The 57365-nt window shown below is 59.3% G+C and carries 55 protein-coding genes (1 of these 55 cut by a window edge); 22 read left to right on the top strand and 33 right to left on the bottom strand.

Annotated features, from left to right (window positions below; all coding sequences use genetic code 11):
* The 8 genes from tatC to ubiE all read right to left on the bottom strand — a co-directional run.
* Positions 1–716, bottom strand: partial view of a twin-arginine translocase subunit TatC gene (gene tatC / locus GRX76_RS03370; protein ID WP_160152019.1) — the 5' portion only. The gene continues 34 nt to the left of window position 1, outside the view; the window shows 716 of its 750 coding nt (coding positions 1–716); the start codon lies at positions 714–716; its stop codon lies beyond the left edge, outside the window.
* The gene (gene tatB, locus GRX76_RS03365) at positions 713–1447 is read right to left on the bottom strand and encodes a Sec-independent protein translocase protein TatB (protein ID WP_160152018.1); all 735 of its coding nucleotides are present in this window, start codon (positions 1445–1447) and stop codon (positions 713–715) included. Before tatB ends, tatC begins: the two co-directional genes overlap by 4 nt.
* A gap of 29 nt (positions 1448–1476) precedes the next feature.
* A complete protein-coding gene (gene tatA / locus GRX76_RS03360; protein WP_160152017.1) occupies positions 1477–1728 on the bottom strand; it encodes a twin-arginine translocase TatA/TatE family subunit in 252 nt (83 codons plus the stop codon).
* Between the two features lie 118 nt (positions 1729–1846).
* Positions 1847–2194, bottom strand: coding sequence for a phosphoribosyl-ATP diphosphatase (locus GRX76_RS03355; RefSeq protein WP_160152016.1), 348 nt, complete (start codon positions 2192–2194; stop codon positions 1847–1849).
* 8 nt (positions 2195–2202) lie between these two features.
* Positions 2203–2601, bottom strand: coding sequence for a phosphoribosyl-AMP cyclohydrolase (gene hisI, locus GRX76_RS03350; protein ID WP_160152015.1), 399 nt, complete (start codon positions 2599–2601; stop codon positions 2203–2205).
* Between the two features lie 107 nt (positions 2602–2708).
* A complete protein-coding gene (gene ubiB / locus GRX76_RS03345) occupies positions 2709–4346 on the bottom strand; it encodes a ubiquinone biosynthesis regulatory protein kinase UbiB (protein WP_160152014.1) in 1638 nt (545 codons plus the stop codon).
* Position 4347: 1 nt separating this feature from the next.
* Positions 4348–5004, bottom strand: a complete 657-nt coding sequence (locus GRX76_RS03340; RefSeq protein WP_160152013.1) for an SCP2 domain-containing protein — start codon at positions 5002–5004, stop codon at positions 4348–4350.
* A 197-nt stretch (positions 5005–5201) separates the two neighbouring features.
* Complete coding sequence (gene ubiE, locus GRX76_RS03335; protein ID WP_160152012.1) at positions 5202–5951, bottom strand: bifunctional demethylmenaquinone methyltransferase/2-methoxy-6-polyprenyl-1,4-benzoquinol methylase UbiE; 750 nt, start codon at positions 5949–5951, stop codon at positions 5202–5204.
* Positions 5952–6239: 288 nt separating this feature from the next.
* Here ubiE and GRX76_RS03330 point away from each other — a divergent pair, with 288 nt between their 5' ends.
* Both GRX76_RS03330 and GRX76_RS03325 read left to right on the top strand, forming a co-directional pair.
* Positions 6240–9092 (top strand): TonB-dependent receptor domain-containing protein, encoded by a 2853-nt coding sequence (locus GRX76_RS03330; protein ID WP_160152011.1) that lies wholly within the window; start codon positions 6240–6242, stop codon positions 9090–9092.
* A 152-nt stretch (positions 9093–9244) separates the two neighbouring features.
* Positions 9245–10108, top strand: coding sequence for a CHAD domain-containing protein (locus tag GRX76_RS03325; protein WP_160152010.1), 864 nt, complete (start codon positions 9245–9247; stop codon positions 10106–10108).
* Positions 10109–10115: 7 nt separating this feature from the next.
* Here the strand turns inward: GRX76_RS03325 and GRX76_RS03320 are convergent, their stop codons facing one another.
* The 6 genes from GRX76_RS03320 to hslV all read right to left on the bottom strand — a co-directional run bounded on the left by GRX76_RS03320 (position 10116) and on the right by hslV (position 17777).
* Positions 10116–11687 carry an alkaline phosphatase gene (locus GRX76_RS03320; RefSeq protein WP_160152009.1) on the bottom strand — a complete coding sequence of 524 codons (1572 nt, stop codon included), beginning with the start codon at positions 11685–11687 and terminating at the stop codon, positions 10116–10118.
* 161 nt (positions 11688–11848) lie between these two features.
* On the bottom strand, positions 11849–13471 hold the full coding sequence (locus GRX76_RS03315; RefSeq protein WP_160152008.1) for an alkaline phosphatase: 1623 nt from the start codon (positions 13469–13471) through the stop codon (positions 11849–11851).
* Between the two features lie 13 nt (positions 13472–13484).
* Positions 13485–15071, bottom strand: coding sequence for an alkaline phosphatase (locus tag GRX76_RS03310; protein WP_160152007.1), 1587 nt, complete (start codon positions 15069–15071; stop codon positions 13485–13487).
* A gap of 196 nt (positions 15072–15267) precedes the next feature.
* On the bottom strand, positions 15268–15645 hold the full coding sequence (locus GRX76_RS03305; protein ID WP_160152006.1) for a gamma-butyrobetaine hydroxylase-like domain-containing protein: 378 nt from the start codon (positions 15643–15645) through the stop codon (positions 15268–15270).
* Positions 15646–15706: 61 nt separating this feature from the next.
* Entirely contained in the window at positions 15707–17023 is a 1317-nt protein-coding gene (gene hslU / locus GRX76_RS03300) for an ATP-dependent protease ATPase subunit HslU (protein WP_160152005.1), read from the bottom strand.
* Between the two features lie 214 nt (positions 17024–17237).
* The gene (hslV, locus tag GRX76_RS03295; protein ID WP_160152004.1) at positions 17238–17777 is read right to left on the bottom strand and encodes an ATP-dependent protease subunit HslV; all 540 of its coding nucleotides are present in this window, start codon (positions 17775–17777) and stop codon (positions 17238–17240) included.
* A gap of 118 nt (positions 17778–17895) precedes the next feature.
* Here hslV and GRX76_RS03290 point away from each other — a divergent pair, with 118 nt between their 5' ends.
* Positions 17896–18129, top strand: a complete 234-nt coding sequence (locus tag GRX76_RS03290; protein ID WP_201276896.1) for a DUF2798 domain-containing protein — start codon at positions 17896–17898, stop codon at positions 18127–18129.
* Positions 18130–18190: 61 nt separating this feature from the next.
* Here GRX76_RS03290 and GRX76_RS03285 read toward each other — a convergent pair whose 3' ends face one another.
* Together GRX76_RS03285 and GRX76_RS03280 are read right to left on the bottom strand one after the other, a co-directional pair.
* The gene (locus tag GRX76_RS03285) at positions 18191–18772 is read right to left on the bottom strand and encodes an SPOR domain-containing protein (RefSeq protein ID WP_160152003.1); all 582 of its coding nucleotides are present in this window, start codon (positions 18770–18772) and stop codon (positions 18191–18193) included.
* A 75-nt stretch (positions 18773–18847) separates the two neighbouring features.
* Entirely contained in the window at positions 18848–21076 is a 2229-nt protein-coding gene (locus GRX76_RS03280) for a primosomal protein N' (protein WP_255461865.1), read from the bottom strand.
* 187 nt (positions 21077–21263) lie between these two features.
* Between GRX76_RS03280 and rpmE the strand changes: the two genes are divergently transcribed.
* From rpmE to rsd, 10 genes are all read left to right on the top strand, one after another.
* Positions 21264–21476, top strand: a complete 213-nt coding sequence (rpmE, locus tag GRX76_RS03275) for a 50S ribosomal protein L31 (RefSeq protein WP_160152002.1) — start codon at positions 21264–21266, stop codon at positions 21474–21476.
* Positions 21477–21514: 38 nt separating this feature from the next.
* On the top strand, positions 21515–22336 hold the full coding sequence (locus tag GRX76_RS03270) for a thermonuclease family protein (protein WP_160152001.1): 822 nt from the start codon (positions 21515–21517) through the stop codon (positions 22334–22336).
* 169 nt (positions 22337–22505) lie between these two features.
* Entirely contained in the window at positions 22506–23759 is a 1254-nt protein-coding gene (locus GRX76_RS03265; RefSeq protein WP_160152000.1) for a malic enzyme-like NAD(P)-binding protein, read from the top strand.
* Positions 23760–24020: 261 nt separating this feature from the next.
* The gene (locus GRX76_RS03260) at positions 24021–24473 is read left to right on the top strand and encodes a hypothetical protein (RefSeq protein ID WP_160151999.1); all 453 of its coding nucleotides are present in this window, start codon (positions 24021–24023) and stop codon (positions 24471–24473) included.
* A gap of 199 nt (positions 24474–24672) precedes the next feature.
* Positions 24673–26277, top strand: a complete 1605-nt coding sequence (gene gshA, locus GRX76_RS03255; RefSeq protein WP_160151998.1) for a glutamate--cysteine ligase — start codon at positions 24673–24675, stop codon at positions 26275–26277.
* A 45-nt stretch (positions 26278–26322) separates the two neighbouring features.
* On the top strand, positions 26323–26913 hold the full coding sequence (locus tag GRX76_RS03250) for an ACP phosphodiesterase (RefSeq protein WP_160151997.1): 591 nt from the start codon (positions 26323–26325) through the stop codon (positions 26911–26913).
* 4 nt (positions 26914–26917) lie between these two features.
* Positions 26918–27418, top strand: a complete 501-nt coding sequence (locus GRX76_RS03245) for a disulfide bond formation protein B (protein ID WP_160151996.1) — start codon at positions 26918–26920, stop codon at positions 27416–27418.
* Between the two features lie 13 nt (positions 27419–27431).
* Positions 27432–27854, top strand: coding sequence for a CidA/LrgA family protein (locus GRX76_RS03240; RefSeq protein WP_160151995.1), 423 nt, complete (start codon positions 27432–27434; stop codon positions 27852–27854).
* A complete protein-coding gene (locus GRX76_RS03235; RefSeq protein WP_160151994.1) occupies positions 27844–28593 on the top strand; it encodes an LrgB family protein in 750 nt (249 codons plus the stop codon). The genes GRX76_RS03240 and GRX76_RS03235 overlap by 11 nt, the downstream gene beginning before the upstream one ends.
* Before the next feature lie 150 nt (positions 28594–28743).
* On the top strand, positions 28744–29223 hold the full coding sequence (gene rsd / locus GRX76_RS03230) for a sigma D regulator (RefSeq protein ID WP_160151993.1): 480 nt from the start codon (positions 28744–28746) through the stop codon (positions 29221–29223).
* A 95-nt stretch (positions 29224–29318) separates the two neighbouring features.
* Here the strand turns inward: rsd and GRX76_RS03225 are convergent, their stop codons facing one another.
* Positions 29319–30119 carry an FKBP-type peptidyl-prolyl cis-trans isomerase gene (locus GRX76_RS03225; protein ID WP_160151992.1) on the bottom strand — a complete coding sequence of 267 codons (801 nt, stop codon included), beginning with the start codon at positions 30117–30119 and terminating at the stop codon, positions 29319–29321.
* 538 nt (positions 30120–30657) lie between these two features.
* Here GRX76_RS03225 and GRX76_RS03220 point away from each other — a divergent pair.
* The gene (locus tag GRX76_RS03220; protein WP_160151991.1) at positions 30658–31671 is read left to right on the top strand and encodes a histidine kinase; all 1014 of its coding nucleotides are present in this window, start codon (positions 30658–30660) and stop codon (positions 31669–31671) included.
* A gap of 25 nt (positions 31672–31696) precedes the next feature.
* On the opposite strand, the gene GRX76_RS03215 is transcribed toward GRX76_RS03220, so the two are convergent.
* Complete coding sequence (locus GRX76_RS03215; protein ID WP_236250527.1) at positions 31697–32242, bottom strand: TIGR02444 family protein; 546 nt, start codon at positions 32240–32242, stop codon at positions 31697–31699.
* 69 nt (positions 32243–32311) lie between these two features.
* On the opposite strand from GRX76_RS03215, the gene GRX76_RS03210 reads away from it, so the two are divergent.
* Positions 32312–34234: an ABC-F family ATP-binding cassette domain-containing protein gene (locus GRX76_RS03210; protein WP_160151990.1), complete on the top strand. Its 1923-nt coding sequence runs from the start codon at positions 32312–32314 to the stop codon at positions 34232–34234.
* A gap of 99 nt (positions 34235–34333) precedes the next feature.
* Here the strand turns inward: GRX76_RS03210 and GRX76_RS03205 are convergent, their stop codons facing one another.
* From GRX76_RS03205 to ftsY, 7 genes are all read right to left on the bottom strand, one after another.
* Positions 34334–35146, bottom strand: a complete 813-nt coding sequence (locus tag GRX76_RS03205; RefSeq protein ID WP_160151989.1) for a porin family protein — start codon at positions 35144–35146, stop codon at positions 34334–34336.
* 102 nt (positions 35147–35248) lie between these two features.
* Entirely contained in the window at positions 35249–35986 is a 738-nt protein-coding gene (gene trmB / locus GRX76_RS03200; RefSeq protein ID WP_160151988.1) for a tRNA (guanosine(46)-N7)-methyltransferase TrmB, read from the bottom strand.
* Between the two features lie 212 nt (positions 35987–36198).
* Entirely contained in the window at positions 36199–36576 is a 378-nt protein-coding gene (locus GRX76_RS03195) for a DUF423 domain-containing protein (protein WP_160151987.1), read from the bottom strand.
* A gap of 265 nt (positions 36577–36841) precedes the next feature.
* A complete protein-coding gene (gene rpoH / locus GRX76_RS03190) occupies positions 36842–37696 on the bottom strand; it encodes an RNA polymerase sigma factor RpoH (protein WP_160151986.1) in 855 nt (284 codons plus the stop codon).
* Between the two features lie 275 nt (positions 37697–37971).
* Positions 37972–38970 carry a permease-like cell division protein FtsX gene (gene ftsX / locus GRX76_RS03185; RefSeq protein ID WP_160151985.1) on the bottom strand — a complete coding sequence of 333 codons (999 nt, stop codon included), beginning with the start codon at positions 38968–38970 and terminating at the stop codon, positions 37972–37974.
* Complete coding sequence (gene ftsE / locus GRX76_RS03180) at positions 38954–39637, bottom strand: cell division ATP-binding protein FtsE (RefSeq protein WP_160151984.1); 684 nt, start codon at positions 39635–39637, stop codon at positions 38954–38956. The genes ftsX and ftsE overlap by 17 nt, the downstream gene beginning before the upstream one ends.
* Before the next feature lie 155 nt (positions 39638–39792).
* A complete protein-coding gene (gene ftsY, locus GRX76_RS03175) occupies positions 39793–41088 on the bottom strand; it encodes a signal recognition particle-docking protein FtsY (protein ID WP_160151983.1) in 1296 nt (431 codons plus the stop codon).
* Between the two features lie 121 nt (positions 41089–41209).
* Here ftsY and rsmD point away from each other — a divergent pair, with 121 nt between their 5' ends.
* From rsmD to ggt, 3 genes are all read left to right on the top strand, one after another.
* The gene (rsmD, locus tag GRX76_RS03170; RefSeq protein WP_160151982.1) at positions 41210–41854 is read left to right on the top strand and encodes a 16S rRNA (guanine(966)-N(2))-methyltransferase RsmD; all 645 of its coding nucleotides are present in this window, start codon (positions 41210–41212) and stop codon (positions 41852–41854) included.
* A gap of 174 nt (positions 41855–42028) precedes the next feature.
* Positions 42029–42517: a pantetheine-phosphate adenylyltransferase gene (coaD, locus tag GRX76_RS03165; RefSeq protein WP_160151981.1), complete on the top strand. Its 489-nt coding sequence runs from the start codon at positions 42029–42031 to the stop codon at positions 42515–42517.
* 87 nt (positions 42518–42604) lie between these two features.
* Complete coding sequence (gene ggt / locus GRX76_RS03160) at positions 42605–44341, top strand: gamma-glutamyltransferase (protein WP_236250525.1); 1737 nt, start codon at positions 42605–42607, stop codon at positions 44339–44341.
* 86 nt (positions 44342–44427) lie between these two features.
* Here the strand turns inward: ggt and GRX76_RS03155 are convergent, their stop codons facing one another.
* The 4 genes from GRX76_RS03155 to GRX76_RS19135 all read right to left on the bottom strand — a co-directional run bounded on the left by GRX76_RS03155 (position 44428) and on the right by GRX76_RS19135 (position 46982).
* Positions 44428–45465, bottom strand: coding sequence for a hypothetical protein (locus GRX76_RS03155; RefSeq protein ID WP_160151980.1), 1038 nt, complete (start codon positions 45463–45465; stop codon positions 44428–44430).
* 24 nt (positions 45466–45489) lie between these two features.
* The gene (locus tag GRX76_RS03150; RefSeq protein WP_160151979.1) at positions 45490–45939 is read right to left on the bottom strand and encodes a hypothetical protein; all 450 of its coding nucleotides are present in this window, start codon (positions 45937–45939) and stop codon (positions 45490–45492) included.
* Positions 45940–45949: 10 nt separating this feature from the next.
* Complete coding sequence (locus GRX76_RS03145; RefSeq protein WP_160151978.1) at positions 45950–46423, bottom strand: hypothetical protein; 474 nt, start codon at positions 46421–46423, stop codon at positions 45950–45952.
* Positions 46424–46736: 313 nt separating this feature from the next.
* Complete coding sequence (locus GRX76_RS19135) at positions 46737–46982, bottom strand: hypothetical protein (protein WP_201276895.1); 246 nt, start codon at positions 46980–46982, stop codon at positions 46737–46739.
* Between the two features lie 238 nt (positions 46983–47220).
* Between GRX76_RS19135 and GRX76_RS03135 the strand changes: the two genes are divergently transcribed.
* A complete protein-coding gene (locus GRX76_RS03135) occupies positions 47221–49935 on the top strand; it encodes a S8 family serine peptidase (protein WP_160151977.1) in 2715 nt (904 codons plus the stop codon).
* 76 nt (positions 49936–50011) lie between these two features.
* On the opposite strand, the gene mutM is transcribed toward GRX76_RS03135, so the two are convergent.
* The 4 genes from mutM to radC all read right to left on the bottom strand — a co-directional run bounded on the left by mutM (position 50012) and on the right by radC (position 52456).
* The gene (mutM, locus tag GRX76_RS03130; protein WP_160151976.1) at positions 50012–50827 is read right to left on the bottom strand and encodes a bifunctional DNA-formamidopyrimidine glycosylase/DNA-(apurinic or apyrimidinic site) lyase; all 816 of its coding nucleotides are present in this window, start codon (positions 50825–50827) and stop codon (positions 50012–50014) included.
* 135 nt (positions 50828–50962) lie between these two features.
* Positions 50963–51118 carry a 50S ribosomal protein L33 gene (gene rpmG, locus GRX76_RS03125; protein ID WP_043319942.1) on the bottom strand — a complete coding sequence of 52 codons (156 nt, stop codon included), beginning with the start codon at positions 51116–51118 and terminating at the stop codon, positions 50963–50965.
* A gap of 33 nt (positions 51119–51151) precedes the next feature.
* The gene (gene rpmB / locus GRX76_RS03120) at positions 51152–51388 is read right to left on the bottom strand and encodes a 50S ribosomal protein L28 (protein WP_160151975.1); all 237 of its coding nucleotides are present in this window, start codon (positions 51386–51388) and stop codon (positions 51152–51154) included.
* A gap of 393 nt (positions 51389–51781) precedes the next feature.
* The gene (radC, locus tag GRX76_RS03115) at positions 51782–52456 is read right to left on the bottom strand and encodes a DNA repair protein RadC (protein WP_160151974.1); all 675 of its coding nucleotides are present in this window, start codon (positions 52454–52456) and stop codon (positions 51782–51784) included.
* Between the two features lie 138 nt (positions 52457–52594).
* On the opposite strand from radC, the gene coaBC reads away from it, so the two are divergent.
* The 3 genes from coaBC to argB all read left to right on the top strand — a co-directional run bounded on the left by coaBC (position 52595) and on the right by argB (position 57226).
* Positions 52595–53803 carry a bifunctional phosphopantothenoylcysteine decarboxylase/phosphopantothenate--cysteine ligase CoaBC gene (gene coaBC, locus GRX76_RS03110; RefSeq protein WP_160151973.1) on the top strand — a complete coding sequence of 403 codons (1209 nt, stop codon included), beginning with the start codon at positions 52595–52597 and terminating at the stop codon, positions 53801–53803.
* Between the two features lie 122 nt (positions 53804–53925).
* A complete protein-coding gene (locus tag GRX76_RS03105) occupies positions 53926–56259 on the top strand; it encodes a phosphomannomutase/phosphoglucomutase (protein WP_201276894.1) in 2334 nt (777 codons plus the stop codon).
* Between the two features lie 43 nt (positions 56260–56302).
* Entirely contained in the window at positions 56303–57226 is a 924-nt protein-coding gene (gene argB / locus GRX76_RS03100; protein ID WP_160151971.1) for an acetylglutamate kinase, read from the top strand.
* The last annotated feature ends 139 nt before the right edge of the window (positions 57227–57365 follow it).

Here is a 57365-nt window from a genome sequence, read left to right as displayed (position 1 = left end):
TTGCCGCGCTTGATCCAGCGCCCAAAAAAGACACCAATCTCAAACAGCAGCCACATGGGAATCGCCAGCAGTGTCTGGGAAATGACATCCGGCGGCGTCAGCAGCATACCCACAGCAAAACAGGCGACGATGACATAGGGGCGTTTTTTGGCCAAATCCTTGGCGGAGATGGCGCCGCTCCAGATCAAAAGAATAGTCGCGATGGGAATTTCAAAGGCAAAACCGAAGGCGAAAAATAACTTAAGCGCCAGGTCCAGGTAACTGCGGATATCCGGCATTACTTTGATATCGGCATCGGCAGAACTGATGAAAAAATCAAAAATCAGCGGGAACACCACAAAGTAGGCAAACGCCATGCCCGCGTAAAACAGAAAGATGCTGGAAAACATCAGCGGGGCGATCAGGCGCTTTTCGTGCTTGTACAGGCCGGGAGCAATAAACGCCCAGAACTGATAGAGCACAAAGGGAATGGCGACGAAGAACGCCAGCACAAAGGTGGTTTTAAAAGGCGTCAGGAAGGGCGAGGTGACCTCGGTGGCAATCATGCCGGCGCCTTCGGTCAGGCGCGCCTGCAGCGGATCGGCAACAAAGTCATAGATTTCGTTGGCAAAAGGCACCATGCAGGCAAAGATGGCAATAACCACCAGCAGGGTTTTCAGCAGGCGGTCCCGCATCTCGATCAGGTGTTCGATAAACGGCTGGTCTTTTTCACTCATTGACGCTTGTCTTCCGCCTCGGTGGACTTGTCGCTGGGGGAGGGGCTTGCGGTGTTGGCAGCACCCTCTTTGCTGCCCCCATCACTACTGCCACCTTCACTGCTGTAAGATTCTGCCGGATCCAGGCGATCCACTTCCGCCCAGGCCTCATCCTCTTCGTGCTTGAAATGATCCGGGTGGTGCGGATTGAATTCCGGTTCGCCGTGATCGTGCAGGTGTTCGGGGTATTCGGGATCTTCCAGATCCTCGTCTTCTTCCTCTTCCTCCGGCAGGTACTCGTCCGCCGGTTTCACCACATCGTCATCTGGCAGGTAGTCGGCGGCGCGACGACGCTGATCCGCTTCCGGGTCTGGCGCTGAAAGGGATTCGGGTGATGCGGAAACGCCGGAGCCGGTCTCGTCGCTGGCGGCCGATTTCTTGAGGGCCTCGGCCTGCTCGGTAACCGCCTTCAGGTCCTGCTCGAATTTTTTCTCCGCTTCACTGAAGGTGCGTTGCATCGCCTCCTGGCTCTCGCGCAATTCCTTGAGCACCCGCTCGTTGTGCAGTTCACGGCGAATGTCATCCGCACCGACCTCGCGCTCCAGTTCTTCCTTGGCGCTGCCGAGGGTCTGCTTGATTTGCGTCCACCAGCGCACCGTGGTGCGCACGGCATCCGGCAGGCGCTCGGGGCCGATCACCACCAGGCCGACGATACCGATCAACAGCAGTTCAAAAAATCCGATATCAAACACGCGGGTTTCGCTCTATCTGTTACAGAGGATTACTTGTCCTGGGACTGCTTTTCTTCGCTGGAGGTTTTCTGCTGCGGCTTTGTGCTGTCGTCTTTGCCCAGCAGCTCCGGATCCTTCTCGTCCTCTTCTTCGCCGTCCTTTTTGCCTTCTTCTTTCATCGCTTTCTTGAAGCCCTTGATGGCTCCGCCCAGGTCGCCGCCGAGATTGCGCAGGCGTTTGGTGCCGAAAATCAGCAGTACGATGACCAGCAGAATCAGTAATTGTTGCCAGCTAATGCCCATGTGAAATGCTCCTGATTAAATATTCTGAATTCGTCGTTTGTACTTTTTACGCGTTGTTGTTTTTACGCGCTCTTGTTTTTACACGTTCATGCGCGGCCGACAAGCCGGCCTGTGCGTTTCAGCTATTGCCGCGAGAAGCCTTCTCTTCCAGCCCGGACAGGCCAAAGCGGCGACCCAGTTCATCCAACACCTCGCGGGAGTCTGTGCCAAGGTGCGCCAGCATCACCAGGGAGTGAAACCAGAGGTCGGCGGTCTCGCCGATCAGTGCCTTGTACTCGTCGGAGTCCTGGGCCTTGCCTTCGGCATCTTTGGCAGCCAGCACCAGCTCGGTGGCCTCTTCGCCGACCTTTTCCAGAATCTTGTTCAAACCTTTGTGGTGCAGGCTGGCAACATAGGAAGACTCAGCGTCCCCCTGCTGCATCCGCAGCCGCAGTACCCGATCCAGTTGTATCAACATATTACTCATGGCGCGGTCTATTTCTCTCCTGAATAGATCTCTTTCGGGTCGGTGATCACCGGCTGGCGAATCTGCCACTGACCGTTTTCCAGTACCTGATAAAAACAACTGGTGCGCCCGGTATGACAGGCAATGCCGCCCAACTGTTCCACCAGCAGCACGATGGTGTCGCCGTCACAGTCGAGACGGATTTCCCGCACCTGCTGCACATGGCCGGAGGACTCGCCCTTGCGCCACAATTTGCCGCGGGAGCGCGACCAGTAAACCGCGCGGCCCTCTTCGGCGGTGAGACGCAGGGACTCTTGGTTCATCCAGGCCATCATCAACACCCGACCGGTTTTGAAATCCTGCGCGATGGCGGGCACCAACCCGTCGCTATTCCAGCTGACCGCTTGGGTGAAATCGGTATCGCTCACGGTATGCGTCCTTACTGCATTCGTTATTGTAGGCTGGCCTCAGGGCATCCCCTGTGGCCTTTGCCGTCTTGTCTGTTGCGGTTATGACCTTGTCCGCGACGCGCACACTAGGGCCACAGCAGCAGTGCCAATGCCGCGGCACCCAGCGCCCAGCTTACCGCCGGCACCTGTGCCAGCAGGCCAGGGGAGGCCAACAGGGCTGCGCCCGCCGCCAGCAGGCCGCCCACAATCATCCGCGCATAGCGCTTGCGGCCGCGCCGCTTGCTGCTGGCCAGCTGCTCACTGAGATGTTGCAGTTGCGGCCCCAGCTCCCGACCCTGCTCCAGGGCGGAAAATGCCAATTGTGGCAATTGCGGGAATTTTTCCAGCCATTCCGGCCCATATCGCCGGATTTCGCCGACGATGGTTTTGGGGTGAACGCGCTCGCGCATCCACCGCTCGAGAAATGGATGGGCAGTCTTCCACAGATCCAGTTGCGGATAAAGCTGTCGCCCCAATCCCTCGATATTGAGTAAGGTTTTCTGCAACAGTACCAGTTGCGGCTGCACCTCCATATCAAAACGGCGCGCGGTCTGGAACAGACTGATCAACACCCGCGCGAAGGAAATCTCCCCCAGGGGCTTCTCAAAAATCGGCTCACACACCGAACGGATCGCCGCCTCGAATGCATTCACCGGCGTATCCCGCCGCACCCAGCCACTTTGCACATGCAGCTCCGCCACCATGCGGTAGTCACGCCGGAACATAGCCAGCAAATTACGCGCCAGATAGTACTGATCCTCGCGGGTCAGGCTGCCGACGATAGCGGTGTCGATGGCGATGTACTTGGGTCTGTCGGGGTGCTCCCGGGACACAAAAATATTGCCCGGGTGCATGTCGGCGTGGAAAAAATTGTGCTCGAACACCTGTTTGAAGAAGATCTCCACCCCGCGCTCCGCCAAAAGCTCCATATTGGTGCTCTGGGCGCGCAACTGCGCCAGGTCGGTCACCGGGATACCGTCAATACGCTCCAGTACCAGCACATTCTCGCGGGTGTAGTCCCAGTGAACCTCGGGAATGTACAGCAGCGGGGAATTGGCAAAATTGCGCTTCAGCTCCGAGCCGTTGGAGGCCTCGCGCACCAGGTCCAGTTCGCCCTCGATGGTGTGGCGGTAATCTTCCACCACCTCCACCGGGCGCATGCGACGGCCATCCGGCAGATAGCGCTGAATCCAGCGGGCAATAAATCCCAGCAGCTCCAGATCCTGCTGGATCACCTTGTCGATGCCGGGGCGCAATACCTTAACCACCACCGACTCACCCGGCTCGCCGTTTTCACCCTTCAGCCGCGCCCCGTGTACCTGGGCAACCGACGCCGATGCCAGCGGCTCGCGCTCAAACTCCGCAAACAACTCATCCACCGGGGCACCGAGCGCCGCCTCGATACGCGCAATGCACTGGTTCGCGGGGTAGGGCGGCACATTGTCCTGCAGCTGATTCAGCTCCAGCACCATATCCGGCGGCAACAGATCCGGGCGAGTGGACAGCAGCTGCCCGAACTTCACATAAATCGGCCCCAGATCCTCCAGCGCCCGCCGCAGCCGCTCACCGCGGCCCATATTCCTCGTCTTGCTGCCCTGCGGCAGCAACCTCGTCGGAGCCCACAGCGCACGCAGCCACAGCGGCTGATGCTCGGCGGGAATCAGTTCGTTCAGGCGATAGCGCAGGAACACCCGCGCAATGGTCAGACTTCTCGCTATTGGCACTTCAGCGTTTCCCCTGGCCTTCCATCTTCTGGCGCAATATCTCAATCCGCGCCTCCAGCCGGTCCACCCCCTGGGCAAACTCGGCTACATCTTCGGCAAACGCCTCAAACTGCGCCTGTGGTGGCGTCATCCGCCACTCCTCAGTCACCGCCTCAGCGCCCGCCTTCGGCGCCGCACCCAGCGCGCCTTTCAGCCAGCTCGCCGCCATACGCATGCCGGTACCCAGCTGGTGCGCCGGAGAATCCCCGATCAACTTCGCCAGCGGCTCCTCCCAATCGATATCCAGATCCCGCAGGATCGACTGCAACTCCGCCAGTAGTGCACTGGAACCGCGCACCGTCACCCCCAGCTTTGCCGGCGTGGCATCGCGGTTTTTCAGCAACTGCAGAAACGCCAGGGCAGAGCCGGACAGCTCCGTGGTCACCTCGCCGCCCCAGCGGCTGTGCACTTCGATACAATTTCCACCAAAATCAGCACCCTCATCTTCGTCATCGATGACCAAAAACAGGGTCATGGCCGGCGCGGTGAGACTCACCCCCAGCGTCTTGCCCGCCAATTTACTCAGGCGTGCACGGCTACCCGGGTCGTAACGCAGGGCAGTGTTGATGGCGGTTTCCAGGGTGGCGTCGAAGCCGGCGCGGAAGGTGGGATCGGTCATTATTTTGAGGTTTATCCGTGCGATTTACGCTGAGGCGAAGGTCCGGGCGGCGGGAACCCCTCGCGAGACCTTCTAAAACAGGGATGTTTTAGAAGAGCCCCCAGGGATGGGTTCACGGCGTGTCTCGCGAGGGGTTACCGCCGCTCGGACCGCCACGGACTGCGAACAGAACTATCGAAATGGGCTATCGATACGATCTAGGGCTTGATGCCCTTGTGCAAAGCCACGATGCCTCCGGTCATATTGTGGAATTCGCAGTCCACAAAACCGGCTTCGCCCATCATGTCTTTCAGAGTCTGTTGATCCGGGTGCATACGGATACTTTCAGCCAGATAGCGATAGCTGTCCGCATCGTCCGCCACCAGCTTGCCCATAAACGGCAACAGACGGAACGAATACTGGTCGTAGACCTTCTCCAGCAGCTTCGACTGCGGCTTGGAAAATTCCAATACCAGCAGGCGACCACCGGGCTTCAACACCCGCAACATCGAGCGCAACGCCAGATCCTTATCCGTCACATTGCGCAGGCCGAACGCAATGGTGATGCAATCAAAGGTGTTATCCGGAAAAGGCAGGTACTGGGCATCCGCCTGCACCGTCTCCACATTCCCGGCAATGCCCCGATCCAGCAGACGATCGCGCCCCACCTTCAACATCGACGCATTGATATCCGCCAACACCACCTTGCCGGTGGGGCCCACAATGCGGGAAAAGCGCGCCGTCAGATCACCGGTGCCCCCGGCAATATCCAGAATCGTCTGCCCCGGGCGGGCCGCAGAAAGCTCGATGGTGAAACGCTTCCACAGGCGGTGAACACCTCCGGACATCAGATCGTTCATCACGTCGTAGCGGGCCGCCACCGAGTGAAAAACATCCGCCACCCGTCCGGCTTTTTCTTCCACCGGCACCTGCTGGTAACCGAAATGGGTCGTCTTGCGTTCCGTCATTTTAAACCTGCTGGGGTAAATACAGGGGCAGTATTGTACATGGCGGAGTGACCAAAGGCAGTCACATCCCGCTCAACTCATCATCTCGATCGCTGGCGTACCCGGCCCCCCACAAAACGCACTATCAACACACACCAGAGAACTGAGACCACGAGACAAGTCACAGGAAAATGACATTTTGTTACAAATTTAATGATGAATTTCGCGACACCATCGTCATACCTAATACAGCACAGGCATGGAAGCAGTGGTGAATTCCTAAATAAGCTTCCCAAGGGGACCATAAAAATGAAAGGAAACCTGCTATCCAACGCCATCCGCGGTGTCATCCTGGCAGCCGTAGGCGCGACTCCCGCATTCGCACAGGAAGACAGCAAGGCCGTTAACGCCGCTGCTATTGACGACGGAACCATCGAACAGGTCACCGTCACCGGCTCGCGTATTGCGCGTCCGAATTCCATCAGCCCGACCCCGGTAACCTCGCTGACCGCAGAAGACATCAGCCTCAGCGGCGAAACCAACCTGGGTGATTTCCTCAACGACCTGCCGGCACTGCGCTCTACCTACTCCGGCCAGAACTCCGGACGCTTTATCGGCACCGTGGGCCTGAACCTGCTGGACCTGCGCGGCCTGGGTACCTCCCGTACCCTGGTACTGCAGGACGGCCGCCGCCACATCGCCTCTGCCGTTGGTACGTCGGCGGTTGACGTCAATACCATCCCGGAAGACCTGATCGAACGCGTCGACGTGATTACGGGCGGTGCCTCTGCGATTTACGGTGCCGACGCGGTCACCGGCGTGGTCAACTTCATCCTCAAGGATGACTTTGAGGGCGTGAAGCTCAGCGCCTTCGGCAGCGACACCGAAAATGGCGGTGCAGAAACCACCGAAGTATCCGTCACCTTCGGCCAGAATATGTTCGACGGCCGCGCCAACATCGCCGGTAGCTTCTCGCACACCAGCCGCGGCGATGTTTACGGCACCGACCGCGACTGGATCACCCGGGGCTACGGCACCCTGCGTAATCCAAACGATACCGGCCCTGAAGATGGCATCCCCGATCGCTTTATTGTCCAGGACTACACCCTGCCGATCATCAGCGATGCAGGTATCGCCTACTTGCCGATGGGCAATCACACCTTTGATGACGACGGCACTGCTCGCCCGGTCATCCCCGGTGACTTCTGTGACACTGCCGGCCGCTGTACCGGTGGCGACGGATACCGCTGGATCGGCCAGTATCAGATGTATCCGCGCATGGAGACCAACAACCTGTTCGTGAAAGGTCACTACGACCTCAACGACTCCACCCGCGTCTTTGCCGAAGCCAAATACGTATCGCACGAAGCCGAGAGCTGGGGCCAGGCAAGCTTCAGTTACAACGGCTACTCCGCTACCAACCCCTTCCTCGACAAATCCCTGTCCGATGAACTGGTTGCCGCCGGTGTAGGCTCGTTTGGCATGTACCGCATGCACTCCGACCTGGGCTACCGCGGCGACCTGGCCGAGCGTGAAACCCAGCGCTACGTGCTGGGCGTAAAAGGCGATCTGGGCGGCCGCTGGAACTATGAGGCGAGCGTGGTCTACGGCCAGTACGACGCCGATATTTTCTACCTAAATAACCGTCACAACGAACGCTTTGCGCAGGCGATCGATGCGATCGAAGTCGACGGCACCATCGTGTGTGCCGACGAATCCGCACGTGCAGCCGGCTGTCAGCCGCTGAACCTGTTCGGCCAGAACCTGAACTCCCAGGAGGCCGTCGACTGGGTAATGCTGGATAACACCGGCTCCGTAGAACAGATGACCCAGCTCGTTGCATCCGGCTTTATCGGCGGCGACATTATTGACCTGCCCGCCGGTCCGCTGTCTGTCGTGGGTGGCTTCGAATACCGCGAAGAAACCAGCTTCGTGGACTTCGACGAAATCATCAAAAGTGGCGCCACCTTCATGAACGCGCTGGCGACCACCGATGGTGAATACGACGTTTCCGAAGCCTACGTGGAACTGTCTGCACCGCTGCTGTCCGACCTGCCGGGCATCCAGAGCCTGGTGTTTGACACCGCCTATCGCGCGGCGGACTACTCCACCATCGGCAGCACCGGCGCCTGGAAAGCCGGCCTCGACTGGGCGGTGATTGATGACGTGCGCATCCGCGCAACCACTTCTCAGGCAGTGCGCGCACCGAACATCGACGAACTCTTCGCGCCACTGGGGCAAAACTTCTTCAATGTCGACGACCCCTGTGACGCCGATGAAGTGGCTTACGCACCAGACCCCGCCCAGCGCGCGGCCAACTGTGCCGCTCTCGGCCTAGCAGCGGATTACCAGTCACCGTGGAACGAAGGCCCGACCCTGCCCGGCTTCAGCGGTGGTAACGTGAACCTGCAGGAAGAAACCGCGACTACCATGACTTACGGCCTGGTAATCACCCCGCGTTTCGCCGAGGGCCTCACCATCACTGCAGACTACTGGGACATTGAAATCGAAGATGCCATCTCTTCGTACAGCGGCCAGACCATCCTGGACAAGTGCGTCGACGCAAGCTCCATCGACAACCAGTTCTGCGGCAACATCCAGCGCGGCGCCAATGGTGATCTGGTTTCCCTGACCAGCTCCGCCCTGAACGCTTCCAAGCTCACCGCCAAAGGTGTCGACTACGAAGTGCGTTACGAAATGGCGCTGGCGGACCTGTTCAAATCCGAACTGGGCAGCCTGACCCTGAGCCTGCAGGGCACCCACCTGCTGGAGCGCGATGACTACTCCTTCCAGAACGAACCGGACAGTGCCGACCGCGAAGATGGCGAGCTGGGTGACCCCACCAACGCCTACAACATGAACGTCACCTACCGCTATGGCGACCTGTCGGTAAACTGGTCACACCGCTACCTGGATGACATGGCGCTGTACGCACTGGAGTCCGCCGAGCCCGAAAGCGCCGCACCCAGCTCTACCGGTGAGATCCGCTACAACGACATGCGCGCCGCCTACCTGTTCAAAGAAGGCTTCGAAGTGTTCGGCGGTATCAACAATATCGAAGACCAGGACCCGCCGGCCTACCTGTCCGGAACCAGCGGTGACTCAGGTATCTACGATACCCTGGGACGCAGCTTCTACGTGGGTGCCAACTACACCTTCTAACGCTGTCACCAACGATCTCTCTCAAGATCAACAACAAGAACCGGGGAGCCGCAAGGCTCCCGCTTGCAAAGCCGCATCACTGATGCGGCTTTTTTCGTTTAAGGGGGCGCGACCTACACTGGTGGAATACCCCGGCCCAAATCGGCAAAGCCATGGCTTATTCCTTCCAGCGCAAACCATTACCCGCCGACGAATTGCACAGAATCTTGTGGGAGCAACTGACATCTGCCCAGGTAGCGGGAGAAGAATTGCCTGTCGCAGAGGCCAGTCACCAGATCCGCAAGCACTGCAAAAAAATACGCGCACTGATGCGACTGGTACGGAATATGAATGCGCACAGCGAGCGACTCTACCAATTCGAAAACGCACACTTTCGCAGTATCGCGGAAGCCCTGTCCGGCAGCCGCGATGCGGTGTCCCTGTACGATGCGCTCACCAAGCAACTGGGAAAAGAACACTTTCCGGCGACAGCAGCGCTGCTGGCGTCCCGGATCAATACGGCAGATGCAGAGATCGCGCTGCTACAGGCCACAGAATTACTGCGGCAAGCACAGCAGCATTCCGATAATAGGAATCGGCAATCGCTAAATCGAAAAGCACTCAAGCAAGGGTATGCGCGCAGTTACCGGCGCGCTTTCCGGGCCATGGAAAGCGCATTCACGCGAGAAAATGAGGAGAGCTTCCACACTCTGCGAAAGCGGGTAAAAGATCAGTGGTACCACACCCGCCTGTTGCACCGGCTAAAACCGCAAAAAATCGGCCACCGCCGCGAGCCGCTAAAAATTCTGGCCAGCGCACTGGGCGACTGGCGCGATCTGCGACTGCTGTGCGCCTTTCTGGCAAATCAAAAACAGGCGATGGATCCGGAAATACAAAAAGAAATGATACCGCTGCTGGATGCTGCCCAGCAGCGGCTGGCGGAATTGCGCAGCGTGATCAACCGTCAGTGTGATCTGCTGTTCCACCACCGACATTGGCCGCGGCAGTGCAAACACCGCCATGCCATTGCCAAATAACTGGGCATTACTTTTCTTCCAATAACCCGCCAGCGTGGGCCATCACGTGGAAAATAAAGCTCTGTTCGTGGGTACCTGACAGCAGGTGCGCACCGGGACCGCGCGCCCAGATACCCACATCCTCACCACCGTGGGTTTCTCCAGACGTCGGCACCATAGCCTCCTGGAAAAAACCGGGCTGCTCGGTATTCACCTTGGTCAGGTCGGCGCGGCCGGCGTGGGTATGCACATCTTCGCGCACGTCGGAATTGGTCTCGTCACCCAGGTCGGCAAATCCCTGCCCATTGGCGTAGCCCACTGTGGTGTAGGGTTTGCCATCAGCGGCCAGGTAGGGGGTTTTCATCGGCTCGCCGCGCTCATCGTTACCGACCACCTTGCCCAGGATCGGATTGCCGCGGGTGGGGTAGCCGGCAATGGTAAAGGTGTGGCTGTGATCGGCGGTGACAATGATCAGGGTATCTTTGGGGTCGGTGTTATCCATCGCCACCTGCACCGCCCGGGCAAATTCCACCGCATCATTCAGTGCATTAAACGCATTGCCGGCATGGTGGCCGTGGTCAATACGGCCACCCTCGACCAGCATGAAGTAACCGTTTTCGCTCTGCGCCATCAGCGCCAGACCTTTGGCGGTCATGGCGCTCAGGGAAGGCTCACCGGCCTTGTCACTGTTGCGGTCGGATTCGTAGCGCATATGCGAGGGCTGGAACAGGCCCAGCAGCTTGTCGGTGGTTTGGCTGTCCACCTTGTCGAAGCCGGCCTGGTCTTCGATATACACCGCGTTTTTGCCGTAACGGTCTCGCCACTCCTGTACCAGATTGCGGCCATCTTCACGCCGGCCGGCACTGCCTTCCAGATCGGTCACGTCCGTCGGCAAAAAACCGCGGCGTCCACCACCCATAATCACATCAATACCGTCACCAATACCGTCACCGGTATTCATTTCCACCAGTTGCGCGGCGATATCGCGGCAACCTTCCGGCGCGATGTATTCCCAACCACGCTCCGGCACTTTTGCATAGGTGGTCGCAGGGGTGGCGTGGGTGATGCGTGCGGTACTAATGATGCCGGTGCGCTTGCCCTGGCCCTCGGCCAGTTCCAGTGCGGTAGTCAGGCCATGCGTGAGACTCGCCGGGCAGTCGCCGCGGGCCACACTTTCATCCACACTGATAAAACCGGCCTTGGTTTTGACACCGGTCACCATAGCGGTCGCGGTACCGGCGGAGTCCGGGGTCTGCTGGTTGGTGTTGTAGGTTTTGATCAAACCGGCGAAGGGCATTTTTTCAAAGCTGAGCTGGTATTCCTCACCGTCGAGCCCCTGTTGCTGGCCGGCGAGAATGCGCGCGGCGGTAACGGTAGAAACACCCATGCCGTCGCCCACAAACAGAATCACGTTTTTTGCCGCACCACGCTGGTTGTTGATCGGCCGCTGTATCGCCTGCTGCAGCGCTTTTTCGCCATCGCTGAACCACGAGCTTTTACTCTGACTGGCAGGAAGGCTGTCGGCATGACTGCTGCTGACAATCAATAAAGAAGAGGTGAGTACCGATGTGAGTGCTGTGGCAATGGACTTGCGGATCATTCTGTTACCCCGAACGCTGTCTGGCGAAGAAATGCGCCATTAGATCCGGGGCATATTACAGAAGCGTGACAGCTTGTTCAGCTATCCGGCAGAACTCGAACTGACGTTTTGCGTGGAAAAGCGACGCAGCGATCGCTCGCTGCGCCGAACAGCTAACGGTGTTATTCCTCGCCCAACAAGCCGCCGGCATGAGCCATCACGTGGAAGAGATAACTCTGCTCATTGGTACCAGACAACAGGTGCGCACCGGGGCCGCGGGCCCAGACACCGACATCTTCACCCGCGTGGGTTTCACCACCGCCCATGGGCACCAGCGCCTCCTGGTGGTAACCCGCCGCCTGGGTATCGTCCGCCGCAATATCCTGGCGACCGGCGCTGACCGGATCCTCGTAGCGATCATCCGCATCGGTACCGCTGCCGTAGTGGGCGTGGCCCAGGCCATTGGTGTAGGTGATGGTGGTGTAGGGCATGCCATCATCTGCCAGCGCCAGACCCGGCTGCGGCAGGCCGCTGCCGTCATTGGTAACCACTTTGCCGAGAATCGGATTGCCGCGGGTGGGATAGCCGGCAATGGTCATCACATGACTGTGATCCGCGGTGACCACAATCAGGGTGTCTTCCGCATCGGTGTTGTCCATGGCCACCTGAATGGCATTGGCAAACTCGATGGCATCGGTGAGCGCGCTGTAGGCGCTGCCGGCGTGGTGACCGTGGTCGATACGGCCGGACTCCACCAGCATGAAGTAACCCTTGTCATTTTTGCCCAGCAGCTCGATGGCCTTGCCGGTCATTTGCGACAGGGAAGGCTCGCCACCGATATCGTTGTTACGGTCCGCTTCATAGCGCATGTGCGAACTTGCAAAGAGGCCCAACAGTTTGTCGGTGCTGGCCACGTCGATGCCGTCAAACGCCTGCTGTTCTTGTATGTACAAGGCGTTGGTCACACCATCGCTGTAACGCTGCTGCCAGGTCTCCACCAGGTTGACGCCATCGCTGCGGCGACCGGCACTGCCTTCGGCATCGATCACCTCAGGGGGCAGGAAACCGCGACGGCCACCGCCCATGATCACATCGATACCGTCGCCCGCTTCCAGCGCCACCAGCTGGGTCGCAATATCTTTACAGCCATCCGGGGCGCTGTATTCCCAGTTGCGCTCCGGGACCTTGGCGTAAGCCGCAGCCGGAGTCGCGTGGGTGATGCGCGCGGTGCTGATGACGCCGGTGCTTTTGCCCAGCGCTTCCGCCAGTTCCACCGCGGTGGTGAGCGGGCGCTCGAGGCTGGCAGCACAGTCGCTGCGATCTACGGTTTCATCGACATTGATCACACCGGCCTTGGTTTTTACCCCGGCGAGCATCGCCGTGGCGGTACCGGCGGAGTCCGGGGTCTGCTGGTTGGTGTTGTAGGTTTTGACCAGGCCGGCAAAGGGCATCTTTTCAAAACTGAGCTGGTACTCCTCGCCGTTCTGGCCCTGCATCTGGCCGGCGAGAATACGCGCAGCGGTAACGGTGGAAATGCCCATGCCGTCGCCCACAAACAGGATCACGTTTTTCGCGGCCCCGGCTTCATTGTTGACGCTCACCTCACGGGTATTGCTGACGGCCTGCTCGCCATTGACATACCAGCTGCTGCCGCGCTGGGATTCCGGCAGGCTCAGGCTCTGCTCTTCCGGCTCCGGTTGCGGCTCCGGGGTCTGGTTGTTCGAGTTTGAGTTGTTGTCACTGCAGGCGGCCAGGGTGATACCAAAAGCCGCGGTGAAAGCGATAAAGAATCTGTTCCGTTGCATGATTTGCCCCCAATTATTCCGCGCTGACCGGCAGCCCGGTGGCGCCGATCATCAGGTGAAATATCGCGTTCTGTTCCAGCGTGCCCTGTACCATTTCGGCACCGGCGCCAATGGCGTGCAGACTGATGTCTTCCCCTGCGTGGGACTCACCGCCGGAGAAAGGCACCATGGCTTCCTGGTGGAAACCCGGCGCCTGGGTGTTGACGTCGGTTAGGTTCACGCGCCCGGTGTCTACCGGCATGCCGTAGCGCACGTCCGCATCGGTTTCGTCGCCGAGATCGGCAAAGCCCAGGCCATTGGCATAGGACAAAACCGTGTAGGGCTGGTCATCATCCGCCAGCGCAGGCTCGCCCACCGGGGCACCGGTGCCATCGTTGGTCTCCACTTTGCCGAGGATCGGGTTGCCGCGGGTGGCATAGCCGGCAATGGTCATCACATGACTGTGGTCAGCAGTGACCAGAATCAGGGTTTCTTCCAGATTCACTTTTTCCGCCGCTGCACGAATGGCATCGGAGAAAGCAATGGTGTCGTGCAGCGCGTTGTAGGCGTTGCCCGCGTGGTGGCCGTGGTCGATGCGGCCGGATTCCACCATCAGGAAATAGCCATTGTCATTTTTTGCCAGCAGGTCGATGGCACTTGCGGTCATTTGCGCAATGGACGGTTCGTCTTTGGCGCTGGCAATGCGGTCGGCGTCGTAGCTCATGTGCGAGCTGGTGAAGAGGCCGAGCAGTTTGTCGGTAGTGGCGAAATCGGTGCTCGCCAGTTCAGTGCCGTTCTGCACATACACCGCATTCTGGTCGCTGTAACGCTCCTGCCATTCGGCGGTCAGGTCGCGCTCGTCGGTGCGCTTGCCGCCGTTGTCGGCGGTGATGAAGTGACGGCGACCGCCACCCAGGATGGCATCAATGCCATCGCCCACATCCAGGCTTACCAGCTGGGCGGCGATATCACGGCAACCGTTCTCTACCGCTTCGGTACTCAGGCCGTCGTTGGATTCCCAGTTGCGCTCGGGCGAGCGGGCGTAGGTCGCCGCCGGCGTCGCGTGAGTAATGCGTGCGGTGGAGACGATGCCGGTGCTGCGGCCCTGGTCTTCCATCAATTCAAGAAAGGTGCGCAGCTCGTTACCGGCAACACCGGCGCAGTCCGAACGCAGGCCGTCGCTGTCCACATTGATCACGCCCGCGCGGGTTTTTACCCCGGTCATCATCGCGGTCATGGTGCCAGCGGAATCCGGTGTCTGCTGGTTGGTGTTGTAAGTTTTTATCAGCGCCGTGTAGGGAAATTCCTCGAAGGAAAGCAGATTTTCCTCACCGTTTTCGCCGCGCAGCTGGCCCTCGAGAATGCGGGCCGCGGTGAGGGTGGTAACCCCCATGCCGTCCCCCACGAACAGGATGACATTTTTTGCGGTGCGCTCGCTGCGTTGATCGGCGAGCTTGGTGGCGAGTTGCGCTTCACCGGCGCTGAACCATGCACTGTTTTTTTGATAGTCCGGCAGTTCGGCGGCTGCGACTATGGAAAATGTAGCGGAAAAGGTGGCGGAAAACGCCACTGCTGCACTCGCTGTAAACGAGCGCAGCCTGCAATTGACCTGCTTGACCATTCTGTTTGCCCCCCTGGCAGTTTCAACAAAGAGGGCGCATTAAATGCGTCAGTAGGTGACGATGGTGTTACAGCTTTTTCACATCTTTATGAACAAAAGAAGAAATGGGAAATGATTGGCATTGAGGAGGCGACGACTGTCGTTATGATCATGACTGCGCTGCGAACATCAGCCGCGCGTCAGCCATTCAATTTTTTCAGCCGATAAATTTCACGGCACTCTCATCCGGATCGCGGCCTTTGCCCTGCTGTTGCAGGCGCGTCAGATAGGCCTGCCACTTCTGCGCATGTTGCTCGCACAGTTCCCGCAGATAGGCCCAGGTATAGATACCACTGTCGTGGCCATCATCAAAAAATATCTGCAGTGCGTAGCGGCCGGCGGCAGCTACCTTGTCGATACCGACATGGATTTTCCCACTCACCAGGGTGCCCTCGCCGATACCGTGGCCGCGCACTTCGGCGCTGGGGGAATAGACGCGGAGATATTCGGCGGGCAGGGAAAATTCACCGTCGGAATATTGAAGATTGAGTTTCCTTTCCGATTTATCCAGGCGGATTTTTTTAGGTGGGGACATGATCGATTCCGGATACAGGTGTGCTGCAGGGGCCGGGTTCGGCCCTTGCAGCACTGGGACATTAAAGAATAAAGCGGGAAAGATCTTCGTCCTTGCTCAACTCTCCCAGTTGCTTATCCACATAGGCCGCATCGATATTGAGTGCCGTTTCGCCGTCGCCACCGGTGAAAGAAATTTCTTCCAACAGTCGTTCCAGCACGGTGTGCAGGCGGCGGGCACCGATATTCTCGGTGGTTTCATTCACCTCAAATGCCACTTCGGCGATACGGCGGATGCCGTCTTCGGAGAAGCTCAGCGTCACACCTTCGGTGCTCATCAGCGCTTTCTGCTGCTCGGTCAATGACGCGCTGGGCTCGGTGAGAATGCGCTGGAAGTCATTGGAGGTGAGTGAACTCAATTCCACGCGAATCGGCAGGCGGCCCTGCAGTTCCGGGATCAGGTCGGACGGCTTCGACAGATGGAAGGCACCGGAGGCGATGAACAGGATATGGTCGGTCTTGATCATGCCGTATTTGGTGGTGACGGTGCAGCCTTCGATCAGCGGCAGCAGGTCGCGCTGCACACCTTCGCGGGAAACGTCGGCGCCACCACTTTCCTGGCGCTTGGCCACTTTGTCGATTTCATCGATAAACACAATGCCGTTCTGCTCGGCAGACTGGATGGCTTTGGTTTTGATTTCTTCGTCGTTGACCAGTTTGGCGGCTTCGTCACTGGTGAGCTGCTTGAGCGCCTGCTTGACGGTGAGCTTGCGCTTCTGGGTTTTGCCTTTGGACATATTGGAGAACATGCCCTGCAGCTGGTTGGTCATTTCTTCCATGCCCGGGGGGGCCATGATTTCGACACCCATGGGGCTGGCGGAGACGTCGATGTCGATTTCTTTGTCGTTGAGTTCACCTTCGCGCAGTTTCTTGCGGAAGACCTGGCGGGTGCTGGAGTCGCGGTCGCCGGGTTCGGTGCTGCGTGCGGGGGGCAGCAGGGCGTCGAGTACGCGCTCTTCGGCGGCATCCATGGCTCGCTGTTCTACGCCAGCCATGGCGCGTTCGCGTTCGAGCTTGATGGCCATTTCAACGAGGTCGCGGACGATCGATTCAACATCGCGGCCGACGTAGCCGACTTCGGTGAATTTGGTGGCTTCGACTTTGATAAAGGGTGCGCCGGCGAGTTTGGCGAGGCGGCGGGCGATTTCGGTTTTACCGACGCCAGTAGGGCCGATCATGAGGATGTTTTTCGGGGTAATTTCCGCGCGCAGTTCTTCGTTGACCTGCATGCGGCGCCAGCGGTTGCGCAGGGCGATGGCGACGGCGCGCTTGGCGTCGTTCTGGCCGACGATATGGCGGTCGAGTTCGTGGACGATTTCTCTGGGGGTCATATTGGACATGGTCTTTCTCGGATTCTTTTCGCTTCGTTCCAGCATCGTAAGCTTCGAAGCTGGTGCGGTGGCGGCGGGGCACCGGGTACGGGTTTTTGAAACCGCTGTGAATACGTCCCTGTACGCTGCGTCGGCGACATCCTTGTCGCCGACGCTTTCAAAAACCCGTACCCGGCACCCCACCTTCAATTCGTGGCGAATAACTTCGTTAGAAATTTTTCGCTCAGTAACTCAGTTCTTCGATGGTGTGATTCTGGTTGGTGTATACGCAGATATCACCGGCGATTTTCAGCCCCTGCTCTACGATGCTGCGGGCATCCATGTCGGTGTTGTCGAGTAATGCGCGCGCTGCGGACTGGGCAAAGGGGCCGCCGGAGCCGATGGCGATGAGGTCGTCTTCCGGTTGGATGACGTCGCCGTTGCCAGTGACGATCAGGCTGGCGGTTTCGTCGGCGACGGCGAGCAGAGCTTCGAGACGGCGCAGGGCGCGGTCGGTACGCCAGTCTTTGGCGAGTTCGACGGCGGCGCGGGTGAGCTGGCCGTTGTAGGCCTGGAGTTTGGCTTCGAAGCGTTCGAACAGGGTGAAGGCGTCGGCGGTGCCGCCGGCGAATCCGGCGATGACTTTGTCGTCATAGAGGCGGCGTACTTTGCGGGCGTTGCCTTTCATGATGGTGTTGCCCATGGAGACTTGTCCGTCTCCGCCGATGACGACTTTGCCGTTACGTCGGCAGGAGAGAATGGTTGTGCCGCGATATTGTTCCACGTGTGCCTCTGTGTTTTGGTTTCAGTTGCACTAAGTGTGGTCGAGGGGGGCAAATTTCAACTTCTGGTTTGACGGCCTATAATGCGCGCCTTCTTCTGAGGTTGTGTGGAGATTACCCGTGGCCCGCATCAAGCGTCGTTATTACACCCTGGTTTTTGCCCTGTTTATGTCGTTTTTCATGTCGACCATGATGTCGGGGGTGGTGACGGTGATGAATACGGGTATTACCGAGGGCTTTCTGACCCGCTGGTTACACGCGGGGCTGGTGGCCTGGGTGATTGCATTTCCGCTGGTGTCGGTGATTGCGCCGGTGGCGCACTGGATTACCCGCAAACTGGTGGAGACTGAATAGTCGCCAAGCGAACCTGAATTGCCGCCGCTGCGCGACAGCAATCCAACCTCTCTTCTCTTTCTTATCCCTTCGCTGGACGCTTCAATACCAGCGGCATCAGGCTGTGTTCCGCCAGGATACTGCGGGCTTTGGCCACTTTGGAGCGATTGTCGTAGGGGCCGACGAGGACCCGGTGCCAGGTGCCGCGACTGTCGGTGGCGGATTCCACTTTTGCCTCGAGGTTGGCCAGCATCAGCTGGGCGCGCAGGCGCTCGGCTTCGGCGGCGTCGCGGAAGCTGGCGGCCTGGAGGATATACACCAGCTCGTCTTTGGGCGCTGCGGCCTGGGCAGTGGTTGCGCTGCTGTCACTACCACTTTCTCCACGAGAGTCCCTTGCCCGGGTCGACGGGGTCTTGGGTTTGGGGACTTTGACTTCGTTTTCTTCCAGCAGGGTGTAGAAATCGAAGCGCGGCTTGGATTCTTCCGGCGCCCCCCGTTCTGCAGCGGGCTTGCTCGCTTTGCTGGCAACCCGCACCTGCTCGGTTTTGAGGTCATTGAGCAGGAATACGAAGACTGCGAAGCCGCCGACGAAGTTGCCGAGTACAAACCAGACCCAGGCGGGTTTTCCGGTGGATTGTTGGCGGCGGGTATTGCGGCGGGCCATGACTCTTCTCTCGAACTTTGCGGATGTTTTACTGGCGGCAAATTGTAACCCCTGCGCCGGGCCTGTGCGCGGGGTTTAGGATAATTCCTGGGCGTCCATATCCACCGCCCAGCGCAGGCGGCGGTTTTTATTGCTTTCGGCCCAGTGGCAGAAGTTGGCCAGCAGCTTCTGCAGCAGGCCGCGTTTTTCCGCGGTGATCTGGATATAGAAGCGGAAACGGCCGGACTTGCGCTCCAGCAACGCGGGCACCGGACCCAGGTACTGCAATTCCGGCGAAGGCGGCGCCAGGGCTTCGAGGTACTGGCGGGCGTTGGTGAGAAACTCTTCCGCCCAGCGGGGCTCTTCGCATTCGGCACGCACCAGGGCCATGGCGCGCACCGGCGGCAGCTGGGTGATCTGGCGCTCTTCCAGCAGCTGGCGCGCAAAGGCGCCGTAGCCTTTGTTCAGCAGCAACTGCAGCATGGGGTGCTCGGGGTAACGGCTCTGTACCAGCACGTGGCCGGGCAGGTCGCCGCGACCGGCGCGACCGGCCACCTGCTCCAGCAGCTGCCCCATGCGTTCGGGCGCACGGAAGTCGGCGCTGAACAGGCCGCCGTCGGCGTCCTGTATTACTACCAGGGTCACTTTCGGCAGATGGTGGCCCTTGGCCAGCATCTGGGTGCCCAGCAGCAGGCAGGGCTCGCCATTGCGCGCCGGCTCCAGCAGCCGATCGAGGGCCTGTTTGCTGCCTGTGGTATCGCGGTCGACGCGGATCACCGGGAACTGGTTGAAGGTGTGGGTAAGGAAGTCCTCACTGCGCTCGGTGCCAGCGCCCAGGGCATTGAGGTTGCGGCTGTGGCACTGGGGGCAGGCGTGCACCTCTCGCTGGCGATAGTCGCAGTGGTGACAGCGCAGGTGGCGCTGGCGCCGGTGCAGGGTGAGCTTGCTGGAGCAGTGGGGGCAATCGGCGAGCCAGCCGCAGTCTTCGCAGGTAATCGCCGGGGCGTAACCGCGGCGGTTGATAAACACCAGTGCCTGCTCACCGCGCTGCAGGGTATCGCCGATATGGCGCAGCACCTGGGGTGCAAAGCCCTCCTGCAATTGCTGGTGCAGGGTGGGTACCAGGCTGATTTGCGGCGGGCGGGCGTTGCCGGCGCGGTGACGCAGTCGCAGGTGCTGGTAGCGGCCGGAGAGGGCGTTGTGCAGGCTTTCCAGGGATGGCGTGGCGCTGCCGAGCAATACAGGTACATTGGCGCTGCGCGCCAGCACCAGGGAGAGATCCCGCGCAGAGTAGCGCACACCGTCCTGCTGCTTGAAGGAGCCATCGTGCTCTTCGTCCACCAGTATCACCCCCAGGCGCGGCAGCGGGGTAAAGATGGCGGAGCGGGTGCCTATCACGATATCCGCGACGCCACTGGCGGCCGACAGCCAGGCGCGGGCGCGCTCGCCATCGGCGAGGCCCGAGTGCAGCGCAGCGATACGAAAGTCGGGAAAGCGCGCGGCAATACGGCGCAGGGTCTGTGGCGTCAGGCCGATTTCAGGCACCAGCAACAGCGCCTGATTGCCCTGCTGCAGCGCGCGCTCCATCAACTGCAGGTAAATCTCGGTTTTGCCACTGCCGGTGGTGCCCTCCACCAGCGATGCATTGAATTTGCCGAATTCGACGGCAGCGATGACCTGGCGCTGTTCGTCATTCAGTTCCGGTGCCGGCCGCGGCGCCACCTGTTCCAGTGGCGGCGGCGCGGTGGGTCCGGCAACCCAGCGGGCGAGGTTGCGCTCGATCAGCGCCTTGCACACCGGCGCGTTGAGCCCCTGGGCATTCAGGGCGGTGCGACTCTGGCGGCCTTTATTCAGCAGCAATTGCAGCAGCGTCTGCTGCTTGGGGGCGCGGGCGAGGGCGGTTTCCGGCAGGCCCTTGCCCTCGGTGGTCAGTTCCAGCCACGGCTCCGCCCAGTGGTCCGCGGGCTTACCCTTGCGCAGCGCCACCGGCAGGGCGGCGGCGTAGAGCTCACCCAGAGGGGCCTGATAGTAGTCCGCAGCCCACTGCAGGAACTGACGGCTGCGGTCATCAAAAATGGGAAGGCGATCGATGCGTTCCAGTGCCGGCTTCAGTTCCGCCAGCGGCGACTCCGGTACCAGTTCCACCAGCACTGCCACCAGGCTGCGGTTGCCGAAGGGCACCCAGAAGCGCTGCCCGGGACGCAGGTCATCGGCGCTCAGACCTTCCGGTGGCAGGTAGTCAAACAGGCGGCGCAGGGGCACTGGCACAGCCAACCGTAAGATGACTGATGGTTCCCGAACTGGATACTTCTGCCCCCCGATCACATCCAAAGCGCATCTCCCTACTACCGGCGCAAAAGGGCGATGATAACGCAGAAGGTTCCGCTTGAATCAGCGGGCTAATCTGATAGTATGCGCCGACTTTTTAAACAGCCCGGGGAATCCTCCCCTGCTCCAATGACGATTCCGTGCTCAGCGAAAGATTGGGTGGCGGTGTCGAGAAGAGGCCATCATGAAGACCGATATCCATCCGAACTACGCCGAAATCAATGCGACTTGCTCCTGTGGCAACGTATTCAAAATGGGTTCTACCCTGGGCAAAGACCTCCAGCTGGACGTCTGCTCCAACTGCCACCCGTTCTACACTGGCAAGCAGAAGCAGGCCAGCACCGGTGGCCGCGTAGACCGCTTCAAGAAGCGTTTCGGCAGCCGTATCTCCAAGTAACGGCCGCGTTTCGCGCAGGCATCGCACAGGCCCTGGCCATGTGTGCTGCAGCAAAGGCACCCTGGGTTTCCCTCGGTGCCTTTTTTTATGTTCCTTTTTACGCCATTACTCTTCTGCTGGCACCGTTTAGTGCCGCAGCGGACTGCGTTATGGGAGAGGCCGACGAAGTGGTCGCTCTCAAAAAGGTGGTCGACGGCGACACTCTGCGTCTCAAAGATGGCCGGCGAGTTCGCCTTATCGGGGTCAACACCCCGGAACTCGCCCACGGCCAACACCAGGCGCAACCGCTGGCGCGGGAAGCGAAAGAGTTTACCCAGCGCTTCCTGGCCGGAGGTGATCTGGAGCTGGTATACGATCGCGACCGGCGCGATAACCACGGCCGGGTGCTGGCGCACGTCTACAACCACCGCGGCGACAGCCTGGAATCTGCACTGCTGCGGGCCGGGCTCGCCTTCCATATCGCCGTGGCCCCCAATCTCACCCTCGCCGAATGCCTGGCCAGCCGCGAACAGGAGGCCCGCGAGTACCAGCGCGGCGTCTGGGCACCCGGCGTCTGGCCACTGGTCCAAGCGGCGGATATCGTCGCCGGCGACGGCGGTTTCGTGCGCCTGGCCGGCACCGTCAAGAAGGTCGACCACAACCGCTTCCTGTGGCTGGAACTGGACGGCCCGGTGGCCGTGCGACTGGATCCGAAACGGGATTATGGCCACTTTATCGGGCGCGATTGGCAAGGTCGCAAAATAGTAGTGAAAGGCTGGCTAGTTGACCGCGGTGCGAGATATGTATCCGCAAACCCCAAAAATAAACGATGGTTTATTGCATCAGATTCCGAATTTACTATCGAAATTAGTAGAAAATAACTGAACAGCTCAGTTTTTGAGCTTGTGAATATTCAGTCGTCTCGGTTATTCTTCACGCCCCGGATAGGGGGTGAATTGGCCCCCACAATAAAATCAAAAACATCCGCTGTAACCCTGCCGCCAGTCGCAGATTTCTGGCCGCATTCCAAACCCAAGAGATGACATCCCAATGACCGATTCCCTGCGCCAGGCCGCGCTCGATTACCACGCCTTGCCGACACCGGGCAAACTTTCGGTGGAGCTCACAACCCCCGCACAGACCCAGGAAGACCTGTCTCTGGCCTACAGCCCCGGCGTCGCCGAGCCAGTGCGCGAGATCGCCAAGGATCCGGAGGCCGCCTATCTCTACACCGGCAAAGGCAACCTAGTGGCGGTCATCTCCAACGGCAGTGCCATTCTCGGCCTCGGCAACCTGGGTCCGCTGGCTTCCAAGCCGGTAATGGAGGGCAAATCCCTGCTGTTCAAGCGTTTCGCAGATATCAACTCGGTGGATATCGAAGTCGAATGCCCGAGCCCCGAGCGCTTTATCGAAACCGTCGCCGCCATCGCCAACACCTTCGGCGGCATCAACCTGGAAGACATCAAGGCACCGGAGTGTTTCCACATTGAAGAAGCGCTGATCGAGCGCTGCTCGGTACCAGTGTTCCACGACGACCAGCACGGCACCGCCATTGTGACCGTCGCCGGCATGCTCAACGCGCTGGAAATCCAGGGCAAACAGCTGGCCGATGTACGCATCGTCTGCCTCGGCGCCGGTGCCGCCGCGACCGCCTGCTGCAAACTGCTGCTGGCGGCGGGCGCCAAGAAAGACCAGATCACCATGCTCGACAGCCGCGGTGTCATCCACTCCGGCCGCAGCGACATCAACGCCTATAAAGGGGAGTGGGCGCGCGACACCGAAATGCGCACCCTGGACGACGCCATCGAGGGCGCCGACGTATTCCTCGGCGTATCCGGCCCGGACCTGCTCTCCGCCGAGCAGCTGGCACATATGGCCGACAAGCCGGTAGTTTTCGCCTGTTCGAATCCAAACCCGGAGATTTCCCCAGAACTGGCCCACGCCACCCGCGATGACCTGATCATGGCCACCGGCCGCTCGGACTACCCGAACCAGGTAAACAACGTGCTCTGCTTCCCGTTCATCTTCCGCGGTGCCCTGGACGTGCGCGCCACCCGCATCAACGAAGATATGAAACTGGCGGCAATCGAAGCCATCCGCAAACTGGCCCGGGAGGAAGTACCCGAGGAAGTGCGCGCCGGTTACGGCGGTGTGGAACTGAGCTTTGGCGCCGACTACATACTGCCAAAGCCCACCGACCCGCGCCTGCTGCCGGAAGTAGCGGCGGCGGTAGCCCGGGCCGCGGTGGACAGCGGTTCCGCGCGTTTACCCTACCCGGCGCACTACCCGCTGAAAGCGCTCTGAATCCCCGATAGAGCCCAGTGGCGGTGACGCTACCGGGTACTGCTTTGCGAGACACACCGTGAACCCATCCCTGGGGGCTCTTCCGCGAGGTCCCTCTCGCGGAAGGTCTCGCAAAGCAGTACCCGGCATCGCCACCTTCTCATCAAGTTCGCCAAGCGCTTTCCTGCCCCGCTCATACAGCAGGATACTGCCCTCAATCCTTGAGCCTCCCCCAAGCCACCGCTAAACTGCCCCCATGTCTGAGCAACGTTGTGCCCCCGAATGAGCCAAGTTTATGTGCTGACCAACCAGCACCAGCAGTTTTTAAGCAAAAGTAACGAGTGGATCGACGGCCGCGAGAACACCAAGCTGTTCCGCACCGAGTATAAGGACGTCGCCATCAACCAGATGTTCGAGGCCAACACCCGCAACGTCGCCCTGCGTATCGAATTGCTCGAATGCGAACTCGACGCCAAAAAGCACCCCCAGATCCCCGCCGACGCACTGAGCCCCGAACCCCTGTTCAGCGAAGCACAAAGTGCCGGCGACCCGGACGAACTGCCGCAACCGGATCCCAACGAGGCCCCGCCGCAGCAGAACCCGGAAGCCGATCCCCAGCCGGCCCCTGAAGTAGCGCCACAATCGGAGCCGGAAATCGCACCGGACCAGTACCCGGGTACCACCCCGGAGATCGAGCCTGGCCAGCCGCCGGAATCCGCCACCAGCCAGGCCTAGTCCGCCGCGTTTACAGGGCGCCGTATACCACGAGCAAAATTGCACGCTTGAGTTCACTTATTGCGCCCCCATTTAGGCCGGATATCCGCGCGAGACTGACATCGCAAAACCCCCCTGGCGGAAACCCATACAAGGTGCGCTGCACAGATCCACCCTAGGATTCACAGCGCCAGCTGCCGGCAGCTCACAGGAGATTCGAGTGCCCACTTTCAATCTGGCCGAACTGGCCAAACCGGAGGCGTTAAGCCTGCTCAAAGGCATTCGCCGCGGCATTGAAAAAGAGAGCCTGCGGGTCTCTCCCGAGGGTGAGCTGGCGCAGACAGAGCACCCGGCCGGCCTCGGCTCGGCGCTGACCCACGACTGCATCACCACCGATTTTGCCGAAGCCCTGCTGGAGTTCATCACCCCGCCGGTGGCCACCCCCGAGCAGGCGCTGGAAAAACTCGACCAGATTCACCGCTTCACCTACAGCCAGATCGGCGACGAGCGCCTGTGGGTCAATAGCATGCCCGGGCGTATCGGCCGCGATGAGAATATCCCGGTCGCCCGTTACGGCAGCTCCCACAGCGGCACCATGAAAAGCATCTACCGGCTCGGCCTCGGCCTGCGCTACGGCCGCGCCATGCAGACCATTGCCGGTATTCACTACAACTTCTCGCTGCCCGACACCTTCTGGCAATGGCTGCAGCAAAAAGAGAGCGGTAGCGATGAGGGAACACAAGAGTCCCTGCAGGAATTCAAAACCCGCCGCTACTTCGACCTGATCCGCAACTTCCGCCGGCACTACTGGCTGCTGATCTACCTGTTCGGCGCCGCCCCCGCGGTGTGCGGCACCTTCGTGCAGGATCGGGAACACAAGCTGGAGCCCTTCGACGGCGACGGCCGCAGCCTTTTCGCCCCCCAGGCGACCTCCCTGCGTATGGGCGACCTCGGTTACACCAGCGACGCCCAGAAATCCCTGATCGTCTGCTACAACGATCTGCCCAGCTACCTGTCCACCCTGTGCGCGGCCATCAGCAAGCCCTATCCGCCCTACCACAAACAGGGTGTGAAGGACGCCAACGGCGACTACCAGCAGCTGTCTACCGGCCTGCTGCAGATCGAAAACGAGTTCTACTCCCCGATCCGGCCGAAAAACCCCGCCGGCATGGGCGAAACCGCGCTGTCGGCCCTCGACGCCCGCGGTGTCGAATACATCGAAGTGCGCTGCCTCGACCTCAACCCCTTCGTGCCACTGGGCATCGAAGCCCCGCAGATGCGCTTCCTCGACGCCTTCCTGCTGCACTGCCTGCTTAGCGACAGCCCCCTCACCGACGACGCCGACTACCGCGCGGTGCAGGAAAACCAGAGCTGCATCGTCTACCGCGGTCGCGACCCGGAGCTGCGACTGGTCCACAACGGTAGCGAGCGCAAACTCACCGACTGGGCCGGCGAACTGCTGGACCAGATGGCACCCATGGCAGAACTGCTGGACCAGGCCTGGGACAGTCACGACTACCAGCGTGCCGTCAGCGCCCAGCGCGAAAAAGTGGACGGTAAAACCCCCACCCCCGCGGCGCAGATGCTGGCGGAAATGCACGAGCACAAACAAACCTTCTTCCAGTGGGCCCAGGCCAAAGCGGAACAGCACCGCCAGTATTTCCTCGAGCGCCCGCTGGACGATTCCGAGCAGGCCGAGTTCGTGCGACTCGCAGCAGAGTCCCTGCAACAGCAGAAAGCGGTTGAGGAAGGGGACACCGGCAGCTTTGAAGATTTTCTCGGCAAGTATTACGCCCAGTATGTGTTCTGCCAGAGAGATCTCTGAAACCTGACGCTAAGGTGCCACAGGACTAGCGCACAGAGCACGATTATGAATTACCTAGCCCACTTGGTTCTGTCCGGCCCCGATCCAGACTGGCAACTGGGCGGCCTGTTGGGCGACTTCGTCAAAGGGCCATTGAAAGGCGAAAGACCCCCGGCCATCGAAGACGGCATGCGCCTGCACCGGCGTATCGACTTGCTGAGCGACCAGCACCCCGCGTACAAATCCGCACTCGCCCGTCTCGGCCCCCAGTGGCGCCGCCTCGGCGGTATCGCCCTGGATATCTGGTTCGATCACGCCCTCGCCAGCCAGTGGTCTAACTGGCACCCGCAGCCCCTGGAAACCTTTGCCGCAGACTGCTGGTCCAACTTCCGACAGCGCCAGCAATGGATACCCGAAAACGCCCAGGCATTTATTCAGCGGGCCGAGCAATTTAAACTGCTGCCCGGCTACCGCGAGGTAGAAATAATCCAGCGCACCCTCGAGCGCGTAGGCATGCGCCTGCGGCGCCCGCAGCCACTGGCAGACATACTGCCGCTGCTGCAGGAAGACAGCGATGCGCTGGCACAGGACTTTTATTCACTGTTTACCGAATTGTCACAACAGGCGGCCCTGTTTCGACAGCAATACGGACAATAACCACATGACCCTGCCAAGCCCCCGCACCACCTTCCTGCTCATGTTCCTCGCCGTCATCTTCGTACTGGGCGTGGCCTTTTATATGGAATATGCGATGGGGCTCGAGCCCTGCCCACTGTGCATCACCCAGCGCGTGATGTTCCTCGGCGTTGGCCTCACCTCACTGATCGCCTTCCTGCACAACCCACGGGGCGTCAACAATATCGGTCGCCGTATCTACGGCCTGCTCGTTTCCCTGTGGGCCATCGGCGGCCTCTACTTCTCCGGCCGCCAGCTGTGGCTGCAAAGCCTGCCGGAAGATCAGGTGCCCGCCTGCGGCCCAGGCATCAGCTACATGGTGGACGTCTTCCCCATGGCCGAAGTCATCAAAACCCTGCTCACCGGTGATGGCAACTGTGCCGAAGTGCAGTGGACCATGCTCGGACTCTCCATTGCCGGCTGGGCCGCCGTGGGTTTTGTCGGGCTGATCCTGTTTGGCCTGTGGCAGGCGTTTCGCAAGCACTGATTGCCGCCATACTGTGATCGCGCTCAAGACTGTGATCGCGCTTAAGAAAGCCGCCCTGTGGATAAGCGGCGCAGTACTACTGCTCGCCTTCGACCTGCTGGGGCGCACCCTTGTCGGCAGCCTGTCGCTGCCAGTGCCAGGCCCGGTGCTGGGCATGTTGCTGCTGTTGCTGGCACTGATGCTCTACGGCCGCGTACCCCGCGGGCTGGCGTTGGTCGGCGAGCAGATACTGCGCTTGCTGGTACTGATTTTTCTGCCCGCGACCGTGGGTATCTACTTTTTACGCGACCTCGCCGGCGGTGACTGGCTCGCCCTGATTGCCGCCATGATCATCGGCACCCTGATCAGCCTTACCCTTACCGCGCTGCTGCTGGCCCGGCTGATCCGGCGCAGCAGCGGCGCGCAAGCGCCTTCGGGAGAACACCATGAAAGCTGAGTTGCTGTCCTGGCTGACCCAGCTGCTGCAGGTGCTTGAAGGGTTTCTGCAACCGCTGTCTGCATCCCACCCCCTGGTCATTCTGCCGCTGAATATCCTCGGCTTCTGGCTCGGCCTGAAACTCTATCGCCGCCTGGGCAGCCCGCTGCTGCACCCAGTGGTGGGCGGCAGCCTGCTGGTGTTTGCCGGGCTATTGCTGCTCGGGGTGGACTTCCCCGGCTATCAACAGGGCAGCGGCCTGCTGTACCTGCTGCTGGGTCCCGCGGTGGTGGCGCTGGCCATTCCCCTCAAACAGAATCTGGGCGTGGTGCGCAGGGCCGGCTGGCCTTTGATGCTGGGCCTGTTGATCGGGGCCATACTCGCCCCACTGGTCGCCGTGGTGATTGCCACACTTCTGGGAGGCAGCCGCACGGTGCTGATCGCACTGACCACCAAGTCGGTAACCACCCCGGTGGCCCTGGCACTGGCCCAGGAAATGCACGGCGTCCAGAGCCTGGCTGCCGGTGTAGTCGCCTTTACCGGTATTGTCGGCGCCGTGTGCGGGCCATCGCTGCTACGTTTCCTGGGCATCCGCGATGAGCGGGTTATCGGCTTTACCCTGGGGATTAATGCCCACGCCATAGGTACCGTGCGCGCACTGGAAATCAGTGCGCTCACTGGCGCTTTTTCCGCCCTGGCCATGGGTCTCTGTGGCGCCCTGACCGCGCTGCTCCTACCGCTTTTTGCCGGTGCCTTTTAAAGACTGATTAAGGGTCTGATTAATGGCCTGCTGAAGGCCTGGCAGATTTCGCTTTCTGGCGCATTTTTGTGGCGTCTTCCTTGCCCGCGGCGGCATAAGCTTCTACATTCCTAAGAGCAGTTGTAAGAGTTCACAAAAGGAAACTTGGAGATGTTGGAAAACTGTAAGAACGCACAGGAGCGCTGGGGTGGCGTCAGCCAGATTATCGACCGCTGGCTGCAATCCCGTCAGGCGCTGCTGGTCAGCTTCTGCACCCTGTCGGACAAAAAAGACATTGGCGACAGCAACTCGGATAACAGCCGAGAAGCGGAAGCCAGCGTACGCATCCTGTGCCAGCAACTTGTGGATTATATTTCCGCCGGGCACTTTGAAGTCTACGACCAGCTGATCCAGGAAGGGCAGGCGTTCGGCGACACTGAAGGACTGCAACAGGCGAAAGCCCTCTACCGGGAAATCGACGCCACCACCGATACCGCAGTGGACTTCAACGACAAATACCAGGAAACCGACGATCTCAGCGCACTGTCCAAAGACCTCTCGGAGCTGGGTGTGGCACTGGAAACCCGCTTCGCCGCCGAGGATCGTATGATCGACACACTGCACACCGCGCACAAAAACCAGTTGGCCTGAAACCCGGCTGCATACCGCTAGCGTTTCAGACAGACCATAAAACAGACCACAAAAAAGGGGCCGATGGCCCCTTTTTTGTGGTGAAGAACCGGCGCTTATTGGCTTTGCGCGTCAGTCGCCTGGTCTTCTTCTACCGCTTCTTTTTCTGCCGCACCAGCATCATCATTGACGTCGGCTTTGTGCAGTTCCACCTCAAAAATCAGAGTGGAGTTGGGGCCGATCAGACCGCCGGCACCACCCGGGCCATAGGCCAGGTCAGAAGGAATATAGAGTTCCCATTTTGCGCCTTCTTTCATCAGCTGCAGGGCTTCGGTCCAGCCCTTGATCACGCCATTGACGGGGAACTGAACCGGCTTGCCGTTTTTGTAGGAGCTGTCGAATTCAGTTCCGTCAATCAGGGTACCTTTGTAGTCCACTTCAACCACGCTGGTCTCGGAAGGGCTAGCGCCGCTGCCTTCAGTAACAATCTTGTACTGCAGGCCGGAGTCAGTGGTCTGCACGCCTTCTTTCTTGGCGTTTTCTTCCAGGAACTTCTTACCGTCCTGCAGGTTTTTGTCTGCGGAGGCTTTGAACTCCTGCTCCTGCTTGGCCATCAGCTCTTTCTGCTTGGCCTGCATGTTTTCCTGGAAGACAGAAATTACCTGCTGCTTCTCGTCGTCGCTCAGGCGGGATTCGCGATCGCTGGCGACATCATTCAGTGCCATGGCGACAATTTTTGGATCCAGCGCAACGTCCTGGCTCTTCAGGCGCTTGGCCATATCTTCGGCGATGATATAGCTGACCTTCTGCTCCTGGGATTCGAGCTTGATGTCTGCGGAGCCGGCGGACTCCTGTTTGTTACAGCCGACCAGTGCAATACCCAGTGCAATCGCAGCAGCCAAAGAAGTTTTATTCATGAGAATCGTCTCTTTATTTCCGTGAAGCATTGTATTCGTTAAGCAGGTTGCATAAACCCCGGTTGTATAAGCGCAGGGTTTCCCCTGTCCTGCTGTCTATGTACCCGAGCGGCGCACTCAGTTCGTGAACCTCGGCTGCACAGCCCGTTGTACACCCAGACCACTGCCTGCTATGTGCTGCAGATCACAGTTACAACTCGTCCGGCCAGCGACAGGCAAGTCTACCCCATGCGAGTTCGGGCTGCACACTGCCGAGTAAGACGCCGGTGAGGCCCAGTTGTTTCATTTCCCGGTAATTTTTTTGCACCGGTATATCGCGTCAGAAGCGTGCCCGGGAGCACAAGCACAAAATCTGCTGGGAAATGCGTGAAATGGATAGATGCACAGGGATGCACTTACCAAATAGTAGCGCTATTATCAGCTTTCACCCTGAAACATTTTCTCCCGCAGAGAGGTGGATCTGCTGTCCGAAGGAGGGCGTTCAGGGCTAGAACCAACCCGATTTCGACAACCCCGATTCAACCGCAGGATTTCTCTCATGGCCGCCAAACGCAAAGCCGCTCTTTCCGTTTCCGATCTGGAAAAGCAGATCGCCAAGATCACAACCCAACTCGAAAAAGCTCGGACCAAGGAAGCAGCCGATGCTGGCAAAGCTCTGAAAAAGGCCAGCCAGGAAGCCGACAAAGCCCAGACGCAGGTAAAGAAAGCCAAAGACAAGCTCGCGGCTGCCCGCACTTCTGCAACCAAGGCCAAAACCCCCGCGGCCAAGAACGCCGCGAAAAAGAAGGTCGATACAGCCAAGGCTGCGGTGGCCAAACTCGAGAAGACCGCTAAAGAGGCAGCCAAGGCAGCCAGCGAGTCCAAAGTGGCCGAGGCCGCTGCCAAGCTGGCGGTGAAGACGGCTGACACCGTCAAGAAAGCCGCAGAGGCGGCCGGCAAGAAGGTCCTGGCAGCCGGCAAGCCCAAGAAGAAAAAAGCCGCAGCCAAAAGCGCCAAGAAAGCAGCCTCTACCAAAAAGGCAGCGGTGAAAACCGTCGCGGCAAAAGCCACAGAAAAAAAGACCACCGCGAAAAAAGCCGCGGTGAAAAAGACAGCGGCAAAAAAGGCAACCACCAAAAAGGCAGCCAGCGCCAAACCGGCCGCGGACAAGGTAGCGACCAAACCAGCCAAGAAGGCCGCCGCTAAAAAAGCGACCGCCAAGAAACCGGCAGCCAGCAAGTCCGCCGCTGCCAAGGCACCCGCAGAAAAGACACCAGCGAAAAAGGCAGCGGCCAAAACCCAAGCCCCCAAGAAAACTGCCGCGAAAAAGCCAGCCAAAACCAATGGCAGCAAGCCCGCAGCGGCACCGCAAACGCCAGCGGTAGAAGCCAAGCCGAGTCAGGAACCGGTTATGGGCAAAACATCAGAGCCAAAACCTCTGGTGCCGGAATCCAGTGCTGCGGCGGTAACGCCGGTAGTGCCGAGCATTACCCCCAGCACGCCGCCCAACAGCCTGTTTGCGACCGAGGAGAATCCGCATTACGGCCCGGAAGAGCACAAGCACAAGTACTGAGTCCGGACAGGTGTTTCGGCAGCCGTCAGGAGCCTTCTCTTCCGGCTGCCCCTGCGCCAGCGGCCACCATGTCGCTCGCCGGGCTCGTTGCCGAGCTATAGGCATCAATCAGGCCCGCCCAGCGGGCCTGTTCTTTTTGTAACAAACCGTATTGCTGCCCAGCCAGCTCCAGCGGGGAGCGGGTCTCCGGCCAGGTTTCGCCGTGTAGCTTCCACAGTGCCGCCAGCTGTCTCTGTTCCATGCGTATCTCACAGCGCTTGCACCACTCGTAAAACCCATTGCCCTTGTTGATTCGACCCAGCCAGCGGCGCAGGTTGCGCACGCTGTTGATCATGCGTCGGCGCGGCGCCAGGCCGCGATCCGCGACGCGCCAGCTCTCATCACTCAACTGACGTCCGCAGGCGCTGGTGTAGCTGGCCCACAACAGCAGGCAGACATCCGCCCCCTTGGCGTCCTGGCACTCCAGCAGAAAGTCGGCGACCTGGGGCTGTCTATAGAACTCCAGACTGAAATGCCACAGCGGATTTTGCAGGGGCGAGAAGGGCGGTGATGGAGGTGCGGTATCTGTCACGTTAGAATCCCGGCAAAATAGTTATGCCGATAGCCTAGTCAAAACTGGGCGATTTCAAAGAGGTTTCCATTGATTAATCTGCAAGGCGTCTCACTGCAAGTGGGCGGACGCGATCTGCTAAACAATACCAGCTGCCGTATCTTCCCCGGCCACAAGGTGGGTGTCATCGGCGCCAACGGCTGCGGCAAGTCCACGCTGTTCAAACTGCTGCTGAAGCAACAGGACAGCGACGCCGGCTCGGTAGAAGTGCCGAGCAACTGGGAAGTGGCGCACATGGCCCAGGAGGTGGACGCCAGTGACCAGAGCGCGCTGGATTACGCCCTCGACGGCGACCACCGCCTGCGCGAACTGCAGCGGGCGCTGGCGGCAGCTGAGGCCGATGGCAGTGATGGCAAGCGCATTGGTGAATTGCACGAGCAGATGGCGGCCATCGACGGTTACAGCGGTCCCGCGCGCGCCGCGCAGCTGCTTGATGGCCTGGGTTTTTCTCACGCCGACCAGCAGCGCCCGGTGAAGAGCTTCTCCGGTGGCTGGCGTATCCGCCTGAACCTGGCGCGGGCGCTGATGTGCCCGGCGGACCTGCTGCTGCTGGACGAACCCACCAACCACTTGGACCTGGATGCCACCCTGTGGCTGGAACAATGGCTGCAGCGCTTTCCCGGTACCCTGTTGATCATTTCCCACGACCGCGACTTTCTCGATGCGGTGGTGGGCGGCATCATCAGTTTCGAACAGCAGGAACTGGTGCTCTACAGTGGCAACTACACCGCTTTCGAGCGCGCCCGTGCCGAGCGCCTGGCACAGCAGCAAGTGCAATACGAGAAGCAGCAGGCCGAGCGCGCACATATGGAAGACTTTGTGCGCCGCTTCCGGGCAAAGGCCACAAAGGCCAAGCAGGCCCAGAGCCGGCTCAAGGCACTGGACCGCATGGCGGAAATCGCCCCGGCCCACGTGGACTCACCATTCCGCTTTCGCCTGCCGTCATCCGACAAGGTATCCAACCCGTTGATCGACCTGCGCGAAGCGCAAATCGGCTATCCGGGGAAAGTCATTTTGCCGCGCGTCGAACTGGGTATTCAGCCCGGCCGCCGCATCGGCTTGCTGGGACCCAACGGTGCCGGCAAGTCGTCCCTGATCAAATCTCTCGCTGGCGAGCTGCCGCTGCTCGCCGGCGAGCGCCAGTGTGGCGAACACCTCAAGATCGGTTACTTTGCCCAGCACCAGCTGGAGGCACTGGACAGCAACGCGTCGCCGATGCTGCACGTACAGCGCCTCTCTCCTGACGCCAGCGAACAGCAGCTGCGGGATTTTCTCGGTGGCTACGGCTTTGTGGGCGACCGGGTATTTGAAACGGTAGGCGGCTTCTCCGGCGGCGAAAAGGCCCGTGTCGCACTCGCGCTACTGGCGTGGCAGAAACCCAACCTGTTACTGCTGGACGAACCCACCAACCACCTGGACCTGGAAATGCGCCACGCCCTGACCCTGGCACTGGCGGAATTCCCCGGCGCAGTGGTGCTGGTATCCCACGACCGCCACCTACTGGCCAACACCACCGATGAATTTATCCTGGTGGCCGAGGGCCGTGCCGAGCCCTACGACGGCGATCTGGAGGACTACAAACAGTGGCTACTGAGCTTCAAACGCGATGAGAAGCGCAATGAAAAGCAGCGCGATGAAACCGGCAGCCAACCGCTCGACGGCAAACCCGGCGAGGATAAAAAGGCCCAGCGCCGCGCCGCGGCCGCACTGCGTGAGCAACTGAAACCGCTCACCAACAAGCTCAAGAGCATCGAGCAGAAAATGGCGAAGGCGGAAAAGCAGGTGGCACAGCTGGAGTCGCAGCTGGCGGATGAAAGCCTCTACAGCGGTGGCCAGCAGGAAGAGATCTCCCGTCTGACCCAGGCCCAGGGGCAGGCGCGGGAAGAGCTGGAGACGCTGGAAATGGAATGGCTGGAAATTTCCGAGGCGCTGGAGGCAGCCCGGGGAGAATAGACTAAGCGGCAAAAAAGTATAGGTTGCGGGCAGGAGCTGCCCGCACTCTGGCTTGGAACTGGCTTGGAATCTAGCCTGTAAAACGATAAGAAACCGGGGTTACTTGGAAAGATCCGCCGGGTCGTAAGGCTCATGGGCACAGCCATCGTAATTCACCGGCATGCCCATGGCCGTCATCGGACACTGATCGAGGTAATCCGGCACACCGTCACCGTCGCCATCGATCGGGCAGCCCCGCGCATCCACGTCCAATCCGGCCGGTGTTTGCGGGCACTGGTCCACATCATCGAAGACTCCGTCGCCATCGCGATCGTACACCACCGGGTCCGCACCCCACTGGTAACCGATGCTGAAGTTCAGGAAGCTGTCCAAGCCACCTTCTTCCACACCCTGAAAACCGCGCAGGTCGCCGCGGGCCTGCCAGCGCGGACCGAGGCGGTACTTAATACCAGCACCGAAGTTGACCATAGTCTGGCGCCGGTGCCAGTCATCGGGGTAGCCATAAGACGTTTCGTCGACCCGCAATTCGCCGGCACCCAAGACCACATAGGGCTGCCAATCGTAATTGCCACAGAAACGTCCGGCGAACTGGTACATCAGGTCGAGGTGGTAATTCTGCACATCCACGTCTTCCAGGGTGTCCTGCACATTGACACTGAACAGGTCGTAAACCCCCTCGACTACCCAGCGGTCGGTGACGTTGTAGCCAAAGCCGATACCACCACCGGCACTATCGTCCAGTTCAAAGCCGACATAGGGGGTGCCGTCCAGACGTGCGTCATCGAACCAGTATTGGCCGGCATTGAGGTAGAGGTTGAGGGTGCCTTCGCGATCGGCCAGGGCCTGGCCACTCAGGGCCATACCGGCACCTGCGAGCAGCAAGAGTCGGGAGATGTTGCGGATTTTTGTCATTCTAGCTCCGGAGCTTCCGTTTACCGGCGGTAGTGTGAAGATAGCATAAGGGGCCCGCGCACAGCGGATTACAGGTCACACTGCGCGCGGCCGGAGTGCGGATTATTTCCGGGTATACAGCAAATCCCAAACGCCGTGGCCCAGGCGCTCACCGCGGCGTTCAAACTTGGTCTGCGGGCGGAATGCGGGGCGCTCGGCGTAGTTGCCTTTGCCCGCAGTATTTTCCAGCATGCTTTCTGCTTCCAGTACTTCGAGCATCTGTTCCGCGTAGTTTTCCCAGTCGGTGGCCATGTGCATCAGGCCACCGGGCTTGAGTTTACTGCACAGGAGTTTGACGAACTCGGGCTGCACGATGCGGCGCTTGTTGTGTTTTTTCTTGTGCCAGGGGTCGGGGAAATACAGCTGGAAGCGGTCAAGGCTGGCGTCGGCGATGCAGTCGTTGAGCACGTCGATGGCGTCGGCCATATATACCTTGAGGTTTTTGACTTCGGCTTTACCTGCATTGTTGATCAGGCGGCCAACGCCAGGCGGGTGTACTTCGATGCCGATAAAGTCTTTGTCGGTTTCTGTTTCAGTCATTTCCAGCAGGGAATCGCCCATACCGAAACCGATTTCCAGCACTACCGGCGCTTCGCGACCGAAGATTGCCTTCGGATCAATAGCGCCGTCATACAGTGACAGGCCGTAAGGACCCCAGTAAGTATCGAACGCCTTGCGCTGGCCTTCGGTCATACGACCGCCGCGAATCACGTAGCTGCGGATGGATTTCTTTTTAAATTCGGTGCGGTAGGGGAAGTCTTCTTCCTCGTTACCTTGTTCGTTGTTGGGTTCTTCTTGCATCTTGGTTTTGTTACCTCTTGGCTCGGAGCACAGTTCTTGGGTGCTTCGTAGCTCGTCTTGTGGCGGCCAAGCACCGGGTATAAGTTTTCAGAACCGCTGTGAACCCATCCCTGGGCGCTGCGGCGGCGACATCCTGTCGCCGACGCTTCTGAAAACTTATACCCGGTGCTTGCCCTGCAATTCGTAGTTTTTTGCTTCGTAGTTGCCAGTGCTTACTTTGTATAGCCGAGTGCAGCGATAAACAGTGCTATCCAGCCGCCGATCATCAGCGTGCCGCCTAACGGCGTAATGGGCCCCAGGATTCTTGGGCCGCCAAATGTCAGGCCGTAGAGGCTGCCGGAGAAAAACAGGATGCCGATGGCAAACAGAGCACCGCTTACGATCAGTGACGTTTTTGCGCCGATCTGATGAATCAGAATTGCCACAGCGATCAGTGCCAGGGCGTGGATCATCTGGTATTGCACACCGGTTTTATAGGCATCCAATAGGTTTTCCGCGACTTTGTCGCGCAGGCCATGGGCACCGAATGCACCGAGGATAACGCCGGTGCCGCCAAAAAACGCCGCGAGTAGCAAATACAATTTAGCCATCTTTATTCCTTTCATTCGCGCTTACGGAGTGCTGCGGTCAGAATCGAAGGGGAGGTGCCGGGTATCTGTTTTCGGAAGCGTCGGCGACAGGGACGTCGCCGACGCAGCGTACATGGATGTATTCATAGCGGTTCCGAAAACAGATACCCGGTGCCTCTCCGCCACCGGACCAGCTTCAGAACATCAACCCAATTCCACAGCCCTGCATATACGAAAAAACCGCGCCATAAGCGCGGTTCTCGAATCCGGTTGGATCAGAAGGCGATCAGGCCTCCATCGCTACCCGGACTTTTTTCATGGCGTTCTTTTCCAGCTGGCGGATACGTTCCGCGGAAACACCGTATTTGTCGGCCAGGTCGTGCAAGGTCGCCTTGCTCTCGCTCAACCAGCGCGCCTCGATGATATCGCGGCTGCGGTCGTCCAGCTGCTCCATCGCAGCGGTCAGATTGTTGACGCTGGTTTCCTGCCAGTTGTCCTGTTCCAGCATGGTAGCCGGATCGTAACGGCGGTCTTCCAGGTAATGCGCCGGCGCCTGCCACGCGGAATCTTCATCGTCATCCACGCCCGCATCAAACGCCGCATCGTGGGCCGCCAGACGGCCCTCCATATCGTGTACATGTTGCACATCGACGTTCAGCTCAGCTGCCACGCGCTTGGCTTCATCGTTGGTCAGCCACGCCAGTTTCTTCTTCTGGCCACGCAGGTTGAAGAACAGCTTGCGCTGGGCCTTGGTGGTGGCAATTTTCACAATGCGCCAGTTGCGCAGAATAAATTCGTGAATCTCGGCCTTGATCCAGTGCACCGCAAAGGACACCAGGCGTACACCTTTCTCAGGATTGAAACGCTTTACCGCCTTCATCAGGCCCACGTTACCTTCCTGAATCAGGTCGCCCTGGTTCAGGCCGTAACCGGAGTAGGACTTGGCGATGTGCACCACAAAACGCAGGTGGGACATAACCAGCTGACGGGCTGCGTCGAGATTTTCGTGATAGTAGAGATCTTCCGCGAGTTTCTTTTCTTCCTCGGCAGAAAGGATCTCAAAGCCGCTTACTGTCTGGATGTAGGCGTTCAGGTTGGCGCCCGGCGACAGTGTGTGGATCGGCTGCAGGTTTGTTCCCATTCAGGATTCTCCTCGTAACTCAGTTGCCCCGCTTGGCACTTGCTGCCCGGACTCTTTCTTACCGGAACCAGTAGTTTGCGGCGGCTTTGCCCTCCGGCCCTTTACATCAGGCATCCGGAAGTGACAAGAATGGCCACAGTGTAGCACTCGCAACGGGAAATGGAACCCCATCCACGAGTGGCCGGCACACCGCGCCAGCCCTTGATTTGCGGCTATTTAGAACAGTTATCCACAGGGGAAGTTCCGGGCTTTACGAAACTTGACCGACTCACTGGTCAACGTGGCTGAATTGCCGAAATATGCCGCGCCACCGCCAGCCAGGCACCGGTCAGCCCCAACAGCGCCGCGCCACCCGCCAAACCAACCAGATAGGTGAAGCCCGGGCCATCGAGCCGGAAACCACTGCCGTACAGATTTGCCAGCCCGCTTACCGGGCCCGCCAGCAACCAGACACCGAAACTCACCAGCAACCAGGCAATCAGCCCGCCCACCAGACCGTACACCAGACCGGTGTACAGGAAGGGCCTGCGCACAAACGCATCGGTCGCGCCTACCAGTTTCACCACCAGGATCTCCTGGCGGCGATTTTCGATATGCAGGCGGATACTGTTCACCACCACCAGCAACACCCCCAGGGCCAGCAAACACGCCAAGCCCAGGCTCATGCGCCGGCCCAGCTCCGTCAACTGCGCCAAGCGCTGTACCCAGGCCATATCCAGTACCACCGAATCCGTCAGCGCGCTCTCCCGCAAACGCTCCGCCAGCGCCTCCAGTGCCAAGCTGTCGGTACCCGACGGGCGCACCAGTAGCACCGCCGGCAGCGGATTGCTTTCCATCCCCACCAGTGCATCACCCAGCCCCGAGGCCTGCTGGAACTCGGCCAACGCCTGTTCTGGCGAAATGTAGGTCACACCCGCCACCAGCGGATCTGCGCGCAGGTCATCCGCGTAGGAAGCTACCGCGCCCTGTTTCGCCCGCTTGTGCAGGAATACCGAAATCTGTGGTTGTCCGTCCCAGCCGGCAACGGCTTTCTGGAAGTTGGTGAGCCCTAACTGCAGTGCCGCCGGCAGCGCCAGGGCGATGGCAATCACCAGTGCGGTCATGCCACTGGACATGGGTGAGGCAAAGAAACGCACCCAGGATTCTCGCCACATTTCGCGGTGGTGACCCAGCCAGCTGCTGAAGCGGTCGCCGGCGCCGGTACGGGCGGTGACCGCGCCGGCTGCGCGTGGGCGTTCGGTCACAGGGGGAGAGGGCTTAGTACGCTGGTTCACGGCTGGGATATCCGTCGTAGATCAATTGCCCGGCTTGCAGGGTCAGTACCCGCTGGCGCATGCGCGCGATCAGTTCGAGGTCGTGGCTCGCGATCAGTACCGTGGTGCCCACGGCGTTGAACTGCCGGAACAGGTCCATGATCTCCTGCGAGAGTTGGGGGTCGAGGTTACCGGTGGGCTCATCGGCCACCAGCAGGGCGGGCTTGTTCACCACCGCGCGGGCAATACCCACCCGCTGCTGCTCACCGCCGGAGAGCACGATGGGGTTCTGCTTTTCCTTGTGCAGCAGCCCCACCTTGTCCAGCGCGGCCCGTACCCGGCGGCCGACTTCGCGCTTGCTGCAGCCGGAGACCGACAAGGGCAGGGCGACGTTGTCGAACACGCTGCGATCAAACAGTAACTGGTGGTTCTGGAATACGATGCCGAGATTGCGGCGGTAGTAGGGAATTTGGCTGTTGCGCAGGCGGTTCAGGTTCTGGCCGCCGACGATGATGCTGCCGCGGGTAGGGCGCTCGATGGCGGTGAGCAGTTTCAGCAGGGTACTTTTACCGGCACCGGAGTGCCCGGTGAGGAACACCATTTCCGCGCGCTCGATCTCCAGGCTGACGCGACCCAGCGCGTCCTGCCCGGACTCGTAGCGTTTGTTGACGTTATCGAATTGGATCATGAGCGCGTTTTTGTTGTTCTTGGTTTTCAGGACGCGAAAGTACTTTTCAGGTGCTGTGGCGGTGCCGCTACCGGGTCTCACAAAGCTAGACCCGATATCGACACCTTCGCATCCGGTTTCAGATGCTTGTACGGGCCATGGAATTATCTGCTATTTCAACCTTGGCTTCTGTTAAACAGCGCCGCAACAAAGTCCTTGGCCACAAACGGCTGCAAATCTTCCGCCTGCTCCCCCACACCGATAAAGCGTACCGGAATCCCCAGCTTCTGCGCCAGCGCGAAAATCACCCCGCCCTTGGCGGTGCCATCCAGTTTGGTGAGCACCAGTCCGGTAACACCGGCAGTATCGCGGAAGGTCTCCGCCTGGGACAGCGCGTTCTGGCCGGTACCGGCATCCAGTACCAGCAGCACCTCGTGGGGTGCACTGCCGTCCAGCTTGCCCATGACCCGGCGCACTTTCGACAGCTCTTCCATCAGGTTGGACTTGTTATGCAGGCGCCCTGCGGTATCGGCAATCACCACATCCACACCGCGGGACTGGGCGGACTGGATGGCATCAAAGATCACCGAGGCACTGTCGGCACCGGTGTGCTGGGCAACCACCGGCACATTGTGGCGCTGGCCCCACACCTGCAGCTGCTCCACCGCCGCCGCGCGGAAGGTATCGCCGGCTGCCAGCATCACGGATTTACCTTCGTTCAGGAAGCGGTGGGCGAGCTTGCCGATGGTGGTGGTTTTGCCGACGCCGTTGACGCCCACCACCAGAATCACAAACGGCTGTTTGCCCTGGTCAATGGCCAGCGGGGCTTCGACCTGGTCCAGCAGGCTGGCCAGCTCTTCCTGCAGCGCGGCGTAGAGGGCTTCGCCGTTGGACAGCTCGCGACGGGAAACCCGGTCGGTGAGTCGGTCGATGATTTCGGTGGTTGCGTCCACACCCACGTCCGCCATCAGCAGCTGGGTTTCCAGCTCTTCCATCAGGTCTTCGTCGATCTCCTTGGCACCCAGGAACAGGTTGCCCATACCTTCGGCAAACTGGCTACTGGTACGGGAGAGTCCGCGGCGAATACGGGCGAAGAAGCCCTCTTTTTTGGGCTTTTCCTGCACCGCAGGCTCGGCGGGGGCCAGCTCTGGCTCTACGACAGGCTCGGGCTCTGCCACTGGCTGCGGGCTGGGGTCGAACGCGGATTCCGGCGCTTCTTCTGTGGATAACTTTTCATCGGCCACCGGTGCCTCTTCGACCACTGGCTCCGCTTCAACCACCGGCTCCTCTTCGACCACCGGCTCCGCGGGCGCTTCCGGCACTGGCTCTGGCAGCTCGGCCTGCGGTTCCGGCTCCGCTCGCAGATTGTCGGGAATCTCGAATTCCGTTTCGGCGGCCTCCGGGGTGGCTACCGGTTCGGCAGCCGCTTCTTCGCCTTCTGGCTTTTTCTTGCGCAGGAAATCAAAAATCATCGTATGCGGATTCTGTAACTGAGATTCAGTAGTGATAGCCGCTGACTGGCGGTCAGCAGCGGAAAGGCGCTAATCTTAGCACCGCTGGCTGTTTAACACACAGCCATCCCCAGTCTAATTGATGCCTATTGATTCCTGCACAGAGACCCCCTTGGCCAGAAACCACAACTCCAGATCATCGCCACGCCACACTTCCCAAAAAGCGCCGAAGCAAGCCTCGCAATTGCGGATCATCGGTGGCCGCTGGCGGGGCCGGAAGGTGGCGTTTGCGCCCATCGAAGGACTGCGCCCCACCGGGGACCGGCTGCGGGAAACCCTGTTCAACTGGCTCCAATTCCATTTGCCCGGCGCCCGCTGCCTGGACCTGTTCGCGGGCTCCGGCGCCTTGGGTCTTGAGGCTCTGAGCCGCGGCGCCGAAACCGTGGACTTTGTGGAGCTGGATCGCGGCGCCGCGCAGATGCTGCGCCAACAGCTGGAATTGCTGCAAGCGGAAGGTGGACGGGTCCACAACTGCCCCGCAGAAGTCTTCCTGTCACAGGCAGCAGCCAGTCATCAGCCTTTCGATGTGATCTTCGTCGACCCCCCGTTTGCCGGGGATCTCTGGCAAAGCACCCTTGCGGCGCTGACCGAAGCGGGCCTGATCGCCGACAAGGCGCGAATTTACGTGGAATCTCCGCGGGATACCGCCATGCCGGTGCCGGCAGATTGGGAGCTGGAGAAGGAAAAACGGGCAGGACAGGTCTGCATGCGGCTTTACGCCACCTGAACGCCACCTGAGATTCTCCCAGCCGTTAAGGTACCGCCAAATCAAATAAGGTACCTCCAAATAAGGTACCCCCCAAACTAGCGCTAAATTAGCCGTAGATCCGCGCACTTTTGAGCCTTAGCGCTAAATTGTTTAAGATGCGCGTCCCTTCTGGCCGGCAAGGCGATTTGGCTTATGAAAAAAGTGGTTTACCCGGGTACCTTTGACCCCATCACCAACGGACATATGGACCTGGTCGAGCGGGCCTGCCGACTGTTCGATCACGTTATCGTCGCCGTGGCCGCCAGCACCCGTAAAAACCCGCTGTTTACCATGGAAGAACGGGTGGAGCTGGCCCAACAGGAGCTGTCTCACCTGGACAACATCGAGGTCATCGGCTTCGATATCCTGCTCGCCGACCTGGTGCGTCAAGTTGATGCCTACGGCGTAGTGCGCGGCCTGCGCGCGGTATCGGACTTCGAGTACGAGTTCCAGCTCGCGAACATGAACCGCCAGCTGGCGCCGCAGATGGAAAGCCTGTTCCTCACCCCGGCAGAGCACCTGTCCTACATTTCTTCCTCTCTGGTGCGAGAGATCGCCTCTCTCGGTGGCGATGTCACCAAGTTTGTACCACCGGGCGTGCAGAAGGCGCTGGAAGAAAAATACAGCCAGCGGACTCCGTAACTTCGGTCCCAGCACCGCACTTTTATCAGGTCTGATACACTCGGGCGTTCCAGCCACTCTCCGGCCAAACCGGTAAATGGATCGCCCGTGAACAGACTCCTGCAGTTTTCCCTCTCTGTTTTCTTTATCTCGGCCACCGCCGTCGCCGCCCCCCAGGGCGAAGTACAGCCGGAGTTCGCTACCGGCCGCACCGAGATCAAGTCCGCTACCGCCGATCGCCACATGGCGGTTACGGCCAATCCCCACGCCTCTGCAGCCGCGGAAACCATCCTCGCCAAGGGCGGGACTGCGGTGGATGCCGCCATCGCCGCACAACTGGTATTGAGCCTGGTGGAGCCGCAGTCCTCCGGCATCGGCGGCGGTGCCTTTATGCTGAGTTATCGCGCTGACGAGAAAAAGCTCTTCTCCTACGACGGCCGCGAAACCGCACCCATGGCGGTGGATGAAGACTACTTTATGCGCGATGGCCAACCGCGAGGCTTTCTCGAGGCAGTGATTGGCGGCAACTCGGTGGGTGTGCCCGGTGTCGTGCGCATGCTGGAACTGGCCCACAAACGCGATGGCAAACTGCCGTGGAAAGAGCTGTTCCAGCCCGCCATTGCACTGGCCGAACAGGGCTTCAATGTTTCGCCGAGACTGCATCAGCTGCTGGTGCAGATGCCGCGGGTGGCCGTGCGCCCGGCAATTCGCGATTACTTTTTTGATGAAGGCGGCAAACCTCTACCGGTGGGCCATCTGCTGAAAAACCCGGAATATGCCGACACTTTGCGTCAGCTGGCTGAAAAGGGCAGCAAACCTTTTTACGATGGCGACATTGCCGCCGCTATCGTCGAAGCGGTGCGCAATGACCCCGAAAACCCGGGCGTAATGACCCGTAAAGATATGGCGGACTACCAGGCCAAGGTGCGCGAGCCGGTGTGCGCGGCATTTCTGGTGTACGACATCTGTGGTGCCGCGGCGCCATCCTCCGGCGGCACCACCGTGGGCGCGATACTCGGCATGCTGCAGCAATTTCCGCTGGACAAATATGAAGTGGGCAGCGCAGAGCTCACTCACCTGTTTGTGGAAGCCTCGGAGCTGGCGTTTGCGGATCGCAACACCTACAGCGCCGACAGCGACTTTATCCCGGTGCCCACCCAGGCCATGGTTGATCCAGATTATCTCGCAGCAAGAGCCAAGCTGATCGATCCAGTAAAAGCGCAACCCGCAGTCGCCGGCGACCCCGCCGGCTTTGCCACCGTGCGCCGCACCGCCAAGTCCCCGGAACTACCCAACACCAGCCACCTGTCCATCGTCGACCAGTACGGCAATGCCGTGAGCATGACCACGAGTATCGAAACCGGCTTTGGCTCGCGGCTGCTGGTGAAAGGCTTTCTGCTGAACAACCAGCTCACCGACTTTTCTTTCGTGCCCACCAATGCCGACAAGCAGCTGGTGGCCAACCGCATCCAGCCCGGCAAGCGCCCGCGCTCCTCCATGTCACCGACTATCGTATTCAATGAAGACGGCAGCCTGCGGTTGATTGTGGGCTCCCCCGGCGGCTCGCGGATCATCGACTACACCGCGCGCACCATTCTCTATCACCTGGCCAAAGGCATGCCCATTGCCGAAGCCATTGATGCCGGCAATATCGGCGCAATCGGCTATAGAGTGGAAGTGGAACCCGGGGCGCTGAAAGAAGCGGAAATCAAACAACTGGAGGCAATGGGCCACAAACTTGTGCAAAAGGAACTGAACAGCGGCATCCACGCCATTGCCCTGATCGATGACAAGCTACAGGGTGGCGCCGACCCCCGCCGGGAAGGCAGCGCGCTCGGCAAATAGCTGCTTATCTACCGGGCAACCACTGTTAATTCGTGAAGTTGCCCGGAAGGTCGACTAAACGCAGCCCACCAGCCTGGCCACAGAACTTAAAACCAGTCGTCCAGAAACCTGCCAAAGTAATCGCCTGACCAAAAATCTGCAAAAAAACCGGCAGAGACAACTTGAGGGCGATTGCCGTGTTTTACGACCGACGCACTCGGAGCCTTGGCATTAGGGAGCACCTTATTGAGTTGCGGTATCTCCAAATGCCAGCACTTGTCTTCGATTATCAGCCTAGCCATATACTCTTCTGCTTTCGCCGGCTGCCGATATCGCAAATTTTTGACCTCCGTGGACATTCCCATCAAGGCAATTTCAAAATCTTTGCGCTTACCAGCATCAATGCTGCTATATGGTATATCGAGAATATTATTTTTTTTGCAATCTGCCTCAGGCACACAGTGCAGGGATACTCTGACTCCCGCAGTGGATACAGAGGCAATTTTCTGCTTCATCAAAGAAATAACGTCTGCCCGGGGCTTTGACTTGTTGGCAAAGAAAACCTCCTCCACCTTCCTACCAGCCGCTGCATAACCCCACCCTCTTGCCGCCCTCAGACTAGCGACAGAGGTTGCAGCAGGAAAGCCGGCACAGTTGTCATACATAATCCGCGCCTGATCATCCATCGTGCGTATGGTGCTGGAAATGTCACACTTAGTGACCCCACCAAAACCCATGGCCAATTTCACTATATTTTCGGTATACGTACTCAATACTTTCTTGGCATTCGGGCGATAGTGAATAGTGCGGGGACCAGCTCCAGATTTTGCCGGTGTTTGACGGCGAAGCCCATGCTTTCTAACTAGAACAGGTATCAGATCTTTGTCTATCTCAATCGCTTTGGCCACCAGCATTTTTTCCGTTCGACCATTAGGATCAATGCGAGAATCTGGCCTTTGCAACTTTACATAGAACTTTTGAAATTTAGCAATAGCGTCTTTTGTTTGTGGACCAGATACTCCATCCACCTCTATTTCAGGCATGCGTAAATCTTGCTCAGAAAGCAGCTTAAGTAAATCCTGAACAAAACCAACACCATCCTTACCATTGTTTCCATTCAGCCCGACTGAACCGACGATATACATTACAACCTCCCTGTAATGCCAAACTCAATTTGAAGCGTAACTAATTACATAGAAACCATTTTCAGTATCACTAATGAAGTTGAACCGATATACCTTTCCATCAAAGTCGGTGAGAGGCAGAGAAAATTCCTCTTTACCCAAAACACGATTTCTTTGAAGTCGCGACCCCATTTTTTGAATGAATTCGCCATTTATTTCTACTACCTTCATCAGCTCTATAATTCGATTAGCGAGATCCTCCCTTGTTGGGGGATAAGTTAAAACATAACTGGCATCTATAGTTCCGGTCTCACCTCTCTTTATAGACAGAATATTTCCGTGATCCTTAAGCTCAGTTTTAATTTCACTATCAGGAAAAATCTTTTTTTCTAAATCAGTACGCGAATTATTTTTTCCACTAGAAATACTTTCGGCACATCCAGTAAGCGGAATAAATAAAAGTGTAACTAACCCCACCAACATTGAAAATTTCATAGCACTGCCCTTAGTGTTCTGGAGGAATCCAGCGATAGTGAATGACAGCTTCATATACAGGGCTTGGAAAGTCTTTTACCTGCACCCAGTGATCCCCATTTGAACCCGGCAAGGTCACCCCACCGCGAAAGTCATCTTCTGTGTGAGCCGCCACCTTTGATGAAATGGAGTCGGCTGCACTATCAGGTGGCATTACCTTCAAAAGAAGAAAGCTTATATAGTCTGGTAAACCATTGTTTTTATGCTCAATCAAATAACTCGCTTTAAGTCCCAGACCGCATAAATCAAATCGCGCAGTGATACTGCTGCCGTCCTTTAACGTTGCACTATATTCTCCCCGGTCAGGCGCGAACTTTTCATCAGTAACTTGCACAAGACCCGAAAACAAGGCTCTAGGTGTTGTAGATACCAGACATTCATTTGCCAGTAAGCTTGACGAAATGACGAATAATCCAATCGCCATCACGCCTTTGAATAACTGCATAAGATTTCCCTTGCGGTTTCAATAGCCAATAGTTCACACGATTCTATGTTCAAAACCGGTGAATTTCTATACAAGGTATCACGGGATAATTGCCAACATTACACTTAACTTGGCAAGCTAGAAAACTGCCGCACAGAATCGGTACGAGCGTTTTATTTAGCAGATGCGGATATCTGGAAAGATTCATTCGCTTTTAGCGCTGACTTCACAGAAAAGGCAACGATTACGCTGGCTTATGATCTTCCGGGCGAAGTTGCCGGGATGCACCAAAGATGTGCTTCACCAAAAAGCTGGCGCCCGCCAACCACCCCAACTAACCGGGATGGCGGGGCGTATCGGCGGCTTCTTGCGATGTCATTTTGTCAATCAGCAACAGTCCACTGAGAAATATCGCCAGTACAAAGAATCCTACCAGCGCCCAGGTATAAAAATGCATGCCGAGAAATGGCGAGCCATATCCGGGATTCCCAGGGGCAATATGCAACAGTACCTGACGCGCCGATGACACCATTCCGGCAGAAGAGACAAGTGCCGTGAAGAAGGGCAACATCATAATCATTGCATCGGGACCGATTGGATTAACGGAGTCAAACTTAGGCTGAGTGACAACAAATACCCAACTTCACTACCACCCATTGCCAGGGTGATGTCATTCGCATTCCCGACAAAATCGGGGATTCCCCTATAGTGACCGCGCTTTCCGCTCTCATAGCATCTTCGAGTTATTTCCATGTACTGAACGGGCTGGCCACAAGCTGCCCTCATTTCTTGCAGGTACATCATCAGGAGTGAATGAGATGACCGAGTATTTACCCGGCACAGGCTTGCGTCGCACCTTACTGGCGGCGGCAGTGCTTGTTAGCGGAGCCCTTTCTACCCATGGCACCTACGCCAGTGAATTGGCCGTGGATATCGAACCGGCGGCGGAAGCCGTTGAACCCGTAACGGCCAATGGAAAACTGGTGCGCTTCATCGAGCTTTCCAGCAAACCGCTGGCGGAGGCCGGTGTAAACCCGAATCGCAAAGCGGCTTATCTTAAGAAACTGGCCCAGGAACAGAGCGATTTTCGTGCGCAGGCCAAGGCCGCCGGTATCGCGTTTACTGAGCGCAAGCATTTCGACGTGCTGTTCAATGGCCTGTCGATCGAAGTCTCCGCAGAGGACCTCGCCAAACTCGAGGCACTGGACCTGGTCAATGCGACCTATCCAATTTACGAAGTCATGAGCGGAACTCCGCCGGTTCCAGCGAAGGTACCTGAAGGTACAACCCGGGAGAATGTCACGGTTACCAACCTGACCGGAGTGCCGGAAGCGCACGCGGCCGGCATAACCGGTAAAGGTGTTGTAGTCGGCGTGATCGACAGTGGTATCGACTACAACCACCGCGCTTTCGGCGGCCCCGGCTTCCCGAACAGCAAGGTCATCGGCGGTTACGATTTTGCCGATAACGATCCGGATCCGTTCGATGACCAGTACGGCGCGGCAGAAATGCACGGCACTCACGTGTCCGGTATCGTCGCCGGTAATGACGACATCATGGTCGGGGTAGCCCCGGATGCGAAACTGCGAGCCTATCGAATTTTCGGTACCCAGAATCGCGGCGCTACCGAGGATGTATTGATAGCGGCGATGGAGCAGGCGGTGGAAGACGGCTGCGACGTGGTGAATATGAGCTGGGGCAGTAATCGCGCTGAAGTGATCCAGAACGGCCTGATGGCGCGCGCCGCGGATCGCATGCTGAAAAGCGGCACCGTTCCAGTGGTGGCCATTGGCAACTCCAACGCCGGCCCATTCCTGCCGGGCGCCCCGGCCATTGCCAAGCAGGCCATTGCAGTCGGCGGCGCTTATGACGAAACCCGCAAGGAACTGGCATTTGAGCTTTCCAACAGCGAGACGGTGCCGTTCCGTGTCATGTATAACGGCGCAGCGGTTCCCGGCGCTGGCAGTTTCCCGATCGTGGACGCAGGCGTCGCCAATTGTCAGCCGATCCCTGAGGGCGTGTCCTACGAGGGCAATGTCGTGCTGCTCAAGCGCGGTCATTACACCTGCCGCACCTACACCGCTATCAACCAGTTTGCCGAGGCTGGCGCCGAGGCGGTCATTTGGTGGCAGAGTTCCTACAACCCCGAAAGCTGGCCCGGCCAGTGGAACAGCACCAAGACACCGTTGGAAATTCCCACGGTGATTGTGCGCACCATGGATGGCGAAAAAATCGCGGCCATGAGCCCGGGCGCCAGTCTCGACTGGGGACACTACTTTGATGTCCCGGGTGACTTCGGCGGCCTCACCGGCTTCTTCAGCTCCTGGGGCCCTTCCCACGAACTGGAGCTGAAACCGGATGTAATGGCACCGGGCGGCAACATTTTCTCGACGGTTCCGAACTATGCGGGTGATTACGGTGTGATGACCGGCACCTCCATGGCCGCACCGCATGTGGCCGGTATTGCGGCGCTGATGCTTTCCTCGAATCCGAAACTGAAAGCCCACGAAGTGCGTGAAATTCTGCTGAGCAGCTCCACGCCCACGCGCGCGAACTTCGATACCAGCCTGGGCTTGCAACCAGTTGCGCAGCAGGGTGCCGGCATGGTCAATGCCCTCGCCGCTATTGCCAGTGAGGTGAAAGCGCTGCCGGCGAAGATCTCTCTGCAAGACTTGCGGGGCACCGTCGCCAGCGAGCAAATCACCATCGAAAACAAGAGCAGCAAGGCAGTAACCTATACGCTGCGACACAATCCAGCGATTTCTGTGGCACCCCCGATGACCGCCTTCTGGAACCCGAGCACGGCCACCGCAGATGTGACCTTTTCCGCCGGTACCTTGACCGTTCCTGCCGACGGCGAAGCGAGCTTCACCGCCAGCTTCCGCGAGCCGGGAGAGTTGCCAGGTGGATCCATTCTCTCCGGTTGGATTGAATTGGTACCCGAAGCCGGCGATACCCTGCGAGTCCCCTATCTCGGCCTGAAAGGGGCATACCAGGAACTTCCGGCACTCAACCCGACCTTTACCGACATCAATCCTGGCCTGGACAACCCGTCCCTGCGCCCGGAAACGCGTCCCTACTGTGACGGCCCGCCCCCGACTCAGGCCCGCTGCTGTAGCGACCCGACTCCGGGGTCCTGTGGCTGGTCAATCGGCAAGAGCACACCATTGACTCTGGACTTCACCAACGGCGACAAATACGACGACGCAGCCTTCGCCATGATTTCCCAAGGCTTCCCGATGCTGCGCAAGTATCGTGCACGCGTGATCAATGAAGCCGGCCAGACAGTTGCCTGGGCCAAGGATCGCTACACCGGCCTGCGCCCTGCAAAACTGTTCGAACACTGGGTACGCAACAGCGGTGCCGGCACCGGCATCGACTTTGCGCAGTGGGACGGTGTGCTGGAAGACGGCGCTCCGGCCCCGGCGGGCACTTACTATATTCGTCTGGAGTTCGACAAGCTGGGCGGAGACGGTGTGAGCTTCCCGGACTTCGAAACCTGGACATCACCGCCGATTACGGTTGTGCGCTGAATAGCGCTGTCGTATTGGAAATGAAAACGGGGCCTTTTGGGCCCCGTTTTTTATTGGTGTTTTTATTCGCGCTGCTTCAGCGCTGGCAGCGCGGGCAGAAGAAGGTATTGCGCTGGCCGATGATCTGCTCGCGAATGGTTCCCGGGCAGCGGGGGCAGGGCAGGCCGGCTCGGCCGTAGGCGTTGAGCTGTTGGGCGAAGTACCCGGGTTTGCCGTCGCCGCCGACGAAGTCCTTCAAGGTAGTACCGCCCTGTTCGATGGCGGCGGCGAGTACGGTTTTGATGGCCTCGACCAGTCGCTCGTAGCGCAGTCGGGAGATTTTGCCGGCGGGCGTTTGCGGGCGGATGCCGGCCATAAACAGGGCTTCGCTGGCATAGATGTTGCCAACACCGACAACGATGCGGCCGTCCATGATGAAGGCTTTTACCGGGGCTTTGCGGCCGCGGGATTTACCAATCAACAGGTCGCCATTGAAATCATCACTGAGGGGTTCCGGGCCGAGGTGGGCAATGAGTTCGTGGCTAGCCGGGTCTTCGGTGGTCCACAGCAGGGCGCCAAAGCGCCGGGGATCGTGGAAGCGCAGGCGCTGACCGCTGTCGAGCAGCCAGTCGATGTGGTCGTGTTTTTCCGGCGGCAGCTTGCCGTCGACAATACGCAGGCTGCCGGACATCCCCAGGTGCCAGATGGCCATGCCCTTGTCGGTTTCCACCAGCAGGTATTTGGCGCGACGGTCCAGACGCTGGATCCGGGCACCCTGGATCTTCTCGGCAAAGTCCGCATCCACTGGCCAGCGCAGGCTGTGCTGGCGGATCTCGCACAGTTTTACTTTTCTCCCCTCCAAATGGGGGGCCAGTCCACGTTTGGTGGTTTCTACTTCTGGTAGCTCAGGCATGGTATGGGTTCCGGATAGCCTCTAGTAGTTGAGTGGCCGCTCCTAGCGAAGCCTTCGCATCTTGCTACTTAGTTTTTCTCAGGCACAAAAAAGCCCGGAAAACCGGGCTTTTTCGCGAACTAGCAAGGCAATCAATTACTTGATTTTGCCTTCCTTGTACATAACGTGCTTGCGAGCAACGGGATCGTATTTTTTGATCTCCATTTTCTCAGGCATGTTGCGCTTGTTCTTGTCAGTGGTGTAGAAGTGGCCGGTGCCGGCGCTGGAATTCAGGCGAATCTTGTCACGCATTGTTCTATCTCCGATCTGCTCTTACAGCAGTAATTAAACTTTCTCGCCGCGCTTGCGCAGCTCTGCCAGTACGGTATCGATACCTTTCTTATCGATAATACGCATACCTTTAGTAGAAATGCGCAGCTTCACGAAGCGCTTCTCTGCTTCCACCCAGAAACGGTGTGACTGCAGGTTCGGCACGAAGCGACGCTTGGTGCGGTTTTTGGCGTGAGAAACGTTGTTTCCGGTTACCGGGCGCTTACCGGTTACCTGACATACCTTAGACATCTGATTGGCCTCTTAAAAACTCTCGTGCCCTCAGCTCATAGGCGGGGCTAGGGAACAAATTCGGTATCCAGCGCGACCGCGGGATCTGTATAGAATCTGGCCCGGCCGCAAAGAGCGGCGTTTTATACCAGAACACCTATGGTGGGGCAAGTTTTGATCAATCTTTTTGCTGTCTGGTCAGACACTTTAAGTCGAATGCACAGGCTTCGCTATTCCCAAGTGAAACGGAGTGCATAGCTTGAAGCGAAGGCAGGGTGCCGGGTGCGGCTTTTCAGGATCGTCGGCAACAGGGATGTTGCCGACGAAGCGTACAGGGATGTATTCACAGCGGTCCTGAAAAGCCGTACCCGGTACCTTGCCGCCACCGCGCCGCTCTCAGGGCAACTCACCCAATCAAAGCAGCCCCCGCTCAGCAAAAGAGCATCCACCCCCTTCGCCAACAATCAGATGATCCAGCACCCGGATATCCACCAACGCCAGGGCGTCCTTCAGCCGTCCGGTGATATGAATATCCGCCTGACTCGGTTCGCTGACGCCCGAAGGGTGGTTATGGGCCAGGATGACCGCGGCGGCACCCTTGGCGAGGGCGGCCTGGACGACTTCGCGGGGATAGACACTGGCCGCATTCAAGGTACCTTCAAACAGCTCTTGGTAGGCAATCACCCGGTGCTGGCTGTCCAGAAACAGGCAGCAGAACACCTCCCTGGTGCGGTGACGCAGCTGAGCGGACAGATAGTCACGCACCGCCTGGGGACTGGTCAGCGCATCAGTGCGCTTCAGATCTTCCGCCAGATGCCGCCGGCCCATCTCCAGAACCGCCTGCAACTGCACGAACTTCGCATCCCCCAGCCCCTTGGCGGCACAAAATGACTTGCGATCCGCCTCCAGCAGCGGTCGCAGACCGCCGAAATCTACCAACAACTGACGCGACAGATCCACTGCCGACACCCCCGGCAGCCCCGTGCGCAGGAAAATCGCCAGCAGTTCAGCATCCGACAGCGCCTCGGCCCCCTTCGCCAGCAACTTTTCCCGCGGCCGCTCCTCGGCCGGCCAATCCGTAATCGCCATACTCCCTCCCTGGATAAGTAATTACTCGCTTGCCACAGGCCCCGGCAAATCCCTTGCCGGCGAACCCCGACGGGTCATATTGCCCGCGGCGCTAAAATGGTAATCTTACCCGCTCTCAGAGAACCGGAACCACAGAATATGTCCTCCCTGGCCGACAAACGCATATTGCTGGGCGTTACCGGCGGTATCGCCGCCTATAAAAGCGCCGACCTGGTACGTAGGCTTCAGGATTGCGGCGCCACTGTGCGCGTCGTTATGACCGCCGGTGCCCAGGAGTTCGTGCGTCCGCTCACCTTTCAGGCCCTGTCCGGCAACCCGGTACACACCAATCTGCTGGACCCCGCCGCCGAAGCCGCCATGGGACATATTGAGCTGGCCAAATGGGCCGATGTCATCCTCATCGCCCCGGCAAGTGCCAGCTGCATGGCGCGACTCGCGGCCGGCATAGCCGACGACCTGCTCACTACCCTGTGCCTGGCCTCAGAGACCCCGCTGGTACTGGCGCCCGCCATGAACCAGGCCATGTGGCGCCACCCCGCCACCCAGGCCAATGCGCAGACCCTCGCATCCCGCGGTGTCGTCCTGCTCGGCCCCGGTGCCGGCAGCCAGGCCTGCGGTGACGTGGGTCCCGGGCGGATGCTGGAACCACTGGAAATTGTCGATCAACTCTCCAGTCGAATTGCTCCACCCCAAGTAATGCGCGGTAAAAAAGTCACCATCACCGCCGGCCCCACCCGGGAGGCCCTGGACCCGGTGCGCTACCTGAGCAATCACAGCTCCGGCAAAATGGGTTTTGCCATCGCCGCCGCCGCCGCCCGCGCCGGTGCCGAGGTAACCCTGATTGCCGGGCCGGTGCGCCTCGATACCCCTGCCGGAGTCAAGCGCGTGGATGTGGTCAGCACCGAGGATATGCACCAGGCGGCGGAGCAAGCGGCCGATGACTGCGATCTGTTTATTGCCTCGGCCGCCGTGGTGGACTTCCGCCCCGCGGTCATCGCGGCACAGAAAATAAAGAAAGAAGACGGCAACGACAGCGATGTACTGCAGCTGGTGAAAAACCCGGATATCGTCGCCGCCATCGCCGGGCGCAGTGAACGGCGCCCTTTCGTGGTGGGATTTGCCGCGGAAACAGAAAAGGTGGTCGAGCACGCCCAGGGCAAACTGGCGCGCAAGAATCTCGACATGATCATCGCCAATGACGTCAGTGACCCGGCGGGAGGCTTCAACAGTGACCGCAACCAGGTCACGGTAATTGATAAGGCGGGGCAGCACACCCTGCCCGCGGCCCTCAAAACCGAGCTGGCCAATGAATTGATTGCACTGATTGCCGCGAAAGCGTTTTCATAGAATGCGTGCGGCAACAAGCTCGAAACATAACGACAAATAACAACACAAGATTCAGAAAACACTGAACCGGTCCGGGGGCTGGTCTGGGAAGACTGGGAGACTGAAAAGTCGTGGCTTCAAACATGCGAACAGAAAAAAAACCGCTGTGGCACAGCGGTTTAACCCTGCCGGCGTTGCTGGCTGCTGCCGTTTGGCTGGGAGGCGGGCACCTGCTCAAGGCCAATGTAATCGACGGCCATAATGCACAGAGTGTACGCCAGGCCTCACAGCAGATTGCCGATAATTACGCACAGCAATTGCAGCAGTTTTTCAGCCAGCGCCAGCAACAGCTCCGCGGTCTGAAGCCATTGCACACGTCCAGCACCAGCAGCGGCACCAGCGCGCTGCCCGACGCCAGCCTGCAGTTTTTCACCCCCGAGCAACTACATGTCGGCGCGGGCCAGCCACCACTGAATTTCGCCCTGGTCGACCTGTTAAAACGCAGTCGCGAAGAGCAACAGCCAAAGCCGGAATTCCTGCGCAACCAGGAAAACCAGTGGCAGCTCTACAGCGCCTCTGCAGAAGCCAATGGCGCGCTGCTGATCAGCCAGCCGTTCCGCGTATTCGAGCAGACCCTGAATCGCCTGGACCAGAACCCTGGCACCATTCAACTGAACCAGCAATTTCCCGACGGCCCGGCCCGCGGCCTCTGGAGCTCGCCTGCCGTTGCCAGTGGTGGTGAAGCGGCCAGCGCCGCGGTTAGCGGCTCTTACCTAAATGTATCGTTTACCCCCTCGCCGGCGTTTGCCCGCAGCCACAGCATCCCCGCCAGTTGGGTGTATGGTGCGGCACTGCTGGGCCTGCTGGGGACACTGCTGGCACTGTGGAAATTACTGCCCGCTGACGGCGCCGCCGCGCCCTGGGAAAAATCCGCACGCAGCGGCCGGACAGCGACAAAGAGAAGCCTGAGCAAGGAAGACCTGGCAAATCCGCCAGCGGCAACCAACCAGATTACGGCGGTAGCTGAGGCGCCGGCCCCTGCACCGGCGGCGCCGGCGGTGGAAGAAACCTCCCGCAGCGATCTGATGCGCACGCCCAGTACCGAGATCCCGGCACATGTATTCCGCGCCTACGATATTCGCGGTATCGCCGGCGAAGAGATCAACGAGCCTTTCGCCTACCAGCTGGGCCGCGCCCTTGGCAGCATTGCCCTGCAATCCGGCCAGGAACTACTGCTGGTGGGGCGCGACGGCCGCAATAGCAGCGAGCTGCTGCGGGACTGCCTGATCGAGGGCATCCTGGAAAGCGGCTGTAACGCGGTGGATCTCGGCCTGGTGCCCTCGCCACTGCTGTACTTTGCCTGCGCCAAGGGCAAGAACACCAGCAGCGGCGTGATGGTGACCGCCAGCCATAATCCGGCGGAATACAACGGCTTCAAGATCGTGATGAACGGCCGCCCGCTGGCAGACGACAAACTCCAGGATCTGCGCAAGCTCATGCAGTCAGGGCAGTTCGCCAGCGGCAAGGGCAGCCACAACTTCCAGGACATCAATAGCCTGTATATCGATGAGATATTCAATGACGTCGCCCTGGCCGGGCAGCCGCGCATTGTGATCGACGCCGGCAACGGCGCCACTTCGGAATTGGCGCCGGAGCTGTTCGAGCAACTGGGTTGCGCAGTGGAAACCCTCTACTGCGAGGTGGACGGCAACTTCCCCAACCATGCACCGGATCCGTCGCGCCCGGAAAACCTGCAGGACCTGATTACCGCGGTAAAAGGCGAGGGCGCCGATCTGGGTATTGCCCTGGACGGCGACGGTGATCGCGTAACACTGATTACCCCTAGTGGCCGCATCGTCTGGGCAGACCAGCTGGTGATGCTGCTGGCGCGGGATATTCTCGCGCGCAATCCGGGCTCCGATATCGTATTCGACGTGAAGAGCTCCCGTGCACTGGCCGATCTGGTCACCCAGTACGGTGGACGTCCGGTGATGTGGAAAACCGGCCACGCGCCCATGAAGACCAAAATGCTGGAAACCGGCGCGTTACTCGGCGGCGAGTTGTCCGGGCACATCTTTATCAAAGATCGCTGGTATGGCTTCGACGACGGCATCTACGCCGCGGCACGAGTGCTGGAAATCATGGCGCTGCGCGAACAGTCCCTCGACGAACTGCTCGACTCCCTGCCGCAGATGGTCAACACCCCGGAGATATTATTGCCGGTACCCGAACAGAGAAAATTTGGCCTGATCGACAAGCTGCGCAAACAAGGTCACTTTGGCGATGCCGACCTCAACACTATCGACGGCCTGCGCATCGAATTCGCCGACGGCTGGGGCCTAGTGCGCGCATCCAACACAAGCGCTGCACTGACCCTGCGCTTTGAAGCCGACGATGAACAAGCGCTGGAACGTATCCGCAACATTGTGGCAATCCAGCTCCAGTCCATCGATCCTGCCCTGAAAATACCGGGCTGATCAACCGATCCCAGCAGTAACCCAAAGCGGTAAGGAAAACGCTATGTCCCTGGACCAGAAATCCGCCCTGCGCGTCGCACAGGTACTCAACGAAGCACTGCCCTACATCCAGCGCTTTATCGGCAAGACCGTGGTGGTCAAATTCGGCGGCAACGCCATGGTCGACGAAGAGCTACAGAACAGCTTCGCGCGCGATGTGATCCTGATGAAGCTGGTGGGCATGAACCCGGTGGTGGTACACGGCGGCGGCCCGCAGATCGGCGACCTGCTGAACAAGCTCAGCATTGAATCCCGCTTTGTGGACGGCATGCGCGTTACCGACAGCGAAACCATGGATGTGGTGGAGATGGTTCTGGGCGGTACCGTCAATAAGCAGATCGTCAACCTGATCAACAAAAACGGCGGCCGCGCGGTAGGCGTTACCGGCAAAGACGGCCTGCTGATCCGCGCGCGCAAACTGCGCCGCAACGACCAGCAAGAAGAAAGCGCCGGCCTGCACGCCTCCGAGATCATCGATATCGGCCATGTGGGCGAAGTGGAAAGCGTCGACACCGGCGTGATCGACATGCTGATCAACAGCGACTTTATCCCGGTGATCGCCCCCATCGGCGTAGGCAAAAATGGCGAGTCCTACAACATCAACGCCGACCTGGTGGCCGGCAAAATTGCCGAGTACCTGCAGGCGGAAAAGCTGATGCTGCTCACCAATGTCGCCGGACTGCAGGACAAAAGCGGTGAGGTGCTTACCGGCCTCTCCACCCTGGAAGTGGACGGCCTGATTGCCGACGGCACCATCTACGGTGGCATGTTGCCCAAAATTGCCTGCGCCCTGGATGCAGTCAAGGCCGGCGTTACCTCCGCCCACATCATCGACGGCCGTGTGCCCCACGCGGTACTGCTGGAAATCTTTACCGACACCGGTGTCGGCACCCTGATCACCAACAGCAATCTGCAAGAAGATGCGTGATTTTGGTCACATTAACGATGTTAACGGCCACTAACAATTGATGCCGTGGCGCCGAATCGTTAGGATTCTGGCGCCGACCAACGGTCTTTCCGCGATTTACAAAGGGCTTCTGACACCCGGCTTCCGGTGGCAACACCGA

Origin of the sequence: Microbulbifer sp. ALW1 (assembly GCF_009903625.1) — a bacterium.
In the GTDB taxonomy this organism is placed as follows: Bacteria; Pseudomonadota; Gammaproteobacteria; order Pseudomonadales; family Cellvibrionaceae; genus Microbulbifer.
This window is presented reverse-complemented; position numbering and strand designations above follow the sequence as displayed.

Excerpts from the sequence above, each read along its gene's own strand:
- GRX76_RS03265 (WP_160152000.1), top strand. The coding sequence starts at position 22,506 with ATGACCGATTCCCTGCGCCAGGCCGCGCTCGATTACCACGCCTTGCCG.
- hslU (WP_160152005.1), bottom strand. The coding sequence starts at position 17,023 with ATGTCCAATATGACCCCCAGAGAAATCGTCCACGAACTCGACCGCCAT.
- GRX76_RS03285 (WP_160152003.1), bottom strand. The coding sequence starts at position 18,772 with ATGGCCCGCCGCAATACCCGCCGCCAACAATCCACCGGAAAACCCGCC.
- GRX76_RS03225 (WP_160151992.1), bottom strand. The coding sequence starts at position 30,119 with ATGAATAAAACTTCTTTGGCTGCTGCGATTGCACTGGGTATTGCACTG.
- GRX76_RS19135 (WP_201276895.1), bottom strand. The coding sequence starts at position 46,982 with ATGATTATGATGTTGCCCTTCTTCACGGCACTTGTCTCTTCTGCCGGA.
- GRX76_RS03305 (WP_160152006.1), bottom strand. The coding sequence starts at position 15,645 with ATGTCCCCACCTAAAAAAATCCGCCTGGATAAATCGGAAAGGAAACTC.
- radC (WP_160151974.1), bottom strand. The coding sequence starts at position 52,456 with ATGGCGATTACGGATTGGCCGGCCGAGGAGCGGCCGCGGGAAAAGTTG.
- GRX76_RS03310 (WP_160152007.1), bottom strand. The coding sequence starts at position 15,071 with ATGGTCAAGCAGGTCAATTGCAGGCTGCGCTCGTTTACAGCGAGTGCA.
- GRX76_RS03260 (WP_160151999.1), top strand. The coding sequence starts at position 24,021 with ATGAGCCAAGTTTATGTGCTGACCAACCAGCACCAGCAGTTTTTAAGC.
- mutM (WP_160151976.1), bottom strand. The coding sequence starts at position 50,827 with ATGCCTGAGCTACCAGAAGTAGAAACCACCAAACGTGGACTGGCCCCC.
- GRX76_RS03150 (WP_160151979.1), bottom strand. The coding sequence starts at position 45,939 with ATGAAATTTTCAATGTTGGTGGGGTTAGTTACACTTTTATTTATTCCG.
- rpoH (WP_160151986.1), bottom strand. The coding sequence starts at position 37,696 with ATGGGAACAAACCTGCAGCCGATCCACACACTGTCGCCGGGCGCCAAC.
- argB (WP_160151971.1), top strand. The coding sequence starts at position 56,303 with ATGTCCCTGGACCAGAAATCCGCCCTGCGCGTCGCACAGGTACTCAAC.
- rpmG (WP_043319942.1), bottom strand. The coding sequence starts at position 51,118 with ATGCGTGACAAGATTCGCCTGAATTCCAGCGCCGGCACCGGCCACTTC.
- ubiE (WP_160152012.1), bottom strand. The coding sequence starts at position 5,951 with ATGACGGAACGCAAGACGACCCATTTCGGTTACCAGCAGGTGCCGGTG.
- GRX76_RS03315 (WP_160152008.1), bottom strand. The coding sequence starts at position 13,471 with ATGCAACGGAACAGATTCTTTATCGCTTTCACCGCGGCTTTTGGTATC.
- coaBC (WP_160151973.1), top strand. The coding sequence starts at position 52,595 with ATGTCCTCCCTGGCCGACAAACGCATATTGCTGGGCGTTACCGGCGGT.
- rpmE (WP_160152002.1), top strand. The coding sequence starts at position 21,264 with ATGAAGACCGATATCCATCCGAACTACGCCGAAATCAATGCGACTTGC.
- GRX76_RS03105 (WP_201276894.1), top strand. The coding sequence starts at position 53,926 with ATGCGAACAGAAAAAAAACCGCTGTGGCACAGCGGTTTAACCCTGCCG.
- GRX76_RS03250 (WP_160151997.1), top strand. The coding sequence starts at position 26,323 with ATGAATTACCTAGCCCACTTGGTTCTGTCCGGCCCCGATCCAGACTGG.
- GRX76_RS03270 (WP_160152001.1), top strand. The coding sequence starts at position 21,515 with ATGTGTGCTGCAGCAAAGGCACCCTGGGTTTCCCTCGGTGCCTTTTTT.
- GRX76_RS03205 (WP_160151989.1), bottom strand. The coding sequence starts at position 35,146 with ATGACAAAAATCCGCAACATCTCCCGACTCTTGCTGCTCGCAGGTGCC.
- GRX76_RS03325 (WP_160152010.1), top strand. The coding sequence starts at position 9,245 with ATGGCTTATTCCTTCCAGCGCAAACCATTACCCGCCGACGAATTGCAC.
- GRX76_RS03235 (WP_160151994.1), top strand. The coding sequence starts at position 27,844 with ATGAAAGCTGAGTTGCTGTCCTGGCTGACCCAGCTGCTGCAGGTGCTT.
- rsd (WP_160151993.1), top strand. The coding sequence starts at position 28,744 with ATGTTGGAAAACTGTAAGAACGCACAGGAGCGCTGGGGTGGCGTCAGC.
- GRX76_RS03145 (WP_160151978.1), bottom strand. The coding sequence starts at position 46,423 with ATGCAGTTATTCAAAGGCGTGATGGCGATTGGATTATTCGTCATTTCG.
- GRX76_RS03340 (WP_160152013.1), bottom strand. The coding sequence starts at position 5,004 with ATGACCGATCCCACCTTCCGCGCCGGCTTCGACGCCACCCTGGAAACC.
- GRX76_RS03195 (WP_160151987.1), bottom strand. The coding sequence starts at position 36,576 with ATGGCTAAATTGTATTTGCTACTCGCGGCGTTTTTTGGCGGCACCGGC.
- rpmB (WP_160151975.1), bottom strand. The coding sequence starts at position 51,388 with ATGTCTAAGGTATGTCAGGTAACCGGTAAGCGCCCGGTAACCGGAAAC.
- trmB (WP_160151988.1), bottom strand. The coding sequence starts at position 35,986 with ATGCAAGAAGAACCCAACAACGAACAAGGTAACGAGGAAGAAGACTTC.
- GRX76_RS03330 (WP_160152011.1), top strand. The coding sequence starts at position 6,240 with ATGAAAGGAAACCTGCTATCCAACGCCATCCGCGGTGTCATCCTGGCA.
- GRX76_RS03135 (WP_160151977.1), top strand. The coding sequence starts at position 47,221 with ATGACCGAGTATTTACCCGGCACAGGCTTGCGTCGCACCTTACTGGCG.
- rsmD (WP_160151982.1), top strand. The coding sequence starts at position 41,210 with ATGCCTATTGATTCCTGCACAGAGACCCCCTTGGCCAGAAACCACAAC.
- GRX76_RS03220 (WP_160151991.1), top strand. The coding sequence starts at position 30,658 with ATGGCCGCCAAACGCAAAGCCGCTCTTTCCGTTTCCGATCTGGAAAAG.
- GRX76_RS03355 (WP_160152016.1), bottom strand. The coding sequence starts at position 2,194 with ATGAGTAATATGTTGATACAACTGGATCGGGTACTGCGGCTGCGGATG.
- ftsE (WP_160151984.1), bottom strand. The coding sequence starts at position 39,637 with ATGATCCAATTCGATAACGTCAACAAACGCTACGAGTCCGGGCAGGAC.
- ftsY (WP_160151983.1), bottom strand. The coding sequence starts at position 41,088 with ATGATTTTTGATTTCCTGCGCAAGAAAAAGCCAGAAGGCGAAGAAGCG.
- GRX76_RS03245 (WP_160151996.1), top strand. The coding sequence starts at position 26,918 with ATGACCCTGCCAAGCCCCCGCACCACCTTCCTGCTCATGTTCCTCGCC.
- GRX76_RS03155 (WP_160151980.1), bottom strand. The coding sequence starts at position 45,465 with ATGTATATCGTCGGTTCAGTCGGGCTGAATGGAAACAATGGTAAGGAT.
- tatA (WP_160152017.1), bottom strand. The coding sequence starts at position 1,728 with ATGGGCATTAGCTGGCAACAATTACTGATTCTGCTGGTCATCGTACTG.
- coaD (WP_160151981.1), top strand. The coding sequence starts at position 42,029 with ATGAAAAAAGTGGTTTACCCGGGTACCTTTGACCCCATCACCAACGGA.
- GRX76_RS03320 (WP_160152009.1), bottom strand. The coding sequence starts at position 11,687 with ATGATCCGCAAGTCCATTGCCACAGCACTCACATCGGTACTCACCTCT.